This is a genomic window from Nonomuraea sp. NPDC050643 (genome assembly GCF_040654715.1).
In the GTDB taxonomy this organism is placed as follows: domain Bacteria; phylum Actinomycetota; class Actinomycetes; order Streptosporangiales; family Streptosporangiaceae; genus Nonomuraea.
The window spans coordinates 227531-278796 of the sequence record NZ_JBFAIM010000009.1 but is presented as its reverse complement, the minus strand read 5'-3'; the positions used below and the strand labels follow the sequence as shown (position 1 = coordinate 278796).

Here is a 51266-nt window from a genome sequence, read left to right as displayed (position 1 = left end):
GCCACCTGGCCGCGGTGCAGCCGCCAGGCCAGGGCCAGCGGGCTGCGCAGGCCGGGCGCCGCCGTGGCGGGCCCGAGCCGGGGCGGCAGCAGGCCGGCGGCGAGGTCGCGGCGGGCCGACAGCGCGTACGCGGCGGTGGCCAGCGCGGCGACGAGGGCGAGCAGCGGCGCCAGCAGCCACCAGCGTTCCCCCGCGAAGGGCCGCAGGTGCAGCGTCCAGCCCAGCGGCGACAGCCAGGACGGCCACTCCGCCCCGCTCGCGTCGCCGACCCCGCGGATCAGGAAGAAGCCGATGAAGACCGCCACCCCGAGTCCCCTGGCGGCGGCGGCGCTCTCGGTCACCTGCGCCACCACGGCGCCGACCGCGGCGAACGTCCATCCGGCGGCGGCCAGTGAGAGGCCGAGCGCGATCGAACCCGCCGCGGGCAGCCCGCCGCTCATCAGCAGGGCCGACATCAGGACGGCGATCAGCAGGTCGGCGGCGAGCACCACGCCCAGCACCGCGGTCAGAGGCGCGTGCCGGCCGGTCACGCCGGCGCCGAGGAGTTCGCGGCGGCCCGACTCCTCCTCCACGCGGGTGTGCCGGATGACGAGCAGCATGCTCACCAAGCCCAGCAGGATCGCGCCGGAGGAGCCCACGGTCCACGCGGTCAGCCCGCCGACGCTCGCGTCGAAGACGAGGCCGCGGGTGGCCCGCTGCGCGGGGTTGGCCATCGCCGTCTCGGCCACCGATCGCAGGGACTCGGCGGTCGGGTAGAGGGCGGCGGTGCTGTTCGCGATGCTCATCGGGAAGACGGCGGCCAGCAGGCCCCACACGGGCAGGATCAGGCGGTCGCGGCGGACGACGAGGCGGGCGAGAGTGCTCGTTCCGGTCAGCGCGCTCATCGGGCCTCCTCGTTCTGACGCTCGTGCCGGCCCGGCTGCGCCGTGCGGTAGTGGCGCATGAAGAGGTCCTCGAGCGTGGGCGGGGCGGCGGTCACGTCGCGCAGCCCCAAAGCGGCCAGCCGGCCGAACAGCTCGTCGAGGTAGGCGGGCTCGACCTGGCAGCTCACCCGGTGGCCCTCGACGCGCAGGTCATGGACGCCGGGCAGGTCGGTGAGGCCGCCGGGCTCGCGGGCCAGGTCCGCGGTGACCGAGGTGCGGGTGAGGTGGCGGAGCTCGGCCAGCGTGCCGGTCTCGACGGCGCTGCCGCCGCGGATGATGGTCACGCGGTCGCACAGGGCCTCCACCTCCGACAGGATGTGGCTCGACAGCAGCACCGTACGGCCCCGCGCCTTCTCCTCGGCCACGCTGTCCCTGAACACCGCCTCCATCAGCGGGTCCAGGCCGGAGGTCGGCTCGTCGAGGATGAGCAGCTCCACGTCCGAGGCGAGCGCCGCCACCAGGGCGACCTTCTGCCGGTTGCCCTTGGAGTAGGCACGCCCCTTCTTGCGGGTGTCGAGCTCGAACCGCTCCACCAGGCTCGCTCTGCGCCGCGCGTCGATCCCGCCGCGCAGCCGCCCGAGCAGGTCGATGACCTCGCCGCCGGACAGGTTGGGCCACAGGGTCACGTCGCCGGGCACGTACGCCAGGCGGCGGTGCAGGGCGGTGGCGTCGGCCCAGGGGTCGCCGCCGAGGAGGCGCGCCGTGCCGGAGTCGGCGCGCATCAGGCCGAGCAGGATGCGGATGGTCGTGGACTTCCCGGCACCGTTCGGGCCCAGGAAGCCGTGCACCTCTCCGGTGCCGACGGTCAGGTCGAGACCGTCGAGCGCACGTGTCCGCCCGAATGTCTTGACCAGGCCGGACACGTGAATCGCGTTCGTCATGAACTTCAAGCTACACTAAGTTCACGAAATTCATGAACTATAAGAAATTGATCACGCACCACCCAGGTCGCGGCCGGCTCGCGGGTCGATGAGCCCGGCCGCCGCCAGGTCGGCCCACAGGCCGTCGGGCACCTGCCTGGCGAACGCGGTCAGGTTGCGCCGCACCTCGTCGGCGGAGCGCGTGCCGACGACGATGCCGGCGACCGCCGGGTGCCGCAGGGGGAAGGCCATGGCCGCCTCCGGCAGGGTCACGCCGTGGGCCTCGCAGACGTCGGCGACGCGGTGGGCGCGCCGGAGCAGCTCGTCGGAGGCCGGAAGGTAGTCGAAGTGCGCGCCGGGGCGGGGACGCGGCGTGGCCAGGAGGCCGGAGTTGAAGATGGAGGCAGCGAGGACCGAGACACCGCGTTCGGCGCAGGCGGGCAGCAGATCGTCGAGGGCGGGGTGCTGCAGCAGCGTGAAGTGGCCGGACAGCATGACGACGTCCACATCGCTCTCCCGGACGAGCCGGGTCAGCAGGCCGGTGTCCCACATGCCCGCCCCGATGGCGCCGACCACCCCCTCGGCCCGCAGTTCGGCCAGCGCTGGGTAGCCCTCGCGCAGTGCGGCCTCGAAGTGTTTCTCGGCGTCGTGCAGGAGCAGCAGGTCGACGCGGTCCACGCCCATGCGGGTGAGGGAGTCCTCGACGCTGCGCCGTACGCCGTCGCGCGAGAAGTCCCAGACCCGCCGGTGGGTCGCCGGCACGTGGAAGGCCTCGTCCATCCGGCCAGCCGGATCCTGCGGCACCAGCAGCCGGCCTACCTTGGTGGACAGGACGTACTCGGTGCGCGGCAGCCGGCGCAGGAACTCCCCCATCAGGCGCTCGGAGTGGCCGATCCCGTAGTGCGGGGAGGTGTCGAAATAGCGGACCCCGCCCTCCCACGCCGCGGCCAGCGCCTCGGCGGCCTCCTCGTCCGGCAGCGGCGCGAACAGCCCGCCCAGCGGGCCGCCGCCGAAGCCCAGTTCCGTGACCTCCACCGCGCTGCGCCCGAGCCGCTTGGTTCTCATCCCGTCCGGTTCCCTTCGTCGCCGTTGATGAGTACAGCTCACAACACGGGGGACGGAGCGGCCAAACGATTAACGGGGGACCTTAATGCTCAGGAGCAGGTCGCCGGGTCGAGCCGGCCGAGTATCGCCGGCCGTCAGTACATCTTCGTGGTGGTGCGCTGGACGGTGCCGGGTGCCAGGCGTACGCGTTCGGCCGTGACCCGGTGACCGCGCGTGTCGGTGACGCGTACGGCGAAGGGGCCCCGGCCCGCGCCGGACTCGGCGATCCAGTAGTTGTAGTCGGCCCGCACCAGCTTGCGCCACCTGCCGCCGGCGGCCTTCACCTCGACCGAGGTGAGCGGGTTGCCGTGGTCGACGACCAGCAACGCCAGCCACCACTGCGACGACCCCTCCTTGACGCGGAAGGAGAGCGGCACGCCGCCCCTCGGATCGCGGACCGGGCGGTAGGTCACGCCCGCCATGCCCTTGCCGGGGTCCGCGACGCGGGCGAAGGCCGTACGGCTGAGGTCGATGTGCCCCGCCGCGCACTCCGGGCACTGGTCGACGACCTTGACCCGGACGGTGCCCCTCGGCCCGGTGACGCTCAGGTAGCCACCGCAGGCGGCCGCGGCGGCGTACTCGCCGGGGGAGAGGGCGACGTAGAGGCCGCCGACGGGAGGCGACGGGTAGGAGCAGTTGCCGCCCCCGGACGCCAGCTCGTAGTGGGTCGCCTTCCCCCTGACCGCCGCTCCTCCCGCCGCCTCCGCCGCCGAGGGAAGGAGAGCGACCGCGGCGAGCGCGGCCGTGAGTACGGTGGGTAAGCATCGCATCCAGGGCTTCCTCTCGTTCGGGTGGATGTGACAGTAGCGAAACCGGTGCATCCCGGTACGCCGAAGCGCGAGATCTCATCGTTACCTTCGTCTTCGCCCAGGCACGCCCACGTGAGCGTGGCCGCTTGCGGTCACCCGGCAGGCCAGGGGTGGACGGATGGGAGCGCGGCACCCATGCTGGTGGGGCAGCACCGTCGCGATCATCGCCGAAGGGAAGAGCCGCATGAACACCCGTACGTGGATCCGCCGTGCCGCCGCAGCCAGTGCCGCCATGGTCGCCGTGCTGGCGCTGGGCGTCACCCCGGTGCACGCGGACAGCCCCTCGTGTTCCTCCTTGGCCGCGAACGTGATTCGCACGCCACAGAGCGCCTTCGTGCTGGCCGACGGCGAATCGGGGGCCAAGCGCCCGGTGTGAGGGCCGCCGTTCTCCTGACGGAGATCCGCGCCACGCGCCAGGGTGACGATCACTCCGCGCCACGCGCTGGCTAAGCTGCGCGCATGGCGCGGATTCTTCTCCTGCACTCGATGTACGGCCTGCGGCCCGCCGTTCACCAGGCCGCCGACAGGTTGCGAGCGGCCGGCCACGATGTGCACGTCCCCGACCTGTACGACGGCCGGGTCGTCGACACGCCCGAAGAGGGCATCGCGATCAAGGAGGAGATCGGCCGCGACGAGCTGCTGAAACGAGCCGTGGCCGCGGCGGCCCCGCTGTCCGACGACCGCCTGGTCTACGCGGGCTTCTCGCTCGGCGCGGCGATCGCGCAGAACCTCGCCCTGGGCGACGAGCGCTCTCGCGGGCTGCTGCTGATGCACGGCACGTCCGACATGGCCGACGGCGTCGCGGCCGACGACCTGCCCGTCCAGCTGCACGTCGCCGACCCCGACACCTACGAGCCCGTCGACTGGCTGAACGCCTGGTATCTCAGGATGCGCGCGGCCCGGGCCGACGTGGAGGTCTTCCGCTATCCGGGCGTGGGACACCTGTTCACCGACCCCGGCCTGCCCGACCACGACGCCGACGCCGCCGGGCGCGCCTGGACGATCGCCCTGGACTTCCTCGCCGACCTCTGACCCGCGGAACCGGGGAAGGACCGCTCAGCGCGGCCCGACGGCCACGGACTGGAAGAGCGAGCGGGTGCCGCCGGTCGGGATCGGCGCGCCGATCGGCGTCAGGCGGCCGTCCGCCCTGACGGCGAACGAGACGAGCTGCGAGCGGAGCGTGCTGACGTGGACCCGCCGCCCGTCCGGCGTCACCGCGATGCCGACGGGGCCGTGTCCCGCGTCGAAGGGGGCGCCGGGGACCGGCCGCAGGGACCCGTCGGCGGCGATCGTGAAACCCCAGACCTTGGTGGCGATCTCGGGGTTGACGTTCAGGCCGCCACTGGTGAGGTAGAGCCGCCGGCCGTCCGGGGTCACGGCGGTGCCGATGGGCACGTCGGGCGCACGGTACGGCGAGCCGGGCACGGGCGCGAGCGAGCCGTCGCGGCCGATGGCGAAGCCGAAGAGCTGGCGCTCCGACACGCTGGTCAGCACCTCGCACGCGACGTACAGGAACCGCCCGTCGGGGGTGACCGACATGCCGAGCCCGCCCCGCTCGACCGGCACCGGCCCGCCTGTCCTGTGGAGCGTGCCGTCGGGGCGGACGGCGAAGACGACGACGAAGCCGGGCGGCTCGGTGTCCTCCTCCGTGATCGCCGGCCTGCCGTGGCTGACGTACAGGAAGCGGCCGTCGGGCGTCATGGCGAGCCCGCGCGGGCTGTCCCGGCCGGTGCGGACGGGAGCGCCGAGGGGGCGCAGCCGCCCGTCGCGGCCGACGGCGAACACCGACAGGGTGCCGTCGTCGGCGTTGGCCGTGTAGAGCGTCCGCCCCGAGGGCGCGACGACGATGCCGAACGGGAATCCGCCCGTCCGGACGGGCGCCGCGAGCGGGGCGAGCCGGCCGTCGTCGCCGACGCGGTACTGGTGGACGCTGTCGTCCAGCCCCGTGGCGACGTAGGCGGTGCGGCCGTCGCGGGCGAACACGAGCCCGCGTGGCTGCCGTCCCGTCGGGACGAGCGGCGGGTCGAGGACCGGCCTTCCCGCTCCGTCGACACGGAACAGCGCGATGTCATCGGTGTCACCGCTGGTGACGTAGAGGGTGCCGCCCGAGGCGGCTCCGGCCGGCGCGCCGGCGGCGAGCAGCATGCTCACAGCCAGTGCGACCAGCCCCGGGTACGTGGTGCGCAGACACGATCTGAGCCGGGCTGGCATGCCCCCAGCGTACGTCGCGGCCGGGACCGTCCGCGGGCGCTCATTGGCGGCGCAGCCGGATCGACGCGAGGAACTCCGGGTCCAGATCGGGGCCGGCGTCCCGGGTCGCGGTGACCGGGGCCATGAACCACGGCTGCCCCTGGCCGAGCAGCGGCGAGTACACGGGGACGAATCCCTGGTCCGACAGCGCGATCGCGAAGTCGGCCGACAGGTGCCCGTCGGCGTCGACGGCCGCGGTGGCGTGCCACGGCAGCACGCACGATCCGCCGAGGTAGGCGAAGCCCAGGCGGCCCGGCCGGGTGTTGGGCGTGAGACGGACGCGCCCGGGGAAGAACGCGGCGTCGTCGTAGCCCACCTCGCTGTCGGCCTGCGTCACCGCCAGGTAGTGGATGGTCTCGCTCCAGGTCGTGGCCAGCAGGGCGCGCCGTCCCCGGGTGACCTGCCGTCCGGCCTCGGGATCGACGACGTTGAAGAGGTCGGCGTACAGCCGGACGGCCCAGGAGCGCGGGGAGGCGCCGGGCGGTGCCGGCGGGAGGCTCACGCTGGACACCAGCGAGCGGAACAGCACCGAGAACGCGACCAGGGCGCCGCCGTCGGCCCGTCCGGGCAGGATGTCGCGGCAGGTCGTGTCGGCTCGCGCGAGCGCCTCCAGCGGCGCGGCGGTGACGTCGAGCGCGGCCAGCCCGGCCGTGAGCGCCCGTGCGTGGCGTCCGATGAGGCGGGTACGCCGCCGCAGCGCCCCCGCCCCCAGCCGCTCCTCCGCCACCTCGCGCAGCCGCCTCACGCGGATCAGGTCGCGGCCGTCGATCAGGCCGAGATAGGCGTCGAGCTTGTCCTGATAGCCGTGCAGCAGCGCCTCGGGCCGGGAGCGGAAATGGTCGCCGTCGGTGAGCACGATGACGTCGGCGCCCGGCGGATAGACGTCCTTGATCGCCTGCGCCAGCTCCCGGAGCCTGACCAGCGCGCCCAGCTCGCTGAGATCGGGCAGATGGCCGGCGGTCTTGAGGCCGTTGTAGTGGAGTTTGACCGGGAAACCGATGGTGACCACCGGCACGGGCGCGGCGCGTTCGACGAAACCGCGGATCAGCCGGTCGGCCGTGGCCAGCGGGAAGTTTCCCGAGGGGCCCTTGCGGAACTGTTTGCGGGTCAGCACGTGGTGGATGCGGCTGATGGTCGTCGCGGTGCCGGGCGCGGTGCCCGCGGGGGTGCCGAAGCGCCGCCGTGTCAGCTCACCGGCGCGGGCCGCGGCCTCGTCGGCCGCCTCGACCAGCCGTTCCACGATCTCCAGCGACTCACGCATGCCCAGGTGGACGGCGTGGTCGCGAACGGGCTCGGGCCCCGTCGCCTCGGGCACCGCCATCTCGCCCAGTGGCAGTTTGGTCAGCGAGTGGGCGTGCGACAGCCGCGGCGGCCGGCGGGGCCGCCCGGTCAGCCCGACGGCGGGGGTGAGCTCGAAGCTGCGGACGACCGGGGCGCCGTCGGCGGGCGGCTCGGCCTCGGCGGCGAAGCCCGGCAGCGCCACGGCGACGGTCAGGGCCGACGGCAGCTCCTTGGCCATGGCCTGCCGGTTCCGGCACAGGTCATCGAAGATCGCGACGATGTCGAGGTGCCGCAGCGCGCGCAGGTTCTCCGCCTTCAGCTCGTGCACCGGGCGTACCCGGTCGTCGGGGAGCATGAGCAGGTGCGGATGGAGGATGCCGGCGCGCGCGAGCGCGTGCTCGGTCTGCTCCCGGACGCGGTCGCGCCGCCCGGTGTTGAACACCACGCATCCGCCCAGCTCATGGACCCTGGTCACGAACCGCGACAGCCCCGGCACCGGCGTGTCGCCGCGCAGGCGCTCCCACGGGCGGTACAGGTGCGTGCGGAACTCCGCGAAAAGTCGGCCCCAGTCCGCCCGGGGATGACGGGCCTCAAGGCGGTGCCAGGCCAGGAAGGACCACCAGCTCGGCTCCTCGTCGGTCGGAAGGAGCGCGAGCCCCTCCGGTGCGGCGAACTCCTCGATGCCCGCGGGCGCTCCGTCCCGTGGACCGGCGACGGCGCGCAGGGCGGCCAGCGCGCGTTCGCGCGGATTCAGCGCGCACAGGTCGATGTCCAGGATGACCGCCGGTCGCCGGGCGGCGGGGTTCGCGCGGCGTCCGTGAGCCGGCCTGGCGATCCGGTCGAGCACCTCGTCCAGGACGTCGTCCTGCTCCCGGGTGACGCCGTGGGCGAGATCGTGCCGCAGGACGGCCACGGTACGGGGGCGCAGGAACCGCAGCTCGCGCGAGATCGTCTCGTCGGCCGCGGCGCGGGCGTCCCGGGCGTCGAGGCCGTGCCGCGCGGCGAACAGCGCGCTCATGCGGTGCAGTTCGGAGCGGAGGTGCCGGAACGCCCGCCGGGCCTGCTCGGCGGAGGCGGTCAGGGCGCCGGCGGCGACCGCGCGGCCGGTGGCGCGGCCGTCGGGGGTGATCTCGTGAGCCAGCCGCGCGGGGCACAGGCCGTAGCGGTCCAGCAGGATCCGGAACACGCGTACCGGCGGCCTGACGAGCTGGGCGAGGACGGAGACATGAGAGCCGTCCACGGACGGCAACGCGTGGAGGGCGCGCTCCCGGCGATCGGGCCGCGGGCGCGTCGCGCAGTAGAGCCGCAGCATGGGATCGGCCTGAACCAATTCCTGCAGTCGCTCGGCGGCCCCGCGATGAAGTCCTTCATCGCGGGGCGGTGATTCCGGGCGGCGCACGGAAGAGACCTGACTTTCGGGTGCGTCATTGAGCACTCGGACCTCCGGAGTATGAATGCCGCCAGGAGCCAGAGCGGTTGGATCCGCCAGGCATCGCGACAAGGCGCCGGGCAGGCGCACGCGCATATCCGCCGAAAGCCGATGCGGCCGGAAGCGCGGGAGACGGCGATTCGCCGACGTCCTCCCAGCGCTCGTGCCGAGCCTGTCAAAAAGCGGCCGGAGTTTCGACGCTGATCCCTGCCAAAGTACGGACTTTCTCTGCCAACGGTGGCGGAGGATCCGGAATTTGGCAGGAAATGGCCGGTCAATGTCCGCAAATGTCCTGGTCAAGGACGGGGCCGGAAGGCCAGACTGCCAAGGGCATGCCGGGCGGCCACCTTGCCACGCAGCGACGAGAAGGACTCATGAAGATCGTTTTTTCGGAATGTGCTCCCCATTACGGCGCGTACGTCTTTCCGTACCAGGTCTGGGCGTTCCTCGAGGACGGCGAGGAGGCGGCCGTCGCCTACGAGAGCGGCTTCCTTCCCGGCGCCCTGGACCTGACCAGGTTCTATCTGACGCGAAGCGTCCGCGTCGACCTGAAACGATATGTGGTCACCGGTCGCGTCCGTTACGTCGAACGGCGCTGTGCCGACATCGGCGCCGAACTGCTTGATCGGCGGGATTTTCACTGGTCGAATGCCTGGGAAAAGCTTGCCGACGGATATTTCGACCGGCAGGAGGTGAACGCGGACTACCGCCGGAGACGGTTCGGGGAAATGCTGGATTCGCCTTTCGCCACGCACGTGATGGCATTCCGCGACCGGCGCGACGGCTCTCCAGCGGGGCTCGTCCCGGTCTTCGCCGGTCCGGGCCTGGCCCAATACGGCATCCCCGTCTACGACGCGCGATATCGGGGCGTGAGCATCGGCAATTACATGATGAGCAGCGCGCTGCGCGAGTTCCAGGGCCGCGGGCTCCGCCATTGCTACCTGGGGTCGTGCTACACCGCGGGAGACCTGTACAAAACGCGGTTCGCCGGGGTGGAGATCTTCAACGGCTATGCCTGGTCGGCCGCCCGCGACGAACTCCATTTCCTGCTCGACCACCAGGACGACCTGGCCGGCACGCACATCTTCGAATACCAGCCCTATGTGGACGCCTTCTGCGACGCGGACGTCGCCTCCCTGCGTTCGAGGGCCATCGGCCGCTTCACGGCCGCGTGACCGTTCCCACGGCCCGAACTGGAGGAAGCGTTGCGGATCGCGATGATCGGCGGAGGGGCGACGGCGGTCAGCCTCCTGGACAGCCTGCTCGGCCAGGAGACGGACGGCGACGCCGACCTCGAGTTCTGCGTCTACGAGCCGGCTCATCTCGGACACGGCGTCGCCTTCGCGGACGACCTCGACTGCGCCCTGATCAACCTGCCGAACGGGCTGATGTCCATCCGCGACGAGCAGCGCGACCACTTCCTGACCTGGCTGCGCGACCATGGCGAGACGCTGTGGCCCGGCGGTTCCGCGCCCCGGGCCGACGATTTCGCGCCCCGCCGCATCTTCGGCCGCTACCTCCGCGACCACTTCGCGGCCTGCATGGAGACGGCCCGCGAGCGCGGCTGGCGCGTCACCGTCCATCCGGAGACCGTGCTGGACGTGGCGAGGGATCACGACGGCTTCCTCGTCACCTCGGACCGGCGCACGCGCGCCTACACGCGGGTCGTGCTCGGGGTGGGGCCGGGAGGCCCGGCGGATCCGTACCGGCTGGGCGGCGCGCCCGGCTTCGTCGCCGACCCCTATCCCCTCAAGCACCGGCTGGCGGAGATCGGCCCCGAGAGCCGGGTGCTGGTCGTCGGCACCGGGCTCACGGCGGTCGACACGGTGGTGGGCCTGCTCGCGGCGGGGCACCGCGCACCCATCACCATGGTGTCGCGACGAGGTGTCCTGCCCGAGGTGCTGGCACGGCCGAGGGACTGGTCGCCGGTCCACGCCGACGCGGCGGGCGTCGAGAAGCGCAGGACGCGGGCCGGCGTGCTCACGCGCCGGGCGATCTGGGAGCTCCTGCACGACGAGCTGACGGCCGCCGGGTTCGACGCGCGCGCCGAGACCGACTGGTACAGGGGCGGGAGGTCGGCCGCCGACCATCTGCGCCATCAGCTGACGCATCCCGAGGCGAACGCCGTGCAGTCGCTGTTCCTGAGCATTCCGACGCCGCTGGCCCGGACGATCCGCGCCGCCCTGCCGGACGAGGACGTCGCCCTCATGCTGGGCGACTACAAGCCACGGCTGCGCAGCCTGCAGTGCCCCATGCCGCCCGGGACCGCGCGCACACTGCTGTCCGCCATGGAGTCGGGCCTGCTCACCGTCCTGCCCGGAGTACGGCAGATCCGCGCCGGCGACGGCTCCTTCACCGCCCTGGCGGGGGACGACGTCGTGACGGCCCAGGTGGCCATCGACGCGACCCGGGCCACCCCGGCCCGCTCGCCGGGACGGCAGGGCCGGTTGGTGGCCGCGCTCGACCGGAACGGGCTGGCCTCCTGGGACGCGTACGGCGGGCTCAGGACCGATCCCGGCACGGCCCGGCTCCGCCCCCCGACGAACACCGGACCCCTCGGCATCTTCGCCATCGGCGAGCTGGCCGCGGGCGACATCTACTACGCGAGCAGCCTCCCCGCCGTCAACAGAGGGGCGGACACGGTGGCGGCGGAGCTGCTGGCGACCGGAGACCCCGACAGGTGAAGGCGAGATGACAGACAGAACCGCTGACGATCCCATCGGCCGCGTGGTCGCCGAAGAGTGGGCCGCGACGCTGTCCATCCCCCCGGGCGGCGGACCGCCGGGCGACGCGGACTTCTTCCTGGCCGGTGGCAACTCGCTGCAGGCGGCCAGGCTGCTGGCCGGCATCGAGGCCCGCCTCGGCGTGCGCATCGCCCTGCGGTCCTTCATGGCCGACGCGCGGCTCGGCACGCTGCGGGAGGAATGCGCCCACGCCCTGCGGGCCGTCCCGGTGGGGAACGACTCCGACCACGCGCACGACGTATGAACGACCCGAGAATCGACGCGGCGATAGACGACCGGCTCCACATCCTGAACCGGCTCGCGAGCACCTGGCGGATCCCGGGGTTCAGCCTGGCGATCACGTACGGGGCCGACGCGGCGACCTACGCGTGGGGGATGCGGGACGCCGGGCGCCGCCTGCCGATGACCGTGGCGACCCGGGTGCCGCTCGGCTCCCTGTCGAAGGCCCTGATCGCGGCGGTGGCCGCCCAGCGGGTGGCCGAGCAGGTCACCGACTGGTCGTCGGCGGTGGGGTCGTTCCTGCCGGCGAGCCACCGGGACGTGTCCCTGGCCCACATGCTGTCGCACTCGTCGGGGATGCCGTCGTACGACCTGCTGCTGCACCACACGGCCGACGGCACCAGAGCGGCGCTGCTGGACCGCCTCCGGCATCTGGCCGGTGCGCGCGCTCCCGGCGCCTCCTACCTCTACAGCAACATCATGTTCATCGCCGCCTGCGGTGTCCTCGAGGACCTGACCGGCCTCCCCTGGGAGCGGCAGTTCGAGGACCTGCTGCGCGCGATCGGCGTCGAGGAGGGCGGCGGCGAAACGGCCCCGCCCCACCTCTGGGACGACGAGCGGGGCGTCTTCGTCGTCGGGGACCCCGGGCAGATACCCCCGCTGGCACGCCCGATCAGCGCTCTGGCGTGCGACAGCCGCGAGATGGTCGCCATCATGCGGCTGCACCTGTTCGGCACGGCCGGGCCGGCGCGCCTGCTCGGCGAGGACGCCCTGGCCGCGCTCCGCCGGAGCCGGATCCCCGTGCCCGCCGTCGGCTATCCGGCGAGCGCCACCGTGACGGGCTACGGGCTGGGGTGGGTGACCGGCCTGCTCGGGGAGCACGAGCTGCTCCTCCACGCGGGCAGTGTCGGCGACACGCGCGGCATGACGGCCCTGCTCCCCGGGCTGGGCGCCGGGGTGTCACTGCTGTGCAACACCGACTGCCACCATTCCCTGGTGCACCCCGAATGCTGTTTCCCGTGCGCGGTGGTGTTCCGGGTCATCGACTGGCTGTGCGGCACGCGATCGATGCCGCCCGGTGAGCCGGCCCCGCCCCCCGGCCGGACGAGCGACGTCCCGCCGGTCGTCCGGCCCGTGCCCGCGGCGGCGGAACGCGATCTCGTCGGCTCGTACGCCCATCCCGGCTTCGGGACGATCACCGTGGCGCCGGCGGACGACGACCGGCTCGGCCTCCGCTACGGACGCTTCCAGGGCCTCCTGACCAGGCAGCGCCCCGACACGCTGACCGCCTTCTCCCGCGAGCGCGACGGTCCCGTGCTGCCGCTGCGCCGAGCGGGACGATCCCTGCTGGCCCGCATGGACCCCAGCGTGCCGAGCTTCCCGTTCACCAGGACGGACGGAACAAACAGGAGGGACGGAACAGACAGGACGGACGGAACAGCGGGGTGACGCCGCGCCGGACAGCGGGCCGGCCAAGACCAGGGGGAGCTTGTGAGAATCATCCGCGCCGTCATGGGGTTCGTGATCCCGCCGGGGGGCAGTCCGTGGCTTCTCACCGTGCGGGCGCTGACGTACGCGATCGGGTCCGGAGCCTACATGGCGATCAGCGCCGTCTTCTTCACCCGCTACGTGGGCCTGTCGGCGACCGAGGTCGGTCTCGGCCTGTCCGTACGGGCCGCCGCCGGCCTGCTGGTCAGCGTCCCGCTCGGCCGGGTGACCGACCGGGTGGGAGGGCTGCGGGCGTGGACGGCCGGATCCTTGGTCCAGGCCCTGCTCTTCCTCGCCTTCCCGCAGGTGACGGACATGACCGGCTTCCTGGCCGCCATGGTCCTCATGGGGTGCGCCGGGACCTTCGGCGCCGGCGGGCGGGCCAAGTACATCGGTGACATCGTCGCCGACGGCCGGAGAGTGGGGGTGTCCGCGTTCCTGCGGACCCTGCAGAACATCGGGCTCGCCGCCGGAACGGGGCTCGCCGGCCTGGCGCTGGCCGTGGACACGCCCACCGGCTACGTGGCCGTGATGTATCTCAACGCCGGGATCCTGGTGGTGGAGGTGCTGCTGCTGGCGTTCTTCGGCGGGGCGGTCAGGAGGCCTCCCGCGACGCGGACCGCTCGGGCCGGACGTCCGGCGGCGCTGCGCGACCTGCCGTTCCTCGCGCTGTCCTGCGTCAACGGGATCCTCGCGCTCAACGAGCCGGTCCTGCTCGTCGTCCTGCCGCTCTGGATCGTGCAGCGCACGGACGCGCCGCAGGTGCTGATCGCCGTCGTGCTCGTCTCCAACATGGTGATGACGGTGCTCCTCCAGGTACGCGCCAGCCGAGGGGCCGAGGACGTGCTCGGGGCGGCGGGCGCGCAGCGGCACGCCGGTTGCTGGCTCGCCGCCGCCTGCCTGACGTTCTGGGCGAGCGGCCTGACCTCCGGCCCCTGGACGGTCGCGGTCCTGCTGGCCGGGCTGGTGCTGCTCACCCTCGGCGAACTGCGCGCCTCCGCGGCGGGTTGGGGCCAGAGCTACGCGCTGTCGCCCGAGAGCATGCGCGCCGAATACCTCGCCGTCTACGACCTGGGCCCGAAGGCCACCTGGGTCATCGGCCCGGCCGGTGTCGTCGCCGTCATCCTCGTCCCGGCCGGCTGGCTGATCATGGCGGTCGTCTTCTCGCTGGCGGCCGTGCTGAGCGTCCCGGTCTCGAGATGGGCGATGAGCACGCCCAGGCTGACGGCCGAGGCCCCCACCTCCTGAAAGGAACTCCGACATGCCCCTGCAGGACCGGCACGAGCGGCCGGGCTCGCCACGCGTGCTGACGCTGGACTTCCCGGGACCGAGGTCGCGGCACCGGGTGCGCCACCTGGACATCGAGGCGGTCGGCGCGGACGTGGTCCACCTGCTCGACACCTCCAGGCCGCGCGACCTGACGGCGAGCGGCTACGCGCGGGCGCTGCTCGACGGGGAGCACCTGGCCGGGCCGGACGTGGCCGCCATCGTGACCTACTGCGCCGCGGCGCCCATCGCCCGGGAGGTGAGCCTGCTCCTGCGGCGCGCCGGATCCACCGGGCCGCGCCTGTACGCGATCAACCCGGAACAGAGCAGCATGGGCCTGGCCGTCGACACCCTCCAGTCGTTCCTGAGCGCCTGCGACCACCCTCGGCCCGTCACCCCGCCGCTGACCAGGGCGGCGGTCGACGGCGCGGCCGAGGCGCTGTTCCGCGGCTACCTGGCCGGCGGCGAAGCGACGCCCGAGATGATGCGGATGGCCCGGGAACTGGCCACCGCGCAGGCGGACTGGGTGAGCTATCTGGCCGCCGCCGGCGACCCGGGCGCCCCGCCCGTCACCGCGGCGGAGGTGCACATCACGTCCAGGGATCACGCCTGCCCGCCGTCCTGCGTCGCCGGCCACCTGGTGGCGGGCGGCTCCGAGGCGGAGCTGTTCGCCGATCGTGGGCTCGGCGCGCGGATCGGGGCGGCGACGTGACACCCGCGCACGACCACCCGGCGACCGCCGAGAGCACGGCCGGGGACGCTATCGAGGACGCCGCTGGGGACGCCGCCGTGAACGCCGCCGGGGGCGCGGCCGAGCCTGTGACGGCCGCGTACCTGCGGGAGTGCCGCCGATCACCGGCCCTGCTCGACCTCACCGGCGCCCTGACGGGGGAGTCCGTCTTCGCCCGCAGGCCCCTGGCCCGGCCGCTCTTCCGGCGGCACGCCGCCTTGGACGCGTTCGGCGACGACCTGACCGACCTGTTCCACCTGCTCAGCGCGCTGCCGGAGCGGTGCTTCGGGGACGCGGAGTCCTTCCTCGCCGCCCAAGGACAGCCGTCCCGCCGCGCGGAGGTCATCCGCAGGGGCAGTGTGGGACGGCTCGAGCCCTACGGCCGCGCCGACGCGATCGCCGAGAACGGATCCTTCCGGGTCATCGAGTTCAACATCGGCAGCGACATCGGCGGCGTGGAGGCGGCCCTGGCCAACCGCCTGCTGCTGGAACACGACGCGTTCGGCCGGTTCGCCGCCGGCCACGGGCTCGGTTTCCAGGACACCGCCGCGAGCCTGGCCGCCGCCCTGCGGGCCGTCGCCGCCTCCGTGGTCGGGGCCGATGACCCCGTCGTGGGACTCATCGAGGAGACGGGCAGCGGCGGGACCTGCCGGCACGTCGTCCGCGCGCTGCGCGCTCACGGGCTGCGCGTGGAATGGGGTGAGCTGGACCAGCTCTCCACGGTCGGCGGCAAGGTGACGTTGCGCGGCTCGCAGCCGCTGGACGTCGTACTCCGCTTCTTCTTCGCCGATCACCTGGTGCACGAGCCCGACGGCCTGACCCTCGTCGACGACCTCGCGCAGGCCCACCGCTACGGCCGGACGGCCTTCTTCACGTCCCTGGACTCGGAGCTGATCGGCAACAAGGCCGTCATGGGGCTCCTGCACCACGACATCGTCCGCTCCGCCCTGACCGCCGCGGAGCTGGAACTGGTCGACCGCCTCATTCCCCGGACGCGGCTGCTGGGCGGCAACTTCACCATCGTCCGCGCCGCCCACCAGCGCGCGCTCGTCGACGAATGCCTCGCGCGCAGGGAGGACCTGGTCCTCAAACCGGCCTTCGGCAACAACAGCGTGGGCGTGCTGCCGGGCGCCCGGACCGGTGCGGAGGAGTGGCGGTCGATGCTGAGCTCGCCCCGGCTCGACGGCTACGTCGTGCAGGAACGCGTGGCGGGGGAGAAGGAGATCGTCCTCGACCCGGGCACGGGGGCGAGCGTCGCATGGGAGGCCAACTGGGGGGTCTTCGTCTCGGGCACCGGTTACGCCGGCGCCTTCGTCCGCGCGCTCGGCGACCTCGGCGGGCGGGAGGTCATCGGAAGCTCCGAGAAGACCAGGTACGGCGTCGTCTTCACGTATTAGCGGATCAACGGATGGAGAATGATGAACAGCGACGAACCGCTCACCCTGTCGCCGATCCAGCACGGAACGCTCTTTCACGCCGTCCAGGGGAGCGGCGCCTATCTCGACCAGGTCCTGATGACGCTGGGCGGGCCGCTCGACCTTGACGCGTTCCGGCGGGCGTGGCGGACGGCCTTCGAGCGGCACGAGATCCTCACGATGTCCTTCGACTGGATGAGCGGCGCCGTCGCGCGGCAACGCCCCCGGCCGGCCGCCGCACCGCTGATCGACGTGCTGGTCGGGCCCGTCGGCGACGTGGACGCGTGGCTGGCGGACGAGCGCGCGAAGGGCTTCGAGCTCACCGAGGCGCCCCTGGTGCGAGCGGTGCTCGCGCGCTCCGCGGACGGCGCCCGGCTGCTGCTCGTCCAGTACTCGAACCTGGTCATGGACCTCCGCTCGTTCCAGCGGGTCCTGGGCGAGGTGGCGCAGGCGTACGCGGGCGGGCAGGATGCCCCGCCCACCGCCAGGAGCTACCGCGAATACGTGGACTGGTGGCGCGACCAGGGCGACGGCGGCCCCGGGGACGCGGACTTCTGGCGGGAGGCGCTGGCCGGCCACGAGCCGCCGAGCCTCACCGCGATCGCCGGGCCGGACCCGGACGCCTCCGGAGTGGTGGAGACGCCGGCGGCGGACACCTCCGCGTGGCTCGACCGGATCGCGCTCGCCTGCGGGGTCACCCGCGCGACCGTCCTGGAGGGCGCCTGGCACCTGCTGCTGGGCAAGTACACCGGCAGCCGGGACGTGGTGGTCGGTACCACCGGCGTGCACCGCCCGCTGGGGGACGCCTACGAGACTGCCGCGCTCGGGCCGATGACGCTCACCCTCCCCGTGCGCCGGCTCATCCGCCACGACGAGCCGGTGGCCGACTGGCTGCGCGCCTACGAGACGGCACGGCGCAGGGCGTGGCAGCACGCCTCCCTGCCCCTGCCGGACATTCAGCGGCTCTGCCCCGGCATCGGCCGCAACGAGCTCATCCAGAGCGCCGTGGTCGTCGAGGACCTGCGGGCCTCGGAGATCGCGCCGGGTCTCGCCGTCGTGGCGGACCGATGCGAAACCCGGCCGCACTTCCCGCTCACCCTCGTCGCGCGCGAGGGCGAGGAGTTCCGGCTGCGCCTGGTCTACCGGCCGGGCCTGTTCGCCGCCACGATGATGCGGCGATTGCTGGGCCATCTGCGCAGCATGATCGAGGAGATGGCGGCGGACCCGTACCGGGAGATCGGCTCGATCGACATCCTCTCCGAGGCGGAGCGCGAGGAGATCCTCGGGTGGGGGCGGGGCCCGGCCACGGTCGCGCCGGCCGCCACCATCCACGAGGCCGTCCGCCTCGGGCTCACCGGCTCGCCCGAGCGCGGCGCGGTGCTCGACGGCGGCGGGGAGATCACCCGCGAGGAGCTCGAAAGCCGGTCGAACCAGCTCGCCCGCCATCTCCTCGACCTGGGCGCGCACCACGGCGGCTCGGTCGGCGTCCTGGTGAAGCGCTCCCGCGAGCTGCCGGTCATCCTGCTGGCGATCATGAAGTGCGGCGCGGCCTTCGTACCCTTCGACGCCGGCTTCCCCGACCAGCGCCTGCAGATGATGGCCGCCGACTCCGACATCAAGCTCGTCGTCAGCGACAGCGCCCACTGGGGCCGCTTCGACGACGTCGCAGAGGTGACGGTCGTCTACGTGGACAGGGACCGGGAGGCCATCGCCGCCCGCGAGACCGGCGCGCCCGGCGTCCCCGTCAAGAGCACCGACCTCGCCTACATCATCTACACCTCGGGCTCCACCGGCCGCCCCAAGGGCGTGGAGGTGATGCACCGGGGAGCGGTCGCCCTGCTCCAGGACCTCGGCGACAGGATCGGCCTCGGCCCGGACACCCTGTGGGCGGCCGGGGCGAGCTACGCCTGCGACCTGTGCGTCGTCGACCTCTTCATGCCGCTGCTCTTCGGCGGGCGGCTCACGGTGCTCGCCGACGACGTCGTCACCGACGGCGTCCGGCTGGGCGAGGAGCTGAACCGCAGCGGGGCGAGCCACTTCCAGGCCACCCCGAGCGGCTGGCGGCTCCTCATGGAGGCGGGCTGGAGCGCGTCCGGCACGCTGGCCGGCGTCATCGGCGGGGAGGCCCTGCCCGGCGACCTGGCCGACGACCTCGCCCGGGCCGGGGTGCGCCCGCTCTGGAACGTCTACGGCCCGACCGAGGCCAGCGTGTGGGCCACGATCGAAGCGGTGGGCGCCGCCCGGCCCGTGCCCATCGGCCGCAGAGTCGGCGACGCCGACCTGTACGTGCTCGACGACATGGACCAGCCGTCACCGGCCGGCGTCCCGGGAGAGCTGTGCATCGGCGGCGTCGCCCTGGCGCGCGGCTACCGCAACCTCCCCGACCTCACCCGGACCCGTTTCCGCGCCCACCCCCTCGCCACCGGGCCGGAGGGCCGCCTCTACTGGACGGGCGACCGCGCCCGCTGGCTCCCCGGAGGGAAGCTCGAGTTCCTCGGCCGCGACGACGGACAGGTGAAGATCCGCGGGTACCGGATCGAGCTGGGCGAGGTCGAGGCGGCGCTCCGGCGGCATCCGGGGGTGAACGACGTCGCCGTCCTGGTGAGCGAGAACGAAGGACGTCAGAGGTCGCTCACCGCGTACGTCGTCACCGGCGGGGTTCACGCCCCACAGGACGGTGAGCTGCGCGCGTTCCTGCTCGACAGGCTGGCCCCCTACATGGTCCCCGACCGCTACGTGCGCCTGGACGCCATGCCGCTGACGCACAACGCGAAACGCGATTCGCGCGCCCTGGAGGCGCACGGCGCGGCGGTCGCGCGGACGGACGGTGACGTCGAGATGCCGGGGACGCCGCTGGAGCGGCAGGTCGCGCAACTGGTGGAGGACGTCCTGCACGTGCGGGGGGTGGGCCGGCTGGAGGACCTCGGCCGCTACGGCATGAGGTCGCTGGAGTCGATGCGGATCGCCGCCCGGATCACCCAGACCTGGCCGGTGAGCATCACCGTGCACGCCATCCTGAGCAACCCGACGATCGCCGACGTGACGTCGGCCGTCCAAGCCTCGATGAGGTGATCGCCCACTCCAGGAAGCCCGGCCCCCGCCCCCGCAGAAGCGGCTCCCTGGGAGGCGCTTCCCTGGCAGGCGGCGACGCGCCGGGGCTGCCGGCGAGGCTGAGGGTGTGGCTGGCCGTGATGTGCGGCAGGCTGGTCGCGGCCTGTCACCGCAGGACCGGCCGGGCGGGCGCGGGGACCGTGGCCGGGCGGATCGTCCTGCGGCTGGCCCCCGGGGCGCTGCGCGTCCTGACCGTTCCCCTGGAGGTCGTCCTGGTGAGCGGCACCAACGGCAAGACCACCACCACCCGCTTCGTCGCCGAGACGCTGCGCCAGGCCGGCGCCGTGGCCAGCAACGAGACCGGCGCGAACATGCCCGGCGGCATCGTCACCGCCCTGGCGCGGGCCGGGCGCGCCGGCTTCGGGGCCTTCGAGGTCGACGAGCGTTACCTGCCCGCGCTCTGCGCTCAGGTGGCCCCCCGCGCGATCGTCCTGCTCAACCTGAGCCGGGACCAGCTCGACCGCAACCCGGAAACGGTGCTGCTCGCCCAGGCGTGGCGCGACGCCCTGCGGGGCGGGCACGCGCGCGTCGTGGTCGCCAACTGCGACGACCCTCTCGTCTGCTGGGCGGCCTCCGCCGCCGCGCGTGTCTTCTGGGTGTCGACCGGAGCCGGGTGGCCGCACGATTCCTGGTCCTGCCCGGCCTGCGGCGGCCCGCTGGAGCGCCCGTCGGCCAGGCACTGGTCGTGCCAGAGCTGCGGCCTGGCCCGGCCCGCTCCGCACTGGGAGCTCAAGGAGCGCTCCATCGTGTCGGCGCGGACCGGCCGCACGTACGATCTCCGCCTGCGGATCCCCGGCGAGATCAACTACGCGAACGCGGCCATGGCGGTGGCCGCGGGCGCCGCGCTGGGCGTTCCTCCGCCGGAGGCGGCCAGGAGCCTGACCCGGGTGCGCAGCGTCGCGGGCCGCTACCAGGTCGCGGAGGTCCACGGCCGACGGATCCGGCTGCTGCTCGCCAAGAACCCGGCAAGCTGGACGGAGGTCCTGGAGATCCTGCGATGGTCGCCGGGCGCGCTGCTCATGCTGAACGCCCGCGCGCTCGACGGCCACGACACGTCCTGGATCTGGGACGTGGATTTCCGCAGGCTGGCCGGGGTCCCGGTGTTCGTCACCGGTGCCAGGCGCCTCGACCTGGCGCTCCGGTTGCACGTGGCGGACGTACGCCATGACGTGGTCGCCTCGCTGCGGGAGGCCTGCGAACGAGCGCCCGAAGGCCGGCTCGACGTCGTGGCGAACTACACCGCGTTCCTCGACGTGCTCAGAGAGGTCAGGCGCCCTTGAGCCAGACGAACCCGGCGAAGTCTCCGGTCGGCCCTTCCCGCCGATACGAGTACAGCTCGGGCGTCTCCTTGGTGCAGCGGCGATCGTGCCGCACCTGGGTGACGCCCAGCCGGCGGAGCTGGGCGGTGATCGCGGACCTCAGATCGATCGCGGCCGTCCCGATCCGCGTCGTGGCCCACGCCTCCGGCACCGAGGCCGCCATGGCCGACCGCGTCTCCGGCGACACCTCGTAGCAGAGGGCGCAGATGCACGGGCCCACCAGCCCGATCGTGCGCGACGGGTCCGCGCCCCGGCCGGCCATGCTCTCGACGAGGGCGGCGACCACCCCGGCCGACGTCCCGGAGCGTCCCGCGTGGGCCGTCCCCACCACGCCGGCCTCGGGATCCGCCAGGAGCACGGGGGCGCAGTCGGCCACCAGCACGGCGAGGGCCAGCCCCGGCCTGTCCGTGCACATGCCGTCCATGGGCGACGACGGGGCCGCGCCGGGCCGGCCGACGTAGCCGACCGTGGCGCCGTGGACCTGCCGCATGTAGACGACGTTGTCCGGTTCGAGCCCGAGTCTTCGCGCGACGTGCGCCCGCCCGCGCCGGACGACCGCCTGCGCCTCGGCTCCCAGGCGCGTGACCTCCTCACCGGGCAGGCTGATCGCGTCGGACCTGTCGGAGAACGCCATACCCACACGATCATCCGCGCACATGACAGGAAGTCTAGGAGCCATCGGCGCGATCAGGCGTGGCGGCGAAGGCGATGTCGGCCGCGCGGTCAGCCGAGAAGGGCCTGCGTGCGTGGCGTGCGCACGTACAGCATCGACCGCCCCACCCGGTGCTTGGTGACCGGGCCGGCCGCCAGCAGCAACGTGAGCTGCTCCGACACGCTGCCCGCCGACAGCCGCGTACGGCGGGCCAGGTCCGACGTGGACGCGGGCGCCTCCAGCTCGCGCAGGATCACCGCCCGCGAGCGCCCGATCACCGCGTCCAGCGCCCCGGCCGCCGGGGTCGTGCCCCGCTCCCACAATGTCGCGATCGCCCGCACCGGATAGGTGATCACCGGCTGCCCCGGCGACCCCGTGCGGTACAGCAGGCCGGGCCACACGAACACCGACGGCGCCAGCAGCAGCCCCTCCCCGGTCAGCACCCGCGACGACGACTGCGGCCGATGGTCCAGATACAGGGTGCGCCCCTCCCATCGGATCGCCGGATGCATGCCGGCGAACACTCCGGCGGGCCCGTGCTCGGCCAGTTGCCTGCCGCGGTACAGCAGGTCGCCCTCGAGCAGATGGCGCATGCGCGGCCAGTGCGCCGCCATCGCCACCTGCCAGAACGTCTCGACGGCCGCCACCAGCCGCTCCAGCGCCGGTCCCGGGTCGTCGAGCAGCTCCACGGCGGTGTCCTGCGGCGGGGCGGTCATGCGCCGCAGGTCGGCGCGCACCACCTCGGCCGGTGTGGCGCGCAGCGCCGCCAGCTCCATGGCCAGGTCCGGCGTCGGGGTGGTCGGGATCGGGAACAGGAAGTTGGGGATGTAGCCGCTGCCGGGCACCACCAGATCGAGCAGCGGCGCCAGATCCCCGCCCAGGTGCGGCCCGACCTGCCGGAGCCACGGCAGGTGCAGCGCCCGCCCGGCGGGGGTGCGCGCGGCGAGGACGGCGGCGGTCACCTCGCGCAGCGGGGAGTAGGCGAACCTGATAGAGGTCAGGTCATAGGCGGAGAACGCAAGGGTGAGCATGGCCTGCCCTCGGATTCGGCTGGGGCCGAATGTAGCGCAGGCCGGATGTGGCGGACGGCACCATGGGGGCATGAACCATCGCAAAGTAGTTCTCTATCACCTGATGTCGCTCGACGCGGTCGCCTACGAGGAGAGCGACTGGTTCGTCGACGAGGGCTCGCAACTGGTGTCCTACCTCGCCAAGGTCATCGCCACCCAGGACGACGTCCTGCTCGGGCGCGGCACCTACGACCACTGGGCCGGCTACTGGCCCACCGCGGACTTCGAGCCGTTCGCCTCCTTCATCAACGGCGTGCGCAAGCACGTGGTCACCTCCACCGCGCCGGCACTGGACTGGGCCGGCACCACCGTGGTCACCACCCCCGTCACCGAGTACGTGACCGCCCTGAAGGAGCGGCCCGGCGGCGACATCGGCGTGCACGGCAGCATCGAACTGGCCCGCTCCCTGCTGGGCGCCCGTCTCGTGGACGAGCTGCGCCTGGTCGTGGCCCCGGCGGCGGCCGGCACCGGGCGCCGGGTGTTCGACGGTCAAGAGCTGCCGCAGACGTGGACGCTGACGGACCTCCAGCACGGCAAGAACGGCACCCTGTTCCTCGACTACAGCCTCCGCTGACCGGGCCGGCGCGCCGAGGGCGGCCGAGAGCAGCAGGGCGGTGATCGCGGCGCAGATCGATCGTCTCGCAGAGCGCATGGTTCACCTTTCTCCGACCACGGGAGGGGCTTTCGACCAGGCGTGCGGAGCGCTGTCATGGCGATCACGAGGTCGCGCTCCGAAGGTTGTCAACAGCGCGCGCTCCAGGAAAGATGATCATGCAGCGCGCTGACACGGATCATGCCTGATTGATAGAACAGGCAGATGCCGAAAAGGCGCGAATCGGACCCCGAGATGGAGTAGCCCATGGCCGACGAATCACCCGCCGATTCCTCCCTTCTCGGCCGGATCGACACCACGCGTCCCAGCCAGGCCAGAGCGTGGAACTACTGGCTGGGCGGCAAGGACTACTACCCCGTCGACAAGGAGCTCGCCGAGACTCTCGAGCAGTACTATCCGGGGATGCAGCAGATCGCGCTGCACACCCGGGCCTTCCTCCGGCGCGCGGTCCGCCACCTGGCCGAGGAGAGCGGCATCCGCCAGTTCCTGGACATCGGCACCGGCCTGCCCACCGTGGACAACACGCACGAGGTGGCGCAGCGCGTCGACCCGGCCAGCCGCGTCGTCTACGTCGACAACGACCCCGTGGTGTTGGTCCACGCGCGCGCCCTGCTGACCAGCGACCCCCAAGGGGCGTGCGACTATCTGGACGCCGACGTGCGCGACCCCGACGACATCCTGACGCGCGCCGCGGCGACGCTGGACTTCACCCGGCCGACCGCGCTCCTGCTGCTGGGGGTTTTGGGCACCGTGCGCGACGACGACGAGGCCCGCGCCCTGATCGACCGCTACACCGGCGTGCTGGCACCGGGCAGCCACCTGGTGATCGAGGACGGCACCAAGACGGTCAAACCCCAGCAGGCCGCCCAGGCCGAGCAGTTGCGCGACCAGGGGCAGGTCTACGAGTACGAGTTGCGCACCCCGGCGCGGATCGAACGGTTCTTCGACGGCCTGGAGCTGATCGAGCCGGGCGTCGTGTCCGTCTCCCGCTGGCGGTTCGAGGCGGAGGCGGTCGGCGGCCTGCCGGACGAGGTGGACGCCTTCTGCGGGGTCGCGCGCAAGAGCTGAGCACCGGCGCGCGTGGATGACAGTGGATGACAGTGGATGACAAGGGCCGAGCGCCGGCGCGTGTCGACGGCAAGGACTGAGTGTCAGTGCGCGTCGATGAGCCGCCGCACCATGGCCGCCGTCGCCGAGGCCGGCAGGGCCGCCAGGCCGAGCTCGTCCATCAGCGCGTGATAGGGCAGCACCTCGCTGCTCTTGGTGAGGTATTGCGCCGTGGCGAGGTGCTCGACGTAGACCACGTCGGGCAGCTCCTGCTGGGGGAAGCGCAGGATGGTGATGGGCCCCACCCCGCCGACGTTGCCGCCGGAGGTGAAGGGCAGTACCTGGACGGTCACATGCGGAAGCTCGGCCTGCCGCGCCAGGTGCTCCCACTGGTCGCGCATCACCGCGTCGTCGGCGACGCGGCGGTGCAGCACCGCCTCGTCGATCACCACCCACAGCCGGTGTGCGCCGGGTCGGGTGAGGAGGTGACGGCGGCGCATCCGCACCGCGACGCGGCGTTCGATCTCGTCGGGAGAGGCATCCCGGTGGCGGTGGCCGATGGCCGCACGCGCGTAGTCCTCGGTCTGCAGCAGGCCGGGCACCAACTGGACCTCGTAGGCGCGGATGAGACTGCTGTCCTGCTCCAGGCCCAGGTAGGGCTCGAACCAGTCGGGGATGACGTCTCGGTATTCGTGCCACCAACTGGGCGCGTTGGCCTGTTCGACCAGGGCGAGCAGGCTGGCGCGCTCGGCGTCGTCGCTCACGCCGTACAGGGTCAGCAGGTCGGCCACATCGCGGAGTTTGAAGCCGGTGCGACCGGCCTCCAGCCGGCTGATCTTCGACGGCGAGGCCCGGATGGCGTAGCCGGCGTCGTCGCGGCTGATCTGGCGGGCCTCACGGAACCGGCGTAGCTGCGCGCCGATCAGCACCCGAATGATCGTCGGCCCCGGCCAGGGGGGAGCATCCTTGGAAAGGTCGGCCAGGTCGCCCATTCCGCTTGTCGGCATCCATGCTCCTCGATCGGTGATCCAGCCGCACTCCACCTCTCCATATATTGCCACGCCGGCCGCGTCGGGGCCGATCTCTTCGGCGTAAGCTGTGTGTGCCCGCCGCCGCGGCGGTCACCGTCCTCGGTGATCCTCCAGCAGGACGGCGAAGCCGTCGAGATGACGGGCGAGGCCGTACTCGAACAGGCCGTCCAGGTCCGCCACCGTCACCTCGGGAAAGGCGGCCAGCAGGGGGAACCGGCCGCTGCGGAGGAGCTCGTCGGCCCGCTGCCACCGGTCGAGGCTCACCCCGGTCTCCTGCTCGGCCTCGATCTCCTCCGCCATGGACAGCGCCAGGGAGATGACGAGCGTGTGCAGCGTGAGCGCCTCTCGGATCCGGGTCGTCATGGGCAGCCCGAGCCCGTCGAGCGCGCGCAGGGTCCACTCGGTGTGGGCCATCATGTTGGGCACGGGCAACGGGCGGGTCAGCGAGACGGCCCTGGGCAGCCAGAGGTGCCGCCGGCTCAGCTCCCATTGCCGGCGGGCGACCAGTTCGAGCTTGGCCCGCCAGCCCTCCGGGCCAGGGTCGGGCAGCTCCGCCTCGCCGAAGATCTCGTCGGCCATCTGCGTCACCAGTTCGTCCTTGTTCGCCACGTGCCGGTAGAGCGACATCGGGCCGACGCCGAGCTCGGCCGCGAGCCGCCGCATCGACACGGCGTCGAGCCCCTCGACGTCGGCGATCGCGACGGCGGTGCGGAGCACCTGCTCGCGGCTCAGCGCCTGCTGGGGGCCGCCCGCCTGCCGTGGTCTGGGTGGCGTGGCCGGGCCGGCCGGCCGCTTCGCGCCGGCGCGTGCGCCGACCACCGTGCCGGAGCCGACCTTCGTCTCGACCAGCCCCTCGTCACGCAGGGCCGCCATCGCCTTGGTCGCGGTCGCGACCGCCACGCTCCAGCGCTGGGCGATCTGCCGGATCGACGGCATGCGATCGCCGGGCCGCAGCTCGCCGGCCAGGATCCGGGCCCGGACCTCCGCGACGATCCGCCGGTAGGGCGGCTCGGGCCTCTGCGTGGACGACGACATGGGAACCCCCGGGATGATCAATGAGGTCCACAGTGTACTAGTTCAATTAATCACGCACTAGTGCACTTCTTCTGCCCTATCAACAGGAATTGTCCGCGCCCCGGCAGTCCGCTCAATACTCTGTACGCATGAGTGCGAATACACCGTACGCAACCGTGCGGCAGGCGGATGGCGCAGACCTGCGGGTGGTGTCGGACGTCCTCACCGAGGCGTTCATGAACGACGCCCTCGTCCGCTGGCTCTTCCCCGAGCCGGGCGAACGGCGGCACCTCCAGCCGCGCTTCTACCACCCGCTCCTCGCGCATCCCACCGGCGAGGCCTACCTGGTCGGCGACCGCGACGGCGCGGCGGTGTGGCTGACCCTGGCCGCCGGACAGGCGCCTCACGAGGAGCCTTCGGACGCTCCCGACGCGGGTGCGGTCTTCGGCGAGGGCGGCGCGCGGCTGCGGGCCCTGGGTCAGGCGCTGGCGGTGCGGCACCCCGATCGCGAACCGCACCTCTACCTCCCCTGTATGGGGGTGGCCGGTGCGCGCCAGGGTGCCGGACTCGGATCGGCACTGCTGCGGCACCGGCTGACGCGCGCGGACGCCGACGGGCTCGCCGCGTACCTGGAGGCCAGTTCGCCTCGGAGCCGCGCCCTCTACCAGCGGCACGGGTTCGAGGATCTCGGCGAACCGGTCCGCGTGGCCGACAGCCCGCTCCTGTGGCCTATGTGGCGCCGTCCGCGCCCCTGACCGGCGCACCGCCACCGGAACGACCGAACAGGCACAACGAAAGAGAGCGTCCAATGACGACGAACCACGAATCGGAGCTCGGCACGCCGGTGCACGGAATCGCGGCCGACCGGCGGCCGCCGACCCTGGTGTTCGTGCACGGCACCAACTCCTCCTCGTTCTGGGCCTCGGGGCTGATACGCGAGCTCACCCTGCGCGGGCACCGGAGCGTGGCCGTGGACCTTCCCGGACACGGCCTGGAGCAGTTCGTCCCCCGCTCGTACCAGGCTCCGCAGGACCTCGAGGCGCTGGCCATGGAGCCGTCGCCACTCGCCAAGATCACCATTGACGACTATGTCGAACGCGTGGAGGACGTGGTACGCCGCGCCCGCCGCCACGGGCCGGTGATCCTGGCCGGCGCCAGCCAGGGCGGCGTCACCGTGAGCAGGGTCGGCAACGCCATCCCCGAACTGCTCGACCGGGTCGTCTACGTGGCGGCGTACTGCTGCGTGGACCTGCCGAACATGGCCGCCTACCTCGGCACGCCGGAGAACGGCGACAGCCTGCTGCCCCTCATCGAGGCGGTGAAGGTCGCCGATCCGGCGGTCCTGGGAGTGAACCGGCTCAACTGGCGCTCGGCCGACCCGTCGGTGTTCCACGCCGTCAAGGAGTGCCTGGCCGGCGACTTCACCGACGAGGAGGTGAGCCGGCTGCTCAACCAGCTCGAGTCGGACGAGACCGCCACCATCCCCATCGCCGAGGCCCGGGGCGAAGCGCGAACCTGGGGCCGCATTCCGCGGACGTATGTGCGTTTCACCCTCGACCGGCTGATTCCGCCCGCGCTGCAGGACCGGTTCATCCGCGAGGCCGACCGCCTGACCCCGGGCAACCCGACCGACGTGCGGAGCGTCGCGGCGCCCCACGTCGGCCCGTTCGACCGGCCCGAACTGGTGGAGATCTTCGCCGGGCTGCTGAGTCGCTGACCCGCGTGGAGGCGGCGGGAACCTGACGGTGCCGCCGTCTCCTTCGGGTGCGGGCCGAGGGGGTGGCCCCGCGTCGGGGCCACCCCCTCGTAACAAGATCGAACGTGTGTACGATATGATCGTGGATCCGTGACCGGAGTGAACATCCGGCGTCCGGTCGCCCAACCTGGGAGACCTCGGCGAGTGTCCCGGCCGCTCAGCGGGTGACCACCTGTCACCCCAGGACAGAGGCCATCTCCACCTGTCGTACCCGCCGCTCCTGCCACGCTCCTGAAGGGATCTCCATGACAGCCGACCAGTCGCTCGTGTGCCCGACGTGCCGCGGCGTGCCGGTTTCCATGCAGGCCGCTTCCTATACGCCCGCGCGCGGGCGGCTCATCGTGACCAACGGCTACTGCCCCGGGCACGATGAGCCCGAGCACGCTCCGGCGGACGGCCCTGAGCGGAACGAGAGCGCCGCGCCCCAGACGGCTCCCATCCCGGCGACGCGCGCGCACTGACACCCTGGCCGCCCGGGTGGTCTAGGCTTGCCCGCCCTGCGGTGGCCATCGAGGCGGACCTGGCGGAGGCCGTCGAGGACACCGTCGCCGCCGTGCGCCCCCGGTGCGCGGACCTGGCGGCGCGGGTCGCCGAAGCCCCGGTGACGATGATGCTGGGCCCCGGCCCCGGCCCCGGCCCCGGCTACGGCAGCGCGCGGTACGCGGCCGCCAAGGTGATCGAGGCCGCGGGGGTCTACGCCGCCGGGCAGGATCTGGAGGAGTGGGAGCACGTCGAGACGCTGGCGGGCCCGCCCGGCACGCCCACCTTCGTGATCGCCGCACCCGGCCGTCGGCAGGCGATCGCGGTGGCCGCGCGTGCCCGTGCGCGCGGGCGCCTGGTGGTGGCGGCTGCCGTTCTCGCCCGCCACCGGTCGGCCCCGCGCCTGAGCGCCGGCCTCCCGTTCAGACGCTGCGAAGGACCGAGACCACGATGCCCAGCACCACGGCTTCGTCGCCGTCGATGATCTCGTAGGCGGGGTTGCGCGGTTCGAGATGGACGTGCCCGTTACGCCGGCGGAACACCTTGACGGTGGCCTCGCCGTCGATCATCGCGGCGACGATCTGACCCGAGTGCGCCTCGGGCTGCTGGCGTACCACGACGATGTCGCCGTCGCAGATCGCGGCGTCGATCATCGAATCGCCCCGCACCCGGAGGCCGAACACGTTGCCGCGCCCGGTGAGGTCGCGGGGCAGGGTCAGCGTGTCGTCCAGGTGCTCGTCGGCCGGGATGGGAACGCCGGCGGCGATGTCCCCGACCACGGGCACGGTCACCAGGTCGCCCGCCGGTTCGGGCGCCGAGCCTCGCAGGAACAGGCGCACGTCGATCGGCCGGGTCATCGTCGTGCCGCGGCGGAGGAACCCCTTGTCCTCCAGGCTCTTCAGGTGCTTCGACACCGACGAGGACGACCGCAGCCCGACCGCGTGGCCGATCTCCCGGGTGCTCGGCGGATAGCCGTATCTGACCACCCAGTCCCGGATCGCGGCCAGGACCCGCTGCTGGCGTTGCGGCAGGGCCGAGGCGTCCAGGTAGTCGAACACGTCATGATCGTCGTAGGTGGTCACCTGCGACATGCTAGAGGTCGGCACCGGCTCGCCGGGAACCGTCACGCCCCGGTCTCGGCTCTGCGCCGGCGGTCAGGTCGCCTTGAGGGTGGCCGAGCGGGGCTTGGTCCCAGGTGGTGCCGGTGACCACTTCGCTGACGCGGCCGCGCACGACGCAACCCGCGTACGGGGGAGCGGGGGGCTAGGGGGCGTGCCGGAGTGGGGTGCCGTTGAGCTCGACCTGGCCGGCGGTGCTCCACCACAGGTCGCCGTCCACGGTCAGGTAGGCGTGCCAGCCGTTCACGGGCAGCCGGTCGGCGAGCGCGTCGGCGGTCTCCGCCAGGTACGCCCCGAGACAGGGCCAGGCGCCGTCGAAGTGGCCGCCGTTGTCGTGCACCGTCCAGCCGAGCCGCGCGTACCCGGGGCCCGGCCTGAGGTCGATCACCTGGGCGTCGCCGTCGCATCCGGCGAACGGAAGCCACAGCTCATGCCACCACGGCTCTTGGCCCGGGCCGGGTGGCGTGAAGCCGTCGACGCTTTCTGCCACGTCCATGCACATCTGCCGGTGTTCGACGATCTGGGCGACGGAGAGCGGAGGGTGCTCGGGCAGGACGTTCGCCCATTCGAGCAGGCCGTCGTGCCGCCGTAGCGACTCGACCAGTTCGGCCGGGAAGGCGAGGCCCAGCGTGGCCTGCGCGGCGGCTATCTCGCGGGGGTCGGCCGGCGGGGCGAGCACGGCGGCGCTGGACGGCGCGTGTCGTTCCAGCCATTCCTCGATCCGTCCCCACGCCTCGCCCACAACGCTCATGGCGCGAGCATAGGCGCGGGGTGAGACGGTCTGCTCGCGAGGATCCCCGGCTTCGGAGGCCATCGCTACCCCGCGAACGCCTCCGGCGTGGTGTCGCTCAGGTCGGCGCCGGCGATCCACTCGACGATGGAGTGGTGCCGGGGGCTCCAGCCGAGGAGGTCGCGGGCGCGGGCACCGCGTACGCGGCTGTTGGAGCCCAGGGCGTGCCGGGCGAACCCGGGGTCCCAGAGGTTGCCGGGGGAATCGGGGTCCCAGGGCCGCGGGCCGGGCAGGCCGAGGGCGCGGGCGAGGGCCGACGTCATCGCGCCGAAGGACTCCTCGCCGCTCTCGACGAAGTAGAACGTGCCGGGAGGGGACTTCTCCAGCGCGAGGGCGTACAGGTCGGCCAGGTCGTCGACGTGGACGTTCGACCAGAGGTTGCGGCCCGCGCCGACGTGGCGGACGACGCCGTCCGCGTGCGCCTGGCGGATCAGGGCGTCGATCAGCACGCTCTGGCGGCCCGGGACCCTGCCCCGCCCGTAGACGAGGCTGTTGCACAGGACGGCCGAGCGCACGCCCCGCTCGGCGGCGGCCAGCACCAGCCGGTCGATGGCCACGCGCGCCGCGCGGACGGGATGCTCCGGCTCCCAGCCGCCGAGGGATTCCTCGCCGAAGACGTCCGCCGATCGCTCGCCGGTCGTGCCGGTGGCCACGAAGCCGGAGCCGCTGGTGTGGAGCAGCGGCTTGCCCGAGCCGGCCAGGGCGGCGATGAGGGTCTCGACGGCGCCCCGGTGATCGCTGTCGGCGGCGTTGACGACGGCGTCGGCGCGGTGGGCCGGCCGGGCGAGCGACTCCGCGTCGTCCAGGCTGCCCACCACGGGCTCGATCCCCAGGCGGGTGAGGGCGCCGGCCTTGGACGCGTCGCGGATCAGGCCGGTGACGACGTGGCCGGACTCGATCAGCCGCGCGGCGACGGTGCCGCCGATGAGGCCGCTCGCTCCGGTGACGAAGATGTTCAAAGGGGGCCTCTTTGCCGGTCAGGGTGGTGCGGACGAGGGAGATCCTCGTCCGGCCTCCCTCCCGGGGCCAAACCCTGTTGCCGATCCGGCAACGGCCGGCCGCGGGGTGGCGGAGGCGTGACCCTTACGTCAACAGCCTCCGCCGCCGCCCCCGTCGCCTCCCGAGCAGCCGCCCCCGTCGAAGCCGCCGTAGCCGCTGTCGCCGAGCGTCCCCGAACCGCTGCCGTACGGGAGGCCGGGGTTGCCGGACCCCCTGCGTACGGCGGGCCGGCGGGTCATCAGGGACCACAGCATCCAGACGGCGATGCCGACGATCGCGACCAGGAATCCGGCCGCCAAGACCGTAGAGATTGTCACAAGATCATCCCCCGCAAGTCCTAGAGATCACTTTCGTAGCCCTTGCCCTTTTCACGGTAGATGCGGTGTTCGTTGCGACGAGGGTTCTGCTCCTTTTGCTTAGCGACAGGTCGACAGCTCCACGACAGATACGTGACAGGCGCTCTCGTCATGCTCGCCTTGCCATCCGGGGGAGGTGTGCGCCTCCGGGGCCGAATCTTCGGGGCCGAGCCACTGGGGGGATCCATGCGCGCCGCGCCGCACCGTCGTCGTACATTCCGCACCGCCGCCGTGTCCGTGCTGGTGCCAATGCTCGTGCCGGCGCTGGTGGTGTTCGGCCTGCGGCCCGTGGACGTGTCCGCGGCCACCGGGCCGGAGCCCTCGTCGGAGCCCGGCGCCGCAGCCCCTCCCGTCCAGCGCGGCGGGACGGCCACCGGCCTTCCGCCCAAGTCTCCGGCGAGCGCCACCAGGACGAGCCTGACCGCGCTCGCGGGGACGCCGATCCGGCCCAAGGGCGCGGTCGCCGACCGGCTCGCGCTGCCGCGGGCCAAGGGCCGGGTGCAGGCGGAGCCACGGCGATTGACCGGCGTCAAGGTCAGGTCCGTGCCGTCCGGCGGCCCCGGCACGCGGACCAGAACCGTCCGGATCGCCGCGGCGACGCACGCCGAGGTCGGCGACGACACCTACGTCAACAGCGCGTCCGCCGCCGACCGGTCCGCCCTGAAGTACCTCCGCGCGGGCCGCGACCCGGCCGGCGGCGTGTCGGCCGCCTACCTGAGCTTCGATCTGCGCGGGCTCGCCGATCAGTACATCAGGGGCGCGACGCTCAACCTCTGGACGATCGACGCCGGCTCCTGCACGCCCACCCCGGCCGACGTGTACGCGGTCTCCGCCCCGTGGCGCGGCGGCGCGATGACGCGCTGGCCGGGCGCCCCGCTCGGCCGCCACCTCGGGCAGGCGAGCTTCGCCGCCGGCAGGGCGGGCTGCGCCGCCGCGCGCAAGGGCGTCGTCCTCGACCCCGAGGCCGTCACCGACTGGACGCACGGCGCCCCGTCCCACGGCGTGTCCGTGCGCGCGGCCAACGAGGGCGACCCGGCGGCGTACAAGAGCTTCGGCTCCGCCGACGCCGCCGCCGACGCGCGGCCGTTCCTGGACGTCACCTACGCGGCGCAGGGCGCGGCCTACCGCGTGGACGAGGTGACGCTGCCCACCAACACCCGCGACGGAGAGCTCAAGGCGACGATCACCAACCGCGGCTCGGTGACGTGGACGCCGTCCGGCTCGACGAAGTTCGGCTTCATCGTCAGGCGCGCGGACCAGTCCAGCCAGCAGGTCTCGCCGCATTTCGCCGTCCCCGGCACGGTCGGGCCCGGCGGCTCCGTCCAGGTCACCGCGCCGATCCGGCCGATCGAGCCCGGCGACTACACGGTCCTGCTGACGATGTACGACAACGGGGCCGACTTCGCCGCCGCCCACGGGGTGTCGTACGGCGCGTTCCCGCTCCGCGTCGTGAACGTCCCGCCCAGCGTCGATCGTCAGCAGCCCGCCAACGGCGACGGCGTCGGCTCCATCACGCCCACGCTCTACGCGGAGGGCGTCGACGACGACGACTGGCCCGCCCGCGGCCTCAAGTACCGGTTCAAGCTCTGCTCGGGCACGCCGGAGCAGCCGGCCGGCTGCGTCGAGTCCGGCCTGACGGAAGGCACCTGGACCCCGCCGCCCGGCACGCTGTCGTGGAGCCGGACGTACTGGTGGCAGGTGCGGGCCAACGACACCGTCGACGACGGCCCGTGGTCCGACCCGCTCGCCCTGACCACGATCGTGCCGCAGCCCGCGATCACCTCCCACCTCGGCGGCGTGAATGCCGGCACGGAGGCGCCCGGCCTCGATCCCCAGGTGGGCAACTACTCGGCCGCGACGACGGACGCCTCGGTCGCCACGGTCGGCCCCGACCTGACGATCACCCGGACGTACAACAGCCTCGACCCCCGCACCGACACCGCGTTCGGCCACGGCTGGGCCTCGCGGCTCGACACCAGGCTCGTCCCGGACCAGGACGGCTCGGGCAACGTCGTCGTCACGCTGCCCAGCGGCCGAGAGGTACGCTTCGGCCTCGACCCCGACCGCACGTTCGCGCCTCCGCACGGCGTCAACGCGACCCTCGTGCTCGCCGCCGCCGAGTACACGCTGCGCGACGCGTCCGGCACGACCTACCTGTTCAACGCCGCGGGCCGGCTGGTCCGCATCACCGACCCGGACGGACTGGTCGAGGAGCTCGAGTACGACGTCGGCGGCGACCCCCGGCCCTACGCCGTGGTCAACCGGACCAGCAAACGCCGGCTGACGCTGACCTGGCAGGACGGCCGCGTCGTCAAGGTCACGACCGACCGCCCGTCGGCCGGGGAGGCGCCGCTCGCCTGGACCTACACCTACGACGGCCCGCGCCTGGCGACCGCCTGCCAGCCCGGCCCGGCGCCGAATTGCACCACGTACGCCTACCAGGACGCCTCGCACTACCCGAGCGTCGTGCAGGACGACAACCCGCGCGGCTTCTGGCGACTCGGCGAGCCCGGCCAGAGCGACGGCGCGGCCAGCGTCGTGGCCCGCAGGCCCGGGCGCGACAAGGGTGTTTACCACGGCGTCGCGCTGGGCGCCGCCGGGGCGCTCGCGGGCACGGCCGACAGCGCCGCCGCGTTCGACGGCCAGGGGAGCCGCGTCACGCTGCCCCGCGACCTGATCAGCCCCACGATGTCGGCCGCGTTCGAGCTGTGGTTCAGGACGACGGCCGGCGGCGTGCTCGCGAGCTACGCCGACCAGCCGTTCGGGACCGCGGCGGGCAAGTCGGCCCCGCTGCTGTACGTCGGCCAGGACGGCCTCCTCCGTGGCGGTTTCTGGACCAGCAGGCCCGAGGACGGGCGGCAGGTCGTCTCCAACGCGCCCGTCAACGACGGCCGGTGGCACCACGTGGTGCTCTCCGGCTTCATCGACACCCAGACCCTCTACGTGGACGGCGTCGCCCAGGACACGCTGGCCGGCGTGATCGACCACGACGAGCTCACCCACGTCACGGTCGGGGCCGGCGACACCAGGAAATGGCCGTCGGGTGACAACGGCGACTTCCCCTTCAACGGCATGATCGACGAGGTCGCCACCTACCAGCACACGCTGGGCGCGACCGCCGTCGCCGCGCATTTCGCGGCGGGCGAGCGGGCGGACGTCCTGGTCAAGGTGACCCTGCCGGAGGCGGGGAGGGTCGCGCTGGAGGTCGGCTACGACGACGTCAACGACCGCGTCCGGTCGATGACGGACCGGGACGGCCGGGCCTGGCGGCTGGACCTGCCCGTCCGTGACGAGGCCGAACGCAAGGTGACCCTGCGCGGCCCGTACCCCGACTCGGTGTACACGTTCGACGCCGACCACGGAGGCCGGCCGGCGCGGCTGACCCGTGACGGCGGCACCCGCTCGTGGGAGTACAACGAGGCCGGTTTCCTGCGGCGGCTGACCGACGAGAACGGCCACGCCTCCACCTACACCACCGACGATCGCGGCAACGTGCTGTCGACCACGACCTGCCGCCGGCAGCCCGACTCGTGCCAGACCCGGTACTCCACGTACTTCGTCGACCCCGCGACCCCGCTCGACCCGCGCAACGACCGCAAGCTCAGCGACTCCGACGCGCGTTCGTCGGGCCCTGACGACACCACCTACCGCACCACCTACGGCTACGACGCGGTCGGGCGGCTCGTCTCGACGACGCACCCGGCGCCGAAGGGCGCGAGCGCGCCGACCGAGACCTGGACGTTCTCCACGGGCACGGAGTCGGCCGACGGCGGCGGCACGGTGCCGCGCGGCCTGCTCGTCCGGCACACCGGCAAGCGCTCGACCGCGGTCACCGACTACGTCTACCGCGCCAACGGCGACCTGGTGGAGCGGCGCGAGACCTCGGGGCTGCGGACGCGCTACGAGTACGACGGCGTCGGCCGGCGGACGAGCGCGACCGCGAAGTCCGCGCTCGGCGTGGCCTTCGGCGCGGCCCGCTACACCTACACCCCCCGGTCGCAGATCGCGACCGTGACCACGCCGGGCATCACCAACCCGGTCACGAACGTCACGCACACGCTTGTGACGACCTACGAGTACGACGGCAACGGCAACGAGACCAAGGTCACGCGGGCGGACACGACCGGCGGCGACCCGCCGCGCGTCACCTCCTACACCTACGACCGGTTCGACCAGCTCGCGTCCACGACGTTCCCGGACGGCGGCCAGGAGACGACGCGGACCCTCAACTCCGGCATGGAGGTCCGCCGGACCGACGACCGCGGGATCACCTGGATCACCCACACCGACTCGCGCGGCCGGGTGGTGCGGGAGGTGGCGAGCGGGCCCGGCGCCGACCCGGAGGACCCGGACGCGACCGCGCTCGTGCTGCGCATCCTGTCCTACGACCCGGCGGGCCGGCTCGCGGCCGAGAAGGACGCCGCCGGGCGGGAGAGGCGCTACACCTACTACGACGACGACCGGACGGCCACGGTCACCGCCGTCGGCGTCACCGGGCCCGGCGGCGTCAAGAGGGACGTCGAGCTCGAACGCCACGCCTACGACGCGGCCGGCAACCGGACGTCGCTCACCACGGCGGGCGGCCGGGTGGTCACCTCGACCTACGACAAGGCCGGGCTGCCCGACACCGAGACCCTCGACCCGGCCGGCCTCGCGCGGGCGACCGCGTACACGAGGGACGCGGACGGCCAGCCCCGCGGCGTGACCCGGACGGGGGCGGCGCAGCCCGGCCGCGCCGAGACCACGAGCTACGCCTACGACGCGGCCGGGCGGCTCGCCCGGGAGGACGTCGCGCCGACCGCCGGAGACGTCTACTCCAAGACCTACGTCCGCGACGAGCGCGGGCTGCTGACCGCGCTCACCGACCGCCGCCGCCAGACGACCGAGTACGGCTACGACGCCCTCGGCCGGCTGGCGAGCACGACCTCACCGGCCGTGACGACCTGGGAGAACGGCCGTCAGCAGAGCGGCGTCCGGCCGGTCGCCGCCATCGGGCGCAACGCGTTCGGCGAGGTCACCCGGCTCCAGGACCCGAACGGCAACGTCCTGGCCACCACGTACGACGCCATGGGACGCCAGGAGACGATCCGGCTGCCGGACTACACCCCGCCGGGCGGCCAGAAGCTCAGCCCGGAGCTGCGCAGGGCCTACGACCGGCACGGCAACCTGACCCGGCTGACCGACGCGCTCGGGCGGGTGACGGAGTGGACGTACGACCCGCACGGCAACCTGCTCACCGAGACCCTCCCCGAGGCCGGCGGCCGGGCGAGCACGACGACGCACGGCTACAGCCGGGCCGGCGAGCGGCTCTCGACGACGGACCCGAACGGGGCCACCACGCTCGCCACCTACGACGAGCTCGGCCGCCAGGTCACCGCGACCGACGTCGAACGCCGGCCCACGCTGACCTACCACGTCACGGGCCTCGAGTACGACGACGCCGGCAACAGGACCGCGTACGTGTCGCCGGGCGGGAACACGGCGCGGACGGCGTACAACCAGGCCGGTGAGCCGACCGTGACGACCGACCCGACCGGCCGCAGGCTCGCCTACGGCTACGACCTCGCCGGCCGGGTCGCGAGCGTCACCGACCCCGCGGGCATCACCACCTCCTCCACCTACGACCTGCTCGGCAACCAGGTCGCGGTGACCCAGACGAGCGGCGCGCGCAGCCGGACCACGACGCGCGCCTACGACCCGAACGGCAACCTGGTTCAGGAGACGTCCCCGGCCGGCCGGGTGAAGGCGTGGGGGTTCGACGCGCTCGACCGGGTCGTCCGTCAGGACGAGAAGGTCAGTGACACCAGGACGGTGCGGGTCACGTTCGGCTACGACGCGGCCGGCAACAGGACGCGCTACGTCGACGGCAACCAGAACGCCACCGACCACACCTTCAACACGCTCGGTTTGAGAGAGTCGACGATCGAACCGGCGACGGCGGCGCACCCGGCGCCCGCCGACCGGGCGTTCACCCTCGTCTACGACGCCGCGGCCCAGCTCACGCGGGAGATCGACCCGGGCGGCGTGGTGCGGGCGAGCACGTACGACGGGCAGGGCCGGCTGACCGCCCAGACCGGCACGGGCGCGGAGGCGGCGACGACCGGGCGGACGTTCGGCTACGACGCGGGCGGCCGGATGACGAGCTTCGGCTCGCCCCGGGGCGACACGACCCTCCAGTACGACGACCGCGGCAACCTGCTGACGACGACCGGCGCGACGGGGGCGGCGACGTTCACGTACACGAGCGAGGGCCTGCCGAAGAGCCGGACGGACGCGACGGGCACGACGACGTTCGGCTACGACGTGGCCGGTCGGCTGATCTCGACCGCGGACGGGCTGTCCGGCCGCACGATCGACCAGACGTACGATCCCGCCGGGCGGCCGTGGCACACCACCGAGCGCGGGATGGCCGACTACGTGCGCCGGACGACCGCGTACGACCCGTTCGGCCGGGTCGCGTCGGACCGGCTGACCGAGGCCGACCCGGGCGGCGGCGGGCCCCGCGTCATCCTCGGCACGGAGTACGGCTACGACGGCGACGGCAACATCACGTCGAAGAAGACGATCTCCGAGAACGCCGTGTCGGCCAACGCCTACGCCTACGACGGGGCCGGCCGGCTGACGTCCTGGACGGCGCCGGACGGCACGGTCACCGGCTACGAGTGGGACGACGCCGGGAACCGGACCAGGGCCGGCGCCACCACGTTCACCTACGACCAGCGCAACGCGCCGCTGACGGCGGGCGAGACGGCCTACACCTACCGTCCGCGCGGCACGATGGCGACCTCGGCGCGCGGCGGCGTCACGACGACGACGGCCTTCGACGCGTTCGGCCGCAAGGTCGCCGACGCGGCCGTCGACTACGGCTACGACAGCCTCGACCGCGTCGCCACGCGCGGAGGCGCCGCGTTCTCCTACGCCGGCGTCGAGAACGACGTGGTCTCCGACGGCGCCCGGCTGACCGGCCGCGGCCCGAACGGCGAGCCCGTGTCGGACAGGGCGATCGGCTCCACCGCGACCGCGAAGCTGCTCTACGCCGACCAGCACGGCGACGTGACCGCCCGCTACCGGGGCCTGGACAGCCACGGGCAGCGCGCCTTCGACCCCTTCGGCGCGGTCCGGTCCACCACCGGCGAGATGCCGAACCTCGGCTACCAGGGCGAGTGGACCGACCCGGCCAACGGCGGGGTCAACATGCACGCCCGCTGGTACGAGCCCCGCAACGGTGGCTTCACCAGCCGCGACACGATGACCGTCCCCGCGACGCCCGCGTCGGCGGCGGCGAACCGCTACGGCTACGGCGGCGGCAGCCCGCTGACCAACACCGACCCGTCCGGGCACTGGTGGTTCATCGCCCACCTCATCGTCCACGGGGCGATCCTCGCCGGCGAGCTGATCTTCGCGCCGGAGGCGAACGCGCCGACGTGCCCGTGCCCCCAGGGCGGCTACTACCACTCGTCCCAGGGGATCGCCTCGATCCCGGCCACCCCCATGTCGTCGGACGGGACCAGCGCGGGCGGCGGGTCCGGCGGGGACGGGGGACACGGTGTGGGCGGCGGGTCCGGCGGCGGCGGCAAGAAGCCGACCAAGCGCCCGCGCGTCGTCCCGCCCCCGCCGCCGCCCCCGCTGTGGCTGATCAACCTGTGGCATCCGGTGCCCCGCCAGGAGCCGGGCACGACGACCGTCGAACGTCCCGACGTGGTCGACCTGGCCGGCACCGGCACGCTCGTCAACCGCTCGCTCGACCTGGCGGCCATGCTGATGAAGACGTCGGGGACGAGCGTCTGGGTCGCCGTCGGCGGCGTGCTGGCCCTGGTCTTCGCGATCGCCGTGCTCGCCAAGCTGCCGGAGGACCAGGCGCAGATCCTCACCGACGAGGTCGAGAGCTGTCTGAACGGCACCCAGAAGCCGGCGATCACGTACTGGGACCTCGACGACGACGGGCGGGCGACCGGGGCGGACGCCTGCCTCGACCGGAGCAGCCTCGTCCCGGGCGCCAACGAGATGCCCGGCCACAAGGCGGACTCGAAGATCGGGCTCGTCGGCCTGGAGAAGGCGCGGAAGGACGGCAAGGACGAGCAGCGGTTCACGGAGAAGGGACACCTGATCGCCGCCAACTACGGCGGCTCGGGCAAGCACAAGGAGAACCTGGTGCCGGTCACGGCCCGGGCGAACAAGCAGATGTACAACCAGTTCGAGAAATGCGTCGTCCAGCGGCTGGAGGCGGACGAGCGCGTCTTCGTCCTCGCGGTGCCGGCGTACAAGGACGACCAGCTCGCGCCGGCCGGCGTTCAGATGATCGCCATCGGCAACAAGGGCTATCGCCGTCAGCTCAGCGTCTGGAACGACTCGAGCCCGCGCGGCCCGCTGACGGAGTACTGCACCTGAGCACCCATGGAGGGTTCCGTGAAGCTGTCCAGACTTCTCGCCGCGGTCGCGGCGGGTGTGACGACCTTAAGCCTGCTGTCACCGCCGGCCCAGGCCGCGCCCCCAGGCACGGCCGCCACGCCCCCGCCCACAGCCGTCACGGCCGTCACGCCCCCGCCTGCGGTTACGGCCGTCGTGACGCCGCCCGCCGGCCGGGCGGAGGCGATCCGCCGGCTCGATCCCGCGGTGCGCGTCGAGGCGGGCGTCGAGACCGTGGCGGGCAGGGCGCGTGACAGGCTGGTCGCGGTGGACCGGGACACCCGCGGGCACAGCGTCGTCTACGTGCACGGCGACACGCGCGCCGCGCTGGCGCGGGCCGTCGCCGCCGCCGGCGGCGTGATCACGGACGGCACGTCCGACCTCGTCCGCGCGTCCGTCCCGCGCGACCGCCTGCTCGCCCTCGCCGGGCAGGCGGGCGTCAAGGAGGTGCGCCGCCCCGACACCGCGGTGCCGATGGCCCTGCTGTCCGAGGGCGCGATCGCCGCGGGCGCGCCCGCCTGGCACGAGGACGGCAAGCAGGGCGCCGGCGTCAAGGTCGGCATCCTGGACGTCGGCTTCGGCCGGCTCGAGGCGGCGCAGGCGGGCGGCGAGCTGCCCGCCACCGGCATCACGACCTACGACGGCTCCTGCGGCCCCGAGCACGCCAGCTCGCACGGCACCACCATGGCCGAGGTCGTGCACGACATGGCGCCCCGGGCCGAGCTGTACCTGGCCTGCGTCAAGGACACCCTCGACTTCGACGACGCCGCGCGCTGGCTCAAGGAGCAGGGCGTGCGCGTCGTCAACATCTCGCTGGCCTTCCCCGGCGTCGCGCGCGGCGACGGCGCCGTCACCCCGGGCGGCGCCGACTGGTCCCCGGCCGGCGTCGTCCGCTGGCTGCGCGCGTCGAACGTCCTCGTCGTCGCGGCCGCCGGCAACGAGGCGGAGAAGCACTGGGGCGGCACGTTCACCGACGACGACCAGAACGGCTGGATCACCATCAGCGGCGCCAGCGAGGCGCTGAGCTTCACCGTGCACGGAGGCTCGGAGGTGACCCTGGAGCTGAAATGGGACGCCTGGCCGACGACCACGACCGATGTGGACCTGTACGTGATGCCCACGGCGATCAAGCCGGACGGCCCCAACGACCCGCGCATCGTCGCCAAGTCCATCCGCCCGCAGGCCGGCACGCCGGCCGGCCTCAGCCCGGTCGAGACCGTGAAGCTCGCGGCGGCGGGGGAGGAGGCCGTCACCTACTTCGCGTACGTGCAGGTCAAGGAGGTGCAGATGCCCAGCGCGGCCCGCTACGGCCTCACCGCGTACGGCAACGCCAGCGGCTTCTCCTACACCTCCGGCGCCGGCACCATCGCCGAGCCCGCCACCTCCCCGGCCGCCCTGACGGTCGGGGCGATGCGCCCAGAGGCCACCTCGCTTGAACGCTACAGCGGCCGCGGCCCGACGATCGACGGGCGGCGCAAGCCCGAACTGGCGAGCTACACGGGCGTGAGCACGCTCACCGGCGGCACCGGCACGCGCAAGCTGACCGGCACCTCCGTCGCGGCGGCGCACGTCAGCGGGGCGGCGGCCCTGCTGTTCGGGGCGAACCCGGCCCTCGACGCCTCGCAGGCGCAGGCCGAGCTCACCTCGCGCACCAACCCGGCCGACCTCGACGACGACTGGGGGCACGGGCTCATGGAGCTCGGGCCCGTCCGCGTCCCCTCTCCGCCGAGGGGCAGCGCCTACACGCCGCTGCCGCTGCGGCGGGTGCTCGACACGTTCGGCGCGGCCGGCGGCCATCCCGGGCCGCTGGTGGCGGGGGAGGAGTTCTCGCTGCGGATCGACGGGCTGCCCGACGACGTCACGGCGGTCGCACTGCAGCTCACCGGGTTCGAGGAGGACCTGGAGGAGGCCCAGACCACCCGCCTGGAGGTCTACCCGTACAAGGGACGGCCCACCGGGGTCGCCGCGATGGAGGTGACGGCCGGGCGCGTCGGCGAGACGATGGTGATCGCGACCGTCGATCCGGCGGACGAGCACGTCCGGATCCGCAACGCCAAGGGCTCGGTGCACCTGATCGCCGACCTGGTCGGCTACTTCAGCCCGACGTCGAGCGCCTCCACCTTCTTCGGGCTCGAACAGCCCGCGCAGATCCAGGACACCCGCACGTACGGCACCGCGAACGCCAAGTACGGACCCGAAGAGCAGCGCCGGCTGCAGATCCGCGGCGTCGCGGGCGTCCCCGCCGACGCGACCGCGGTGCAGCTCAACCTGACCGCGTCCGAGGCGAGCGTCGCCACGCACCTACAGGTGTTCACCAGTGAGCGGTGGGGCGCCTGGACGCTCAGCCCGTACCCGGGCGACGAGCTCACCCACACGATCATCGTGCCGATCGCCGAGGACGGCTCCGTGCGGATCCTCAACGAGGCCGGCACCGTGCACCTGGCCGTGGACCTCATCGGCTGGTTCGGGCGGGGCGACGGGGCCAGGTACGTGCCGTTGCAGCACCCGGCCCGCGTCCTCGACACCGAGACCGGCATGTCCGCGCCGCCCCGGCGGCTCGACGGCGGGCAGCGGGCCACCGTGACCGTCGGCGGCCTCGGCACCGTGCCGTACGCCGCCACCGGCGCGGTCGTGTCCGTCCGCCCCGGCACCGCCCCCCGCGCCGGACGGTCACGCGTGGGCGTGTGGGCGAGCGAGTTCGGCTGGTCCGGTCAGCACCTGGCGGTGTCGAACGGGACGCGGGTCCACCAGCAGAGCAACATGGTGCTCACCCCGCTCGGCGCCGGGCGGACGCTCGACGTCCGCAACAACACCGGGCAGGTCCACGTCGGCCTGGACCTGTGGGGCTACTTCGTCGGCGGCGGCGCCGTCGCCCCCGGCCCGCTGCCGGCGGCGAACGGCTGGTGGAGGTTCGACGAGGGCTCGGGCAGCACGATCGCCGATTCCTCCGGCGGAGGCCGCACCGCGACCCGGAGCGGCGGGATGACCTGGTCCGGCGGGCGCGCGGGCGGCAACTCCGGACGGTTCGACGGCACCGGGTTCGCCGCGACGTCCGGCCCCGTCCTGCGGACCGACCAGAGCTTCACCGTGGCCGCGTGGGTCGCGCTGGAGCGGTCGGACGGCTGGTTCACCGTCGCGTCCCAGGACGGTCGGGACAACGCGCCGTTCGTGCTGCAGTACTCCGACGACGTCGACCGGTGGACCTTCTCCACGACCAGCGGCGAAGGCTCGAACCCGGCGGTCGTCCGCGCCGCCGCGCCCACGCCGCCCCTCCTCGGCCGATGGACCCATCTGGCGGGCGTCTACGACGCGCAGGCGAGGCAGACGCGCCTCTACGTCAACGGCGCCCTCGCCGGGCAGCGCGACGGGGTCACGATGTGGCAGCCGGCGACGCCGGGGCCGTTCGTCATCGGCGCGGCGAAGTGGCTCGGCAGCCGGGTCGACCACTTCCCCGGCCTGGTCGACGACGTACGGGCCTACGCCGGAGCGCTCACCGAGCACCAGATCAAGGGGCTGCACACCGGCACGCCGCTCGTCGGACGCAACGCGTGGGCGTTCGACGAGGGCACCGGCACCGTGGCGAAGTCGTCCGGGTGGCCCGACCAGAACATGACCCTGTCCGCGGGCGCCGGATGGACCGACGGCGTCAGCGGCAAGGCCCTCGCCCTCGACGGGACGGCCGGCGCGTACGCCACCTCCGGTCAGAGCGAGGTCGAGATCCCGGGCCCGTACACGGTGTCGGCCTGGGCCCGGCTGACCGGCACCGGCAGCACGCAGACGGTGTTCTCCCAGGACGGCGGGGACGTGCACGGGCTCGCGCTGCAGTTCCGGCACCTGACGAACCGCTGGGTCCTGTCGCTGCCCGCGTCCGGAGCCGTGGGCCCGCAGACCCTGGTGTCATCGGCCGAGCCGCCCACGGTCGGCAGGTGGACCCACCTCGTCGCCACCTACGACACCGCGACCCGCCAGGCCCGGCTCTACGTGGACGGCGTCCTGGCCGGGATCGCGGACACCGTCGCGCAGTGGCCGTCCGGCGGCGCGGCGCAGGTGGGCCGCGCCCGGTGGGGCGGCGCGTACACGGAGCCGTTCCGCGGCGCGATCGACGACGTGCGCACGTGGATGGGCGCCGCCGCTCCGGCCGAGGTGCTCCGCCTCTACCGGGAGCGCGTGCCGGGATAGCGCGGCTTTCCGTCATATTCCGGAATCGCAGATTACCGAATGGCGATTGGAATTCCCCGGCATATCTCGCCGATCGCCTTTTCCTATCGCGCAGCGTGTACGGGCTCAAATGCCCGGAGAAAATCAAGGACGTTGCTCTTCCCAAAAAGGGGGTCCGTACCCAATATGTAAAAGTTCGCCAAATTGGCCTGCAAGAAAGGAAGATCATGCAGCCACGCTCAAGGCACGCCGCAATCGTCTTAGCCACGTTGCTGGCCGTCTCGGGGATGAGCGCGACCGTCTCCACACAGGCGTCAGCCGCGGCGGAGAATCCGTCCGCCCCGGCGACGGGGGTGGTGAACAAGGCTCGTACGCAGAGCCTGCTGGACTTCTGGACCGAGGACCGCATGCACGCGGCCACGCCGGAGCCGGCACCGGTAGCGGACCCGAAGCAGATCCAGGAGCAGATCGAGAACGTCCTGCCGGGCAAGGCCGCCGAGGGCTCACTGCCCACCAAGCGGCTCAGCCCGCAGGACGGCGCGAAGAGCAGCCTGCTGGCCGGCTCGCGCGCGGAACGCTGGGGGCGGCAGGGCAGCATGCCCGCCATCACCATCGGCAAGATCTACTTCACGCGCCCCAACGGCACCGGCGGCTACTGCAGCGGCAGTGTCATCAACGCCAGCAACCGGAGCACGGTGTGGACGGCGGGTCACTGCATCCACTCCGGCGGTGGCGGCAGCGCCAACTACTTCCGCAACATCATCTTCGTCCCCGACGCCGACAACAACAGGGAGCCGTGGGGCCGGTGGACGTGGAGGTACGCCAACACCACCGTCGGCTGGCAGGACAGCGGAAACCTGCGCTACGACGTCGCCGCCATCGCGTTCAACTCGCAGCCTGCCCACGGCAACCTGCAGGACTGGACGGGCTCGCAGGGCTACAAGTTCAACCAGGGCCAGGCGTGGAGCGGCGTCAACACCTTCGGTTTCCCGCAGGACGGTTACCAGCGCACCGATTTCAGCGGTAACGACCTGTGGTACTGCCTGGGCAACACCACGCGCGCCGGCCTGACCGACGACCGCATCCACATCAACTGCGACATGCACCACGGCGCCAGTGGCGGCCCGTGGCTGCAGGACCTGCAGGTGAGCCGTGGCTGGGGTTACATCATCGGCGCGTACAGCCACCGCGACTTCGCCAACGGGGCCCCCACCAACATCGTCGCGAAGTCGGCGAACCACGGTGACGGCGCCATCAACGTGTTCAACGACGTCTCGGTGCGCTGATCCCAGTCCTGAGCGAGGGGCCGTGCGGGCTCCTCGCTCAGCCGGGACTGGCCTCGCGCATGCGCTCGGGGGTCCAGTAGGACGCCACGTCCTCGGGGGAGCGGTCGTTCCACGACCCCCGGCCCGCGCGCTCCGGATCTCCGGCACGGATGACCACGATGACCGCCGCCGCCAGCACGAGCGCGGCGGCGGTCGCCAGCAACGCGACCGCTTGACGGCTCATGCCCTCATCGTACGCCGCCCCGGCCGTGCGGGCCCTGCCCGGAACGCGCCACCGATCCGGTGCCCAGGGGACGCCTCACCCGGCCGTCACCCGTCCTCCGCGATCCGCACGTCGCCGCCGTCGCCGTCGGACAGGAACGACGCCAGCGCCCGCCCCTGCTCGGCCAGGCCGTCGAGGTCGGCCCGGGAGAGGTGATACAGCGGGGCGACGACCACGGTGCCGGCGTCGACGGTCCAGGTCGCGGCGACCCGCCCATCGACCAGGACGACGCGGGCGCCGGCGACCGACAGGCCGCGGTGGGCGTCGTCGATGATCCGGCCGCGGTCGTGGTAGCCGAGGATCGCGTTGTCGAACGCCGGCAGGAACCGCACCGGGGCGGGCGTGTCAGGGTCGGGGCGCGGCGCGCCCGGCAGGTCCAGCAGCTCACGGCCGCGCTCGTCGCGGAAGCAGATCAGCTCCTCGCGTATCGCGGCCACGGCGGCCGGCAGCCCGGCCAGGCCGCACCAGGCGCGCAGGTCGGCCGTGGCGGCGGGGCCGAACGCGGCCAGATAGCGCCGTACCAGGTTCGCGCCGACCGGGTCGGAGCCGTCCGGAGCCGGCGGGTCGATCTCGCGCCCCAGCCAGGAGGAGAGCGGGACGTTGCGTACCCCCGCCTTCGCCCGCCACAGCCCGCGCGGCGGCATCTGGACCATCGGGACGAGGGCGGCGACCAGCATCTCGCCCAGCGCCCGCGGTCCCGGCTCCGGCCAGCGCCCGGCCAGCGCCCGCGCCAGCTCGGTCATCGAGCGCGGCCGGCCGTCGGCCATCACCGCCCGCCCGGCCGCCGCGAGCTCGTCGAGATCCACCCCGGCCAGCTCGCGGCGATAGGTCCCGAGCACCCGCTGGCGCAGCATGACGTCGTGGCGGGCCCGCCAGGCCAGGACGTCGCCGGCGGTGAGGAGGTGGACGGTGCGGCGCATGAGGTGGGTGCGCACCACGCCCCGCCCGACCAGCAGGTCCGAGAGCACCGCCGGGTCGAAGCCGCGCAGCCGCGACCAGAGCCCGACGAACGGCTCCTGCGGCTCCTGCGCCTGCAGGCCGCACAGGTGCGCGACGGCGTCGAGGACCGGCAGGCCGGCGTGTTCGAGCAGCAACTGCCGGGCCAGCGTCGCGCGGTTGAGCGCCCGGGTGCCGAGAACGGTCATCGTCACGCCGCCGCGCGCTCGTCGGCCGGCCGGCGGCGCAGCGCCGCCCGGGTGATGGCCGGCGGGTCATAGGAGACGTCGAGCGGGCCGATGTCGCTGCCGGGAGGCGCGATCTCGTCGATCCGGTCGAGGACGTCGTCGCCGAGGACGGTGCCGGCGCCGGCCAGCAGGTCGTCGAGCTGCCCCATGGTGCGCGGCCCGATGATCGCCGACGACACGCCCGGGTGGGCGACCGCGAACGCCATCGCCAGGTGGGTCAAGGGAATTCCGATCTCCTCCGCCAGTAGGGCGAACCGTTCGACGGCGTCGAGCGTACGCTCGTCGGTCATGTGCCTCGGCACCCAGGCCATCCGGCGGTCCGGGACGCCGCGACCCTTACGGTAGCGGCCGGTGAGCAGGCCCATCCCGAGCGGGCTCCACACGAGCGCGCCCATGCCGTAGCGCTCGCAGACGGGCAGCACCTCACGCTCGACGCCGCGGTTGACGAGCGAGTACGGGGGCTGCTCGGTGCGGAAGCGGGCCAGGGCGCGCCGCTCGGCCACCCGCTGGGCCTCGACGAGGTCCGAGGCCGGGAAGTTGGAGGTGCCGATGGCGCGTACCTTGCCGCTGCGCAGCAGGTCGGTCAGCGCGGAGAGGGTCTCCTCGATGTCGGTCCGGGGATCGGGGTGGTGGATCTGATACAGGTCGATGTGGTCGGTCCGCAGGCGGCGCAGCGAGTGCTCGACCTCGGTGACGATCCAGCGCCGGGAGTTGCCGGCCCGGTTGGGATCGTCACCCATCGGGCCGTTCACCTTGGTGGCGAGGACGACGTCGTCGCGGCGGCCCTTCAGCGCCTTGCCGACGATCTCTTCGGACTCGCTGTAGGCGTAGACGTCGGCGGTGTCGATGACGTTGATCCCGGCGTCGAGGGCCCGGTGGACGATGCGGACGCAGTCGTCGTGATCGGGATTGCCCACCCGGCCGAACATCATGGTGCCCAGGCAGTAGGGGCTGACCTGTATTCCGGTCCGCCCCAGGGGCCGCATCCTCATCGTGGTCGTTCCTTTCCCTGGATGGTGGGAGTGGCGGGGGAGGACGCCGCGCGCCTCCCCCCCATCACGCTTGGTGCTCAGCCGTTGTACGGACTCACGACGTCCACGACCCAGACGACGCCGAAGCGGTCGGTGAGCATCCCGTAGAGCGGGGCCCACTGCGCGGGCGCCAGCGGCTGCGCGATGGTCGCCCCGGCGGAGAGCCTCTCCCAGTACGCGGTGACCTCCTCCGTGCTCTCGCCCCGGACGGAGACGAAGAACGAGTTCTCGCCCCGGTCCCACGGCAGCCGCGCGGGCACGTCGTAGGCCATCACGTGGAAGCCGTTGCCGGCGGTGACCTGGCCCCACATCACCTGGTCGGCCTCGGCCGGGTCCTGCACGTTCCCGGCGTCCTGGTACGTCACGGCGGCGAGGTCACCGCCGAACACGGACCGGTAGAACTCGAGCGCCGCGCGAGCGTCGCCCCGGAAGTTCAGATGTGTCACGGACTGAACGGACATATGGATTTCCTGACCTTCGATGATGGTTTCCGGACGCCATGAGGCACCCGCACAGAACGGTCGGCCGCGGCGAGCGCGGTCACGGTGATCGGGCCGCGTTCCCGGTGCCCGGCCCGAGACCACGGTCGCAGGGGTAGAGGTCAGGGTGTGGCCGCTTCTCAGGGCACCATGGGAATCATGCCGAAGACCTCAGCGCGACTGCTGTCGCTGCTCTCGCTCCTCCAGGCGCGCCGCGACTGGCCGGGGGCGCTGCTGGCCGAGCGGCTGGACATCAGCCCGCGCACCGTGCGCCGCGACGTCGACCGCCTGCGCGAGCTCGGCTATCCCATCGTGGCCTTCAAGGGGCCCGACGGCGGCTACCGGCTCGAGGCCGGCACGGAGCTGCCCCCGTTGTTGTTCGACGACGAGCAGGCCGTCGCCCTGGCCATCGCCCTCCAGGTCGCCGCCACCAGCGGCGCCGGCATCGAGGAGGCCGCGGCCCGCGCGCTGACCACCGTCCGGCAGGTCATGCCCGCCCGGCTGCGCCGCCGGATCGACCTCCTCCAGGTCACCGCCGTCGAGCGGCCCGCGAACCGGGCGGACCCGCAGGTCGGCGGCGGCGTGCTGATGGCGCTCAGCGCCGCCGTGCACGCCCGCGAGGTGCTGCGCTTCGACTACACCTCCGTGTCCGGAGCGGACGACGACGCGCAATCCCCGCCGCGCCGGGTGGAGCCCCATCACCTCGTCACCTGGGGCGGGCGCTGGTACCTCGTCGCCTGGGACCTCGACCGCGACGACTGGCGTACCTTCCGCGCCGACCGGATGGCCCCGCGCACCCCTACGGGCCCCCGCTTCACCCCGCGCGAGCTGCCCGGAGGCGAGGTGACCGCCTTCGTGACGAGCAGGTTCCTGGGCTCCGACGGGACGGGCGAGTGGCCCTGCCGCGGTGAGGTGATCCTCGGCCTGCCCGCCGCCGCCGTCTCCCGCCACACCCGGGACGGCATCGTCGAGGAGCTCGGCCCCGACCGCTGCCGGCTCGTCCTGGGCTCGTGGTCGTGGCCGGGCCTGGCCGCCTCGATCGGCAGGTTCGACGCCGACATCGAGGTCGTGGGCCCGGCCGAGCTCAAGGACGCCTTCGCCCTCCTGGCCCGCCGCTACACCGCCGCCGCGACCGCTTGACCCGGCCGGCTACCCGCTGCCCAGCCCGATCACGTCCGCGTCCCGGTCAGGTCGGCGAGCAACTTCATGCGCTCGCCGAGCCAGACCCGCCACCAGAACGTGCTCAGCCGCAGCCAGGCCAGCCGCAAGCGCGGTAACTTCACGCAGCGGAACCCTGCCCGAACCGATCCCGCCTGATAGGCTGAAGATCGCGAGGCCATGGGAGGGCTTCCTTCTCACTTTCTTATGAAAAGTCACTCTAGCCTTCCCGCTTTCCTCGCACCCGCGGTCGTGCGGTTCGCCCATCCGGTCCTCGGCTGGGCGAAACTCACCAGGTCACCACCGGTTCGCGCACCTCACCCGACCCGCTGCAGGGCCTTCTCGCGGCGCCTGGCCACGCTGGATCCCGACTCCCGGCGCGCCATCCGGCGCAGCACGATCGGGGCGAGGACCAGACCGAGCACGGCCCAGGCTCCGAGCACCCCGACGGTTTCCTGGCGGCACCTGGCCGCGTACGCTCACGAACACCGAGCCCAGCACCGCGCCGATCGGCAGGCTCGCCATCAGCCCCAGCAGCAGCACCCAGAGCAGGGTCAGCGATCAGCATCAGCACGGGCCGGAAGAAGTGGTTGACCAGGTCTCCGGCGTTGGTGAGCGACTGCCGCAGCTCGATCAGCCCACGGGACCAGCCTGCGCGCCAGGCCGTCGCGGACGCGTTCATCGGGCCACCTCTTCCAACTCGTGCACGTCCGCCGCTTCGCCGGGGCCCGCTTCGGCCCGGCGTACGAGGGAGAGGTACGTGTCCTCCAGCGAGGCCCGGCGGACCTCGAGGTTCTCGATCGTCTCGCCATGGCGCCCGACCAGGTCGACGACGAACCGGGTGGACTCGGTGGTCGCCTGCCGGAAGCTCTGCCCGTCGTGCGTCCAGCGCACCTCGTCCTCGCCGGCGATCTGCCGGGCGAGTTGCGCCGCCGTGCCGTAGGCCCGGAAGTTCACGTCGTGCAGGACGTCGGTCGTGCCGTAGCGCATGCGCAGACCGTCGACGTCGAGGACGACTTCTTGAGTGGCACTGGACATGCGAGCAACCGTAGTTGACTAATTCGGGGTAGTCGACACAGGTTGCTTATGGGTCCGAGGCGGCTCCCGTACGGAACCTGTAGGGGTTATGTACGCCTCCTTTCTAGGGTGCGATCACAGAGTCAAGATCCCCAGAAAGGAACCGGCATGTTCAGTTCGTGGCAGGGCGGCGCGGGTGTCATCAGGGCGATCGCGGTCATGACCGCCGTGACCGGCGTGCTCGCCGTGGGCGGGGTGGCGACGGCGGACGTCGCTCGCGAGGCGTGTACGTACCGTCCGACGCGTCTTCCCGGCATGCCGGGCGAGGCCAACGACTTCGCCTACGTGACGTCGACCGACGGCGCGGATCACTTCGCCGGAATGGGCTACCGCGGTCCCGCCGAGGAGGTC

40 protein-coding genes and 2 pseudogenes (1 of these 42 cut by a window edge) are annotated in these 51266 nt (G+C 72.9%); 22 read left to right on the top strand and 20 right to left on the bottom strand.

Going from position 1 to position 51266, the window contains the following annotated elements; all coding sequences use genetic code 11:
- The 4 genes and pseudogenes from AB0I15_RS14855 to AB0I15_RS14840 form a co-directional block, all read right to left on the bottom strand.
- Nucleotides 1–884: pseudogene (locus tag AB0I15_RS14855) on the bottom strand (hypothetical protein); the annotation flags it as partial.
- Nucleotides 881–1804 (bottom strand): ABC transporter ATP-binding protein, encoded by a 924-nt coding sequence (locus AB0I15_RS14850; RefSeq protein WP_358094860.1) that lies wholly within the window; start codon nucleotides 1802–1804, stop codon nucleotides 881–883. The gene AB0I15_RS14850 and the pseudogene AB0I15_RS14855, both read right to left, overlap by 4 nt.
- 51 nt (nucleotides 1805–1855) lie before the next feature.
- Nucleotides 1856–2848, bottom strand: coding sequence for an aldo/keto reductase (locus AB0I15_RS14845; protein WP_358094859.1), 993 nt, complete (start codon nucleotides 2846–2848; stop codon nucleotides 1856–1858).
- A 134-nt stretch (nucleotides 2849–2982) separates the two neighbouring features.
- On the bottom strand, nucleotides 2983–3657 hold the full coding sequence (locus tag AB0I15_RS14840) for an expansin EXLX1 family cellulose-binding protein (RefSeq protein ID WP_358094857.1): 675 nt from the start codon (nucleotides 3655–3657) through the stop codon (nucleotides 2983–2985).
- A gap of 223 nt (nucleotides 3658–3880) precedes the next feature.
- Between AB0I15_RS14840 and AB0I15_RS14835 the strand changes: the two genes are divergently transcribed.
- The gene (locus tag AB0I15_RS14835) at nucleotides 3881–4072 is read left to right on the top strand and encodes a hypothetical protein (RefSeq protein ID WP_358094855.1); all 192 of its coding nucleotides are present in this window, start codon (nucleotides 3881–3883) and stop codon (nucleotides 4070–4072) included.
- A gap of 83 nt (nucleotides 4073–4155) precedes the next feature.
- On the top strand, nucleotides 4156–4728 hold the full coding sequence (locus AB0I15_RS14830; protein ID WP_358094853.1) for a dienelactone hydrolase family protein: 573 nt from the start codon (nucleotides 4156–4158) through the stop codon (nucleotides 4726–4728).
- A gap of 24 nt (nucleotides 4729–4752) precedes the next feature.
- Here the strand turns inward: AB0I15_RS14830 and AB0I15_RS14825 are convergent, their stop codons facing one another.
- Together AB0I15_RS14825 and AB0I15_RS14820 are read right to left on the bottom strand one after the other, a co-directional pair.
- Nucleotides 4753–5907, bottom strand: a complete 1155-nt coding sequence (locus AB0I15_RS14825) for a beta-propeller fold lactonase family protein (RefSeq protein WP_358094851.1) — start codon at nucleotides 5905–5907, stop codon at nucleotides 4753–4755.
- Between the two features lie 40 nt (nucleotides 5908–5947).
- Nucleotides 5948–8539 carry an L-tyrosine/L-tryptophan isonitrile synthase family protein gene (locus AB0I15_RS14820; RefSeq protein ID WP_358094849.1) on the bottom strand — a complete coding sequence of 864 codons (2592 nt, stop codon included), beginning with the start codon at nucleotides 8537–8539 and terminating at the stop codon, nucleotides 5948–5950.
- 404 nt (nucleotides 8540–8943) lie between these two features.
- On the opposite strand from AB0I15_RS14820, the gene AB0I15_RS14815 reads away from it, so the two are divergent.
- Genes AB0I15_RS14815 through AB0I15_RS14775 form a run of 9 tightly spaced genes read left to right on the top strand, consistent with a single transcriptional unit; the run spans nucleotide 8944 to nucleotide 20909 of the window.
- Nucleotides 8944–9831: a GNAT family N-acetyltransferase gene (locus tag AB0I15_RS14815; protein WP_358094847.1), complete on the top strand. Its 888-nt coding sequence runs from the start codon at nucleotides 8944–8946 to the stop codon at nucleotides 9829–9831.
- A gap of 30 nt (nucleotides 9832–9861) precedes the next feature.
- On the top strand, nucleotides 9862–11340 hold the full coding sequence (locus AB0I15_RS14810; protein ID WP_358094845.1) for an FAD/NAD(P)-binding protein: 1479 nt from the start codon (nucleotides 9862–9864) through the stop codon (nucleotides 11338–11340).
- A gap of 7 nt (nucleotides 11341–11347) precedes the next feature.
- The gene (locus AB0I15_RS14805; RefSeq protein ID WP_358094844.1) at nucleotides 11348–11644 is read left to right on the top strand and encodes an acyl carrier protein; all 297 of its coding nucleotides are present in this window, start codon (nucleotides 11348–11350) and stop codon (nucleotides 11642–11644) included.
- Nucleotides 11641–13068 carry a serine hydrolase gene (locus tag AB0I15_RS14800; protein WP_358094842.1) on the top strand — a complete coding sequence of 476 codons (1428 nt, stop codon included), beginning with the start codon at nucleotides 11641–11643 and terminating at the stop codon, nucleotides 13066–13068. Before AB0I15_RS14805 ends, AB0I15_RS14800 begins: the two co-directional genes overlap by 4 nt.
- A 42-nt stretch (nucleotides 13069–13110) precedes the next feature.
- Nucleotides 13111–14355, top strand: a complete 1245-nt coding sequence (locus AB0I15_RS14795) for an MFS transporter (protein ID WP_358094841.1) — start codon at nucleotides 13111–13113, stop codon at nucleotides 14353–14355.
- Between the two features lie 13 nt (nucleotides 14356–14368).
- Nucleotides 14369–15085, top strand: a complete 717-nt coding sequence (locus tag AB0I15_RS14790) for a hypothetical protein (RefSeq protein ID WP_358094839.1) — start codon at nucleotides 14369–14371, stop codon at nucleotides 15083–15085.
- Nucleotides 15082–16500 carry a hypothetical protein gene (locus AB0I15_RS14785; RefSeq protein WP_358094837.1) on the top strand — a complete coding sequence of 473 codons (1419 nt, stop codon included), beginning with the start codon at nucleotides 15082–15084 and terminating at the stop codon, nucleotides 16498–16500. Before AB0I15_RS14790 ends, AB0I15_RS14785 begins: the two co-directional genes overlap by 4 nt.
- Before the next feature lie 21 nt (nucleotides 16501–16521).
- Complete coding sequence (locus AB0I15_RS14780) at nucleotides 16522–19590, top strand: amino acid adenylation domain-containing protein (protein ID WP_358094835.1); 3069 nt, start codon at nucleotides 16522–16524, stop codon at nucleotides 19588–19590.
- Nucleotides 19587–20909: a MurT ligase domain-containing protein gene (locus tag AB0I15_RS14775; RefSeq protein ID WP_358094833.1), complete on the top strand. Its 1323-nt coding sequence runs from the start codon at nucleotides 19587–19589 to the stop codon at nucleotides 20907–20909. Before AB0I15_RS14780 ends, AB0I15_RS14775 begins: the two co-directional genes overlap by 4 nt.
- On the opposite strand, the gene AB0I15_RS14770 is transcribed toward AB0I15_RS14775, so the two are convergent.
- Together AB0I15_RS14770 and AB0I15_RS14765 are read right to left on the bottom strand one after the other, a co-directional pair.
- Nucleotides 20896–21582: a polyphenol oxidase family protein gene (locus tag AB0I15_RS14770; protein WP_358094831.1), complete on the bottom strand. Its 687-nt coding sequence runs from the start codon at nucleotides 21580–21582 to the stop codon at nucleotides 20896–20898. The genes AB0I15_RS14775 and AB0I15_RS14770 overlap by 14 nt on opposite strands.
- Nucleotides 21583–21671: 89 nt before the next feature.
- Nucleotides 21672–22631 (bottom strand): DUF5937 family protein, encoded by a 960-nt coding sequence (locus AB0I15_RS14765; RefSeq protein WP_358094829.1) that lies wholly within the window; start codon nucleotides 22629–22631, stop codon nucleotides 21672–21674.
- A 70-nt stretch (nucleotides 22632–22701) separates the two neighbouring features.
- Here AB0I15_RS14765 and AB0I15_RS14760 point away from each other — a divergent pair, with 70 nt between their 5' ends.
- On the top strand, nucleotides 22702–23244 hold the full coding sequence (locus AB0I15_RS14760) for a dihydrofolate reductase family protein (RefSeq protein WP_358094827.1): 543 nt from the start codon (nucleotides 22702–22704) through the stop codon (nucleotides 23242–23244).
- Nucleotides 23245–23529: 285 nt separating this feature from the next.
- Entirely contained in the window at nucleotides 23530–24351 is an 822-nt protein-coding gene (locus AB0I15_RS14755) for an SAM-dependent methyltransferase (protein ID WP_358094825.1), read from the top strand.
- A gap of 83 nt (nucleotides 24352–24434) precedes the next feature.
- Here the strand turns inward: AB0I15_RS14755 and AB0I15_RS14750 are convergent, their stop codons facing one another.
- Together AB0I15_RS14750 and AB0I15_RS14745 are read right to left on the bottom strand one after the other, a co-directional pair.
- Nucleotides 24435–25337, bottom strand: coding sequence for a helix-turn-helix transcriptional regulator (locus AB0I15_RS14750; RefSeq protein WP_358094823.1), 903 nt, complete (start codon nucleotides 25335–25337; stop codon nucleotides 24435–24437).
- Between the two features lie 114 nt (nucleotides 25338–25451).
- Nucleotides 25452–26396, bottom strand: a complete 945-nt coding sequence (locus AB0I15_RS14745; RefSeq protein WP_358094821.1) for a GntR family transcriptional regulator — start codon at nucleotides 26394–26396, stop codon at nucleotides 25452–25454.
- 128 nt (nucleotides 26397–26524) lie between these two features.
- Between AB0I15_RS14745 and AB0I15_RS14740 the strand changes: the two genes are divergently transcribed.
- The 4 genes from AB0I15_RS14740 (at nucleotide 26525) to AB0I15_RS14725 (ending at nucleotide 29095) form a co-directional block, all read left to right on the top strand.
- Nucleotides 26525–27130, top strand: coding sequence for a GNAT family N-acetyltransferase (locus tag AB0I15_RS14740; protein ID WP_358094819.1), 606 nt, complete (start codon nucleotides 26525–26527; stop codon nucleotides 27128–27130).
- 53 nt (nucleotides 27131–27183) lie between these two features.
- Nucleotides 27184–28092, top strand: coding sequence for an alpha/beta hydrolase (locus AB0I15_RS14735; RefSeq protein ID WP_358094817.1), 909 nt, complete (start codon nucleotides 27184–27186; stop codon nucleotides 28090–28092).
- A gap of 284 nt (nucleotides 28093–28376) precedes the next feature.
- Complete coding sequence (locus tag AB0I15_RS14730) at nucleotides 28377–28592, top strand: hypothetical protein (protein WP_358094815.1); 216 nt, start codon at nucleotides 28377–28379, stop codon at nucleotides 28590–28592.
- Nucleotides 28593–28633: 41 nt separating this feature from the next.
- Entirely contained in the window at nucleotides 28634–29095 is a 462-nt protein-coding gene (locus AB0I15_RS14725) for a hypothetical protein (RefSeq protein ID WP_358094811.1), read from the top strand.
- Here AB0I15_RS14725 and lexA read toward each other — a convergent pair.
- The 4 genes from lexA to AB0I15_RS14705 form a co-directional block, all read right to left on the bottom strand.
- On the bottom strand, nucleotides 29034–29702 hold the full coding sequence (gene lexA, locus AB0I15_RS14720; RefSeq protein WP_358094809.1) for a transcriptional repressor LexA: 669 nt from the start codon (nucleotides 29700–29702) through the stop codon (nucleotides 29034–29036). The genes AB0I15_RS14725 and lexA overlap by 62 nt on opposite strands.
- A gap of 172 nt (nucleotides 29703–29874) precedes the next feature.
- Complete coding sequence (locus AB0I15_RS14715; protein ID WP_358094807.1) at nucleotides 29875–30480, bottom strand: SMI1/KNR4 family protein; 606 nt, start codon at nucleotides 30478–30480, stop codon at nucleotides 29875–29877.
- Nucleotides 30481–30545: 65 nt separating this feature from the next.
- The gene (locus AB0I15_RS14710; protein ID WP_358094805.1) at nucleotides 30546–31478 is read right to left on the bottom strand and encodes an NAD-dependent epimerase/dehydratase family protein; all 933 of its coding nucleotides are present in this window, start codon (nucleotides 31476–31478) and stop codon (nucleotides 30546–30548) included.
- A gap of 129 nt (nucleotides 31479–31607) precedes the next feature.
- Nucleotides 31608–31835, bottom strand: coding sequence for a hypothetical protein (locus AB0I15_RS14705; RefSeq protein WP_358094803.1), 228 nt, complete (start codon nucleotides 31833–31835; stop codon nucleotides 31608–31610).
- A gap of 225 nt (nucleotides 31836–32060) precedes the next feature.
- Here AB0I15_RS14705 and AB0I15_RS14700 point away from each other — a divergent pair, with 225 nt between their 5' ends.
- From AB0I15_RS14700 to AB0I15_RS14690, 3 genes are all read left to right on the top strand, one after another.
- Nucleotides 32061–40262: a DNRLRE domain-containing protein gene (locus AB0I15_RS14700; RefSeq protein ID WP_358094801.1), complete on the top strand. Its 8202-nt coding sequence runs from the start codon at nucleotides 32061–32063 to the stop codon at nucleotides 40260–40262.
- Nucleotides 40263–40280: 18 nt separating this feature from the next.
- Nucleotides 40281–44459 (top strand): LamG-like jellyroll fold domain-containing protein, encoded by a 4179-nt coding sequence (locus tag AB0I15_RS14695; protein WP_358094799.1) that lies wholly within the window; start codon nucleotides 40281–40283, stop codon nucleotides 44457–44459.
- Nucleotides 44460–44665: 206 nt separating this feature from the next.
- Nucleotides 44666–45724 (top strand): hypothetical protein, encoded by a 1059-nt coding sequence (locus AB0I15_RS14690; protein ID WP_358094797.1) that lies wholly within the window; start codon nucleotides 44666–44668, stop codon nucleotides 45722–45724.
- Nucleotides 45725–45761: 37 nt separating this feature from the next.
- Here AB0I15_RS14690 and AB0I15_RS14685 read toward each other — a convergent pair whose 3' ends face one another.
- The 4 genes from AB0I15_RS14685 to AB0I15_RS14670 all read right to left on the bottom strand — a co-directional run bounded on the left by AB0I15_RS14685 (nucleotide 45762) and on the right by AB0I15_RS14670 (nucleotide 48662).
- Nucleotides 45762–45947, bottom strand: a complete 186-nt coding sequence (locus AB0I15_RS14685; protein WP_358094795.1) for a hypothetical protein — start codon at nucleotides 45945–45947, stop codon at nucleotides 45762–45764.
- A gap of 86 nt (nucleotides 45948–46033) precedes the next feature.
- Nucleotides 46034–47131: a winged helix DNA-binding domain-containing protein gene (locus tag AB0I15_RS14680; protein WP_358094868.1), complete on the bottom strand. Its 1098-nt coding sequence runs from the start codon at nucleotides 47129–47131 to the stop codon at nucleotides 46034–46036.
- A 2-nt stretch (nucleotides 47132–47133) separates the two neighbouring features.
- On the bottom strand, nucleotides 47134–48162 hold the full coding sequence (locus AB0I15_RS14675) for an aldo/keto reductase (RefSeq protein WP_358094793.1): 1029 nt from the start codon (nucleotides 48160–48162) through the stop codon (nucleotides 47134–47136).
- 77 nt (nucleotides 48163–48239) lie between these two features.
- A complete protein-coding gene (locus AB0I15_RS14670) occupies nucleotides 48240–48662 on the bottom strand; it encodes a VOC family protein (RefSeq protein ID WP_358094792.1) in 423 nt (140 codons plus the stop codon).
- A 177-nt stretch (nucleotides 48663–48839) separates the two neighbouring features.
- Between AB0I15_RS14670 and AB0I15_RS14665 the strand changes: the two genes are divergently transcribed.
- The gene (locus AB0I15_RS14665; RefSeq protein WP_358094790.1) at nucleotides 48840–49820 is read left to right on the top strand and encodes a WYL domain-containing protein; all 981 of its coding nucleotides are present in this window, start codon (nucleotides 48840–48842) and stop codon (nucleotides 49818–49820) included.
- A gap of 335 nt (nucleotides 49821–50155) precedes the next feature.
- Here the strand turns inward: AB0I15_RS14665 and AB0I15_RS14660 are convergent.
- Together AB0I15_RS14660 and AB0I15_RS14655 are read right to left on the bottom strand one after the other, a co-directional pair.
- Nucleotides 50156–50390, bottom strand: a pseudogene (locus tag AB0I15_RS14660) (ABC transporter permease); the annotation flags it as partial.
- A gap of 126 nt (nucleotides 50391–50516) precedes the next feature.
- Nucleotides 50517–50876 (bottom strand): hypothetical protein, encoded by a 360-nt coding sequence (locus AB0I15_RS14655; RefSeq protein ID WP_358094788.1) that lies wholly within the window; start codon nucleotides 50874–50876, stop codon nucleotides 50517–50519.
- 147 nt (nucleotides 50877–51023) lie between these two features.
- On the opposite strand from AB0I15_RS14655, the gene AB0I15_RS14650 reads away from it, so the two are divergent.
- Nucleotides 51024–51266, top strand: the start of a protein-coding gene (locus AB0I15_RS14650) for a hypothetical protein (protein ID WP_358094786.1). The gene runs 798 nt beyond the window's last position; the window shows 243 of its 1041 coding nt (coding positions 1–243); its start codon is at nucleotides 51024–51026; its stop codon lies beyond the right edge, outside the window.

What these genes read in the sequence shown, in the direction of transcription:
- AB0I15_RS14850 (WP_358094860.1), bottom strand. Translation starts at nt 1,804, where the DNA reads ATGACGAACGCGATTCACGTGTCCGGCCTGGTCAAGACATTCGGGCGG.
- AB0I15_RS14845 (WP_358094859.1), bottom strand. Translation starts at nt 2,848, where the DNA reads ATGAGAACCAAGCGGCTCGGGCGCAGCGCGGTGGAGGTCACGGAACTG.
- AB0I15_RS14840 (WP_358094857.1), bottom strand. Translation starts at nt 3,657, where the DNA reads ATGCGATGCTTACCCACCGTACTCACGGCCGCGCTCGCCGCGGTCGCT.
- AB0I15_RS14835 (WP_358094855.1), top strand. Translation starts at nt 3,881, where the DNA reads ATGAACACCCGTACGTGGATCCGCCGTGCCGCCGCAGCCAGTGCCGCC.
- AB0I15_RS14830 (WP_358094853.1), top strand. Translation starts at nt 4,156, where the DNA reads ATGGCGCGGATTCTTCTCCTGCACTCGATGTACGGCCTGCGGCCCGCC.
- AB0I15_RS14825 (WP_358094851.1), bottom strand. Translation starts at nt 5,907, where the DNA reads ATGCCAGCCCGGCTCAGATCGTGTCTGCGCACCACGTACCCGGGGCTG.
- AB0I15_RS14820 (WP_358094849.1), bottom strand. Translation starts at nt 8,539, where the DNA reads ATGCTGCGGCTCTACTGCGCGACGCGCCCGCGGCCCGATCGCCGGGAG.
- AB0I15_RS14815 (WP_358094847.1), top strand. Translation starts at nt 8,944, where the DNA reads ATGTCCTGGTCAAGGACGGGGCCGGAAGGCCAGACTGCCAAGGGCATG.
- AB0I15_RS14805 (WP_358094844.1), top strand. Translation starts at nt 11,348, where the DNA reads ATGACAGACAGAACCGCTGACGATCCCATCGGCCGCGTGGTCGCCGAA.
- AB0I15_RS14800 (WP_358094842.1), top strand. Translation starts at nt 11,641, where the DNA reads ATGAACGACCCGAGAATCGACGCGGCGATAGACGACCGGCTCCACATC.
- AB0I15_RS14790 (WP_358094839.1), top strand. Translation starts at nt 14,369, where the DNA reads ATGCCCCTGCAGGACCGGCACGAGCGGCCGGGCTCGCCACGCGTGCTG.
- AB0I15_RS14780 (WP_358094835.1), top strand. Translation starts at nt 16,522, where the DNA reads ATGAACAGCGACGAACCGCTCACCCTGTCGCCGATCCAGCACGGAACG.
- AB0I15_RS14770 (WP_358094831.1), bottom strand. Translation starts at nt 21,582, where the DNA reads ATGGCGTTCTCCGACAGGTCCGACGCGATCAGCCTGCCCGGTGAGGAG.
- AB0I15_RS14765 (WP_358094829.1), bottom strand. Translation starts at nt 22,631, where the DNA reads ATGCTCACCCTTGCGTTCTCCGCCTATGACCTGACCTCTATCAGGTTC.
- AB0I15_RS14760 (WP_358094827.1), top strand. Translation starts at nt 22,702, where the DNA reads ATGAACCATCGCAAAGTAGTTCTCTATCACCTGATGTCGCTCGACGCG.
- AB0I15_RS14755 (WP_358094825.1), top strand. Translation starts at nt 23,530, where the DNA reads ATGGCCGACGAATCACCCGCCGATTCCTCCCTTCTCGGCCGGATCGAC.
- AB0I15_RS14750 (WP_358094823.1), bottom strand. Translation starts at nt 25,337, where the DNA reads ATGCCGACAAGCGGAATGGGCGACCTGGCCGACCTTTCCAAGGATGCT.
- AB0I15_RS14745 (WP_358094821.1), bottom strand. Translation starts at nt 26,396, where the DNA reads ATGTCGTCGTCCACGCAGAGGCCCGAGCCGCCCTACCGGCGGATCGTC.
- AB0I15_RS14740 (WP_358094819.1), top strand. Translation starts at nt 26,525, where the DNA reads ATGAGTGCGAATACACCGTACGCAACCGTGCGGCAGGCGGATGGCGCA.
- AB0I15_RS14735 (WP_358094817.1), top strand. Translation starts at nt 27,184, where the DNA reads ATGACGACGAACCACGAATCGGAGCTCGGCACGCCGGTGCACGGAATC.
- AB0I15_RS14730 (WP_358094815.1), top strand. Translation starts at nt 28,377, where the DNA reads ATGACAGCCGACCAGTCGCTCGTGTGCCCGACGTGCCGCGGCGTGCCG.
- lexA (WP_358094809.1), bottom strand. Translation starts at nt 29,702, where the DNA reads ATGTCGCAGGTGACCACCTACGACGATCATGACGTGTTCGACTACCTG.
- AB0I15_RS14715 (WP_358094807.1), bottom strand. Translation starts at nt 30,480, where the DNA reads ATGAGCGTTGTGGGCGAGGCGTGGGGACGGATCGAGGAATGGCTGGAA.
- AB0I15_RS14700 (WP_358094801.1), top strand. Translation starts at nt 32,061, where the DNA reads ATGCGCGCCGCGCCGCACCGTCGTCGTACATTCCGCACCGCCGCCGTG.
- AB0I15_RS14690 (WP_358094797.1), top strand. Translation starts at nt 44,666, where the DNA reads ATGCAGCCACGCTCAAGGCACGCCGCAATCGTCTTAGCCACGTTGCTG.
- AB0I15_RS14685 (WP_358094795.1), bottom strand. Translation starts at nt 45,947, where the DNA reads ATGAGCCGTCAAGCGGTCGCGTTGCTGGCGACCGCCGCCGCGCTCGTG.
- AB0I15_RS14680 (WP_358094868.1), bottom strand. Translation starts at nt 47,131, where the DNA reads ATGACCGTTCTCGGCACCCGGGCGCTCAACCGCGCGACGCTGGCCCGG.
- AB0I15_RS14675 (WP_358094793.1), bottom strand. Translation starts at nt 48,162, where the DNA reads ATGAGGATGCGGCCCCTGGGGCGGACCGGAATACAGGTCAGCCCCTAC.
- AB0I15_RS14670 (WP_358094792.1), bottom strand. Translation starts at nt 48,662, where the DNA reads ATGTCCGTTCAGTCCGTGACACATCTGAACTTCCGGGGCGACGCTCGC.
- AB0I15_RS14665 (WP_358094790.1), top strand. Translation starts at nt 48,840, where the DNA reads ATGCCGAAGACCTCAGCGCGACTGCTGTCGCTGCTCTCGCTCCTCCAG.
- AB0I15_RS14655 (WP_358094788.1), bottom strand. Translation starts at nt 50,876, where the DNA reads ATGTCCAGTGCCACTCAAGAAGTCGTCCTCGACGTCGACGGTCTGCGC.